The 54,780-nt window shown below is 75.6% G+C and carries 51 protein-coding genes and 1 pseudogene (1 of these 52 running past the window's edge); 22 read left to right on the top strand and 30 right to left on the bottom strand.

Translation table 11 applies throughout. The annotated features are described in order from the left end of the window. Positions 1-171, bottom strand: partial view of a thioredoxin gene (trxA, locus tag ABZ261_RS13970; RefSeq protein ID WP_356858715.1) — the beginning only. It extends 222 nt beyond the left edge of the window; only the first 171 of its 393 coding nucleotides appear in the window; the start codon lies at positions 169-171; its stop codon lies off the left edge, out of view. A gap of 141 nt (positions 172-312) precedes the next feature. On the opposite strand from trxA, the gene ABZ261_RS13965 reads away from it, so the two are divergent. Next, entirely contained in the window at positions 313-1,743 is a 1,431-nt protein-coding gene (locus ABZ261_RS13965; protein WP_356858713.1) for an NAD(P)/FAD-dependent oxidoreductase, read from the top strand. Between the two features lie 9 nt (positions 1,744-1,752). Here ABZ261_RS13965 and ABZ261_RS13960 read toward each other — a convergent pair whose 3' ends face one another. From ABZ261_RS13960 to ABZ261_RS13940, 5 genes are all read right to left on the bottom strand, one after another. Beyond that, positions 1,753-2,397 (bottom strand): peptide deformylase, encoded by a 645-nt coding sequence (locus tag ABZ261_RS13960; RefSeq protein ID WP_356858711.1) that lies wholly within the window; start codon positions 2,395-2,397, stop codon positions 1,753-1,755. A gap of 253 nt (positions 2,398-2,650) precedes the next feature. Then, on the bottom strand, positions 2,651-3,010 hold the full coding sequence (locus ABZ261_RS13955; RefSeq protein ID WP_356858709.1) for a tetratricopeptide repeat protein: 360 nt from the start codon (positions 3,008-3,010) through the stop codon (positions 2,651-2,653). 62 nt (positions 3,011-3,072) lie between these two features. Further along, entirely contained in the window at positions 3,073-3,906 is an 834-nt protein-coding gene (locus ABZ261_RS13950) for a cytochrome c oxidase assembly protein (RefSeq protein ID WP_356858707.1), read from the bottom strand. Next, positions 3,906-4,466: a DUF2243 domain-containing protein gene (locus ABZ261_RS13945; RefSeq protein WP_356858705.1), complete on the bottom strand. Its 561-nt coding sequence runs from the start codon at positions 4,464-4,466 to the stop codon at positions 3,906-3,908. Before ABZ261_RS13945 ends, ABZ261_RS13950 begins: the two co-directional genes overlap by 1 nt. Positions 4,467-4,656: 190 nt before the next feature. Then, the gene (locus ABZ261_RS13940; RefSeq protein ID WP_356858703.1) at positions 4,657-5,526 is read right to left on the bottom strand and encodes an alpha/beta hydrolase; all 870 of its coding nucleotides are present in this window, start codon (positions 5,524-5,526) and stop codon (positions 4,657-4,659) included. A gap of 131 nt (positions 5,527-5,657) precedes the next feature. Between ABZ261_RS13940 and ABZ261_RS13935 the strand changes: the two genes are divergently transcribed. Next, complete coding sequence (locus tag ABZ261_RS13935; protein ID WP_356858702.1) at positions 5,658-6,515, top strand: MBL fold metallo-hydrolase; 858 nt, start codon at positions 5,658-5,660, stop codon at positions 6,513-6,515. 67 nt (positions 6,516-6,582) lie between these two features. On the opposite strand, the gene ABZ261_RS13930 is transcribed toward ABZ261_RS13935, so the two are convergent. Next, a complete protein-coding gene (locus ABZ261_RS13930; RefSeq protein ID WP_356858700.1) occupies positions 6,583-8,241 on the bottom strand; it encodes a catalase in 1,659 nt (552 codons plus the stop codon). A 365-nt stretch (positions 8,242-8,606) separates the two neighbouring features. On the opposite strand from ABZ261_RS13930, the gene ABZ261_RS13925 reads away from it, so the two are divergent. Continuing rightward, on the top strand, positions 8,607-9,032 hold the full coding sequence (locus ABZ261_RS13925; RefSeq protein ID WP_356858698.1) for a DUF6003 family protein: 426 nt from the start codon (positions 8,607-8,609) through the stop codon (positions 9,030-9,032). An 838-nt stretch (positions 9,033-9,870) separates the two neighbouring features. Here ABZ261_RS13925 and ABZ261_RS13920 read toward each other — a convergent pair. From ABZ261_RS13920 to ABZ261_RS13905, 4 genes are read right to left on the bottom strand one after another with little or no spacing between them, the layout of a single operon-like run. Beyond that, the gene (locus ABZ261_RS13920; protein ID WP_356858696.1) at positions 9,871-10,887 is read right to left on the bottom strand and encodes a DUF5914 domain-containing protein; all 1,017 of its coding nucleotides are present in this window, start codon (positions 10,885-10,887) and stop codon (positions 9,871-9,873) included. After that, positions 10,884-11,912: a phytoene/squalene synthase family protein gene (locus tag ABZ261_RS13915; RefSeq protein ID WP_356858694.1), complete on the bottom strand. Its 1,029-nt coding sequence runs from the start codon at positions 11,910-11,912 to the stop codon at positions 10,884-10,886. Before ABZ261_RS13915 ends, ABZ261_RS13920 begins: the two co-directional genes overlap by 4 nt. Next, positions 11,909-13,453: a phytoene desaturase family protein gene (gene crtI / locus ABZ261_RS13910; protein WP_356858692.1), complete on the bottom strand. Its 1,545-nt coding sequence runs from the start codon at positions 13,451-13,453 to the stop codon at positions 11,909-11,911. Before crtI ends, ABZ261_RS13915 begins: the two co-directional genes overlap by 4 nt. Next, on the bottom strand, positions 13,450-15,012 hold the full coding sequence (locus ABZ261_RS13905; RefSeq protein ID WP_356858690.1) for a polyprenyl synthetase family protein: 1,563 nt from the start codon (positions 15,010-15,012) through the stop codon (positions 13,450-13,452). The genes crtI and ABZ261_RS13905 overlap by 4 nt, the downstream gene beginning before the upstream one ends. Positions 15,013-15,243: 231 nt before the next feature. Between ABZ261_RS13905 and ABZ261_RS13900 the strand changes: the two genes are divergently transcribed. Genes ABZ261_RS13900 through ABZ261_RS13890 form a run of 3 tightly spaced genes read left to right on the top strand, consistent with a single transcriptional unit; the run spans position 15,244 to position 18,739 of the window. Continuing rightward, a complete protein-coding gene (locus ABZ261_RS13900) occupies positions 15,244-16,467 on the top strand; it encodes a lycopene cyclase family protein (RefSeq protein ID WP_356858688.1) in 1,224 nt (407 codons plus the stop codon). After that, positions 16,464-17,183, top strand: a complete 720-nt coding sequence (locus ABZ261_RS13895) for a methyltransferase domain-containing protein (protein ID WP_356858686.1) — start codon at positions 16,464-16,466, stop codon at positions 17,181-17,183. The genes ABZ261_RS13900 and ABZ261_RS13895 overlap by 4 nt, the downstream gene beginning before the upstream one ends. Next, positions 17,180-18,739, top strand: coding sequence for an NAD(P)/FAD-dependent oxidoreductase (locus ABZ261_RS13890; protein ID WP_356858684.1), 1,560 nt, complete (start codon positions 17,180-17,182; stop codon positions 18,737-18,739). Before ABZ261_RS13895 ends, ABZ261_RS13890 begins: the two co-directional genes overlap by 4 nt. A gap of 63 nt (positions 18,740-18,802) precedes the next feature. Here ABZ261_RS13890 and ABZ261_RS13885 read toward each other — a convergent pair whose 3' ends face one another. From ABZ261_RS13885 to ABZ261_RS13875, 3 genes are all read right to left on the bottom strand, one after another. Continuing rightward, positions 18,803-19,144 (bottom strand): DUF3140 domain-containing protein, encoded by a 342-nt coding sequence (locus ABZ261_RS13885; RefSeq protein ID WP_356858682.1) that lies wholly within the window; start codon positions 19,142-19,144, stop codon positions 18,803-18,805. Between the two features lie 7 nt (positions 19,145-19,151). Next, positions 19,152-19,388: a DUF2945 domain-containing protein gene (locus ABZ261_RS13880; protein WP_356858680.1), complete on the bottom strand. Its 237-nt coding sequence runs from the start codon at positions 19,386-19,388 to the stop codon at positions 19,152-19,154. Between the two features lie 112 nt (positions 19,389-19,500). Next, entirely contained in the window at positions 19,501-20,073 is a 573-nt protein-coding gene (locus ABZ261_RS13875; protein ID WP_356858678.1) for a DNA starvation/stationary phase protection protein, read from the bottom strand. Between the two features lie 206 nt (positions 20,074-20,279). Here ABZ261_RS13875 and ABZ261_RS13870 point away from each other — a divergent pair, with 206 nt between their 5' ends. From ABZ261_RS13870 to ABZ261_RS13860, 3 genes are all read left to right on the top strand, one after another. After that, positions 20,280-20,552: a hypothetical protein gene (locus ABZ261_RS13870; RefSeq protein ID WP_356858676.1), complete on the top strand. Its 273-nt coding sequence runs from the start codon at positions 20,280-20,282 to the stop codon at positions 20,550-20,552. Between the two features lie 166 nt (positions 20,553-20,718). After that, complete coding sequence (locus ABZ261_RS13865) at positions 20,719-21,126, top strand: YciI family protein (protein ID WP_356858674.1); 408 nt, start codon at positions 20,719-20,721, stop codon at positions 21,124-21,126. An 8-nt stretch (positions 21,127-21,134) separates the two neighbouring features. Further along, positions 21,135-22,313, top strand: coding sequence for a DUF6596 domain-containing protein (locus ABZ261_RS13860; RefSeq protein WP_356858736.1), 1,179 nt, complete (start codon positions 21,135-21,137; stop codon positions 22,311-22,313). A gap of 189 nt (positions 22,314-22,502) precedes the next feature. Here the strand turns inward: ABZ261_RS13860 and ABZ261_RS13855 are convergent, their stop codons facing one another. Beyond that, positions 22,503-23,198 carry a type 1 glutamine amidotransferase domain-containing protein gene (locus tag ABZ261_RS13855; protein ID WP_356858672.1) on the bottom strand — a complete coding sequence of 232 codons (696 nt, stop codon included), beginning with the start codon at positions 23,196-23,198 and terminating at the stop codon, positions 22,503-22,505. Between the two features lie 159 nt (positions 23,199-23,357). Between ABZ261_RS13855 and ABZ261_RS13850 the strand changes: the two genes are divergently transcribed. The 3 genes and pseudogenes from ABZ261_RS13850 to ABZ261_RS13840 form a co-directional block, all read left to right on the top strand. Continuing rightward, the gene (locus ABZ261_RS13850) at positions 23,358-24,428 is read left to right on the top strand and encodes a LysR family transcriptional regulator (RefSeq protein ID WP_356858670.1); all 1,071 of its coding nucleotides are present in this window, start codon (positions 23,358-23,360) and stop codon (positions 24,426-24,428) included. A 153-nt stretch (positions 24,429-24,581) separates the two neighbouring features. Further along, the gene (locus ABZ261_RS13845; protein ID WP_356858668.1) at positions 24,582-24,938 is read left to right on the top strand and encodes a cupin domain-containing protein; all 357 of its coding nucleotides are present in this window, start codon (positions 24,582-24,584) and stop codon (positions 24,936-24,938) included. A 66-nt stretch (positions 24,939-25,004) separates the two neighbouring features. Further along, positions 25,005-25,155, top strand: a pseudogene (locus ABZ261_RS13840) (IS5/IS1182 family transposase); the annotation flags it as partial. A gap of 128 nt (positions 25,156-25,283) precedes the next feature. On the opposite strand, the gene ABZ261_RS13835 reads toward ABZ261_RS13840, so the two are convergent. The 4 genes from ABZ261_RS13835 to ABZ261_RS13820 form a co-directional block, all read right to left on the bottom strand. Beyond that, a complete protein-coding gene (locus tag ABZ261_RS13835) occupies positions 25,284-25,589 on the bottom strand; it encodes a hypothetical protein (protein ID WP_356858666.1) in 306 nt (101 codons plus the stop codon). Between the two features lie 112 nt (positions 25,590-25,701). Continuing rightward, positions 25,702-26,676, bottom strand: coding sequence for a pyridoxal-phosphate dependent enzyme (locus ABZ261_RS13830; RefSeq protein ID WP_356858664.1), 975 nt, complete (start codon positions 26,674-26,676; stop codon positions 25,702-25,704). Positions 26,677-26,737: 61 nt separating this feature from the next. After that, positions 26,738-28,030 carry a VWA domain-containing protein gene (locus ABZ261_RS13825; protein WP_356858734.1) on the bottom strand — a complete coding sequence of 431 codons (1,293 nt, stop codon included), beginning with the start codon at positions 28,028-28,030 and terminating at the stop codon, positions 26,738-26,740. Between the two features lie 53 nt (positions 28,031-28,083). Then, a complete protein-coding gene (locus tag ABZ261_RS13820) occupies positions 28,084-28,941 on the bottom strand; it encodes a MoxR family ATPase (protein ID WP_356858662.1) in 858 nt (285 codons plus the stop codon). Positions 28,942-29,058: 117 nt separating this feature from the next. Between ABZ261_RS13820 and ABZ261_RS13815 the strand changes: the two genes are divergently transcribed. Continuing rightward, positions 29,059-29,631 (top strand): TetR/AcrR family transcriptional regulator, encoded by a 573-nt coding sequence (locus tag ABZ261_RS13815; RefSeq protein WP_356858660.1) that lies wholly within the window; start codon positions 29,059-29,061, stop codon positions 29,629-29,631. 855 nt (positions 29,632-30,486) lie between these two features. Here ABZ261_RS13815 and ABZ261_RS13810 read toward each other — a convergent pair. The 6 genes from ABZ261_RS13810 to rhaI all read right to left on the bottom strand — a co-directional run bounded on the left by ABZ261_RS13810 (position 30,487) and on the right by rhaI (position 38,216). Further along, positions 30,487-31,128 (bottom strand): LUD domain-containing protein, encoded by a 642-nt coding sequence (locus ABZ261_RS13810; RefSeq protein ID WP_356858658.1) that lies wholly within the window; start codon positions 31,126-31,128, stop codon positions 30,487-30,489. Further along, positions 31,125-32,621: a LutB/LldF family L-lactate oxidation iron-sulfur protein gene (locus tag ABZ261_RS13805; RefSeq protein ID WP_356858656.1), complete on the bottom strand. Its 1,497-nt coding sequence runs from the start codon at positions 32,619-32,621 to the stop codon at positions 31,125-31,127. The genes ABZ261_RS13810 and ABZ261_RS13805 overlap by 4 nt, the downstream gene beginning before the upstream one ends. Beyond that, positions 32,618-33,373: a (Fe-S)-binding protein gene (locus ABZ261_RS13800; protein ID WP_356858654.1), complete on the bottom strand. Its 756-nt coding sequence runs from the start codon at positions 33,371-33,373 to the stop codon at positions 32,618-32,620. Before ABZ261_RS13800 ends, ABZ261_RS13805 begins: the two co-directional genes overlap by 4 nt. A 73-nt stretch (positions 33,374-33,446) precedes the next feature. After that, entirely contained in the window at positions 33,447-34,910 is a 1,464-nt protein-coding gene (locus tag ABZ261_RS13795; protein ID WP_356858652.1) for a rhamnulokinase family protein, read from the bottom strand. Continuing rightward, the gene (locus tag ABZ261_RS13790; protein ID WP_356858650.1) at positions 34,907-36,946 is read right to left on the bottom strand and encodes a bifunctional aldolase/short-chain dehydrogenase; all 2,040 of its coding nucleotides are present in this window, start codon (positions 36,944-36,946) and stop codon (positions 34,907-34,909) included. The genes ABZ261_RS13795 and ABZ261_RS13790 overlap by 4 nt, the downstream gene beginning before the upstream one ends. Positions 36,947-37,055: 109 nt before the next feature. Further along, on the bottom strand, positions 37,056-38,216 hold the full coding sequence (gene rhaI / locus ABZ261_RS13785) for an L-rhamnose isomerase (protein WP_356858648.1): 1,161 nt from the start codon (positions 38,214-38,216) through the stop codon (positions 37,056-37,058). 271 nt (positions 38,217-38,487) lie between these two features. Here rhaI and ABZ261_RS13780 point away from each other — a divergent pair, with 271 nt between their 5' ends. The 7 genes from ABZ261_RS13780 (at position 38,488) to ABZ261_RS13750 (ending at position 47,001) form a co-directional block, all read left to right on the top strand. Then, complete coding sequence (locus ABZ261_RS13780; protein ID WP_356858646.1) at positions 38,488-40,005, top strand: sugar ABC transporter ATP-binding protein; 1,518 nt, start codon at positions 38,488-38,490, stop codon at positions 40,003-40,005. Continuing rightward, positions 40,002-41,072: an ABC transporter permease gene (locus ABZ261_RS13775; protein ID WP_356858644.1), complete on the top strand. Its 1,071-nt coding sequence runs from the start codon at positions 40,002-40,004 to the stop codon at positions 41,070-41,072. Before ABZ261_RS13780 ends, ABZ261_RS13775 begins: the two co-directional genes overlap by 4 nt. Beyond that, on the top strand, positions 41,065-42,045 hold the full coding sequence (locus ABZ261_RS13770; protein WP_356858642.1) for an ABC transporter permease: 981 nt from the start codon (positions 41,065-41,067) through the stop codon (positions 42,043-42,045). Before ABZ261_RS13775 ends, ABZ261_RS13770 begins: the two co-directional genes overlap by 8 nt. 141 nt (positions 42,046-42,186) lie before the next feature. Next, complete coding sequence (gene rhaS / locus ABZ261_RS13765) at positions 42,187-43,266, top strand: rhamnose ABC transporter substrate-binding protein (RefSeq protein WP_356858640.1); 1,080 nt, start codon at positions 42,187-42,189, stop codon at positions 43,264-43,266. Between the two features lie 340 nt (positions 43,267-43,606). Continuing rightward, complete coding sequence (locus ABZ261_RS13760) at positions 43,607-44,632, top strand: LacI family DNA-binding transcriptional regulator (RefSeq protein WP_356858638.1); 1,026 nt, start codon at positions 43,607-43,609, stop codon at positions 44,630-44,632. 98 nt (positions 44,633-44,730) lie between these two features. After that, positions 44,731-46,035 carry an alpha/beta fold hydrolase gene (locus ABZ261_RS13755; RefSeq protein WP_356858636.1) on the top strand — a complete coding sequence of 435 codons (1,305 nt, stop codon included), beginning with the start codon at positions 44,731-44,733 and terminating at the stop codon, positions 46,033-46,035. Positions 46,036-46,158: 123 nt separating this feature from the next. Beyond that, complete coding sequence (locus ABZ261_RS13750) at positions 46,159-47,001, top strand: pentapeptide repeat-containing protein (RefSeq protein WP_356858634.1); 843 nt, start codon at positions 46,159-46,161, stop codon at positions 46,999-47,001. On the opposite strand, the gene ABZ261_RS13745 is transcribed toward ABZ261_RS13750, so the two are convergent. Next, entirely contained in the window at positions 46,963-48,459 is a 1,497-nt protein-coding gene (locus ABZ261_RS13745; protein WP_356858632.1) for a cytochrome P450, read from the bottom strand. The two genes, ABZ261_RS13750 and ABZ261_RS13745, sit on opposite strands and share 39 nt — an antisense overlap. Positions 48,460-48,576: 117 nt before the next feature. On the opposite strand from ABZ261_RS13745, the gene ABZ261_RS13740 reads away from it, so the two are divergent. Both ABZ261_RS13740 and ABZ261_RS13735 read left to right on the top strand, forming a co-directional pair. Further along, positions 48,577-49,185 (top strand): TetR/AcrR family transcriptional regulator, encoded by a 609-nt coding sequence (locus ABZ261_RS13740; protein WP_356858630.1) that lies wholly within the window; start codon positions 48,577-48,579, stop codon positions 49,183-49,185. Between the two features lie 95 nt (positions 49,186-49,280). Then, on the top strand, positions 49,281-50,006 hold the full coding sequence (locus ABZ261_RS13735) for a DUF2470 domain-containing protein (protein ID WP_356858628.1): 726 nt from the start codon (positions 49,281-49,283) through the stop codon (positions 50,004-50,006). On the opposite strand, the gene ABZ261_RS13730 is transcribed toward ABZ261_RS13735, so the two are convergent. The 4 genes from ABZ261_RS13730 to ABZ261_RS13715 form a co-directional block, all read right to left on the bottom strand. Beyond that, entirely contained in the window at positions 49,974-51,113 is a 1,140-nt protein-coding gene (locus ABZ261_RS13730; RefSeq protein ID WP_356858732.1) for a lactonase family protein, read from the bottom strand. The genes ABZ261_RS13735 and ABZ261_RS13730 overlap by 33 nt on opposite strands. 387 nt (positions 51,114-51,500) lie before the next feature. Beyond that, the gene (locus tag ABZ261_RS13725; RefSeq protein WP_356858626.1) at positions 51,501-52,586 is read right to left on the bottom strand and encodes a hypothetical protein; all 1,086 of its coding nucleotides are present in this window, start codon (positions 52,584-52,586) and stop codon (positions 51,501-51,503) included. 45 nt (positions 52,587-52,631) lie between these two features. Next, on the bottom strand, positions 52,632-53,885 hold the full coding sequence (locus ABZ261_RS13720; protein ID WP_356858624.1) for an aromatic acid exporter family protein: 1,254 nt from the start codon (positions 53,883-53,885) through the stop codon (positions 52,632-52,634). Positions 53,886-54,085: 200 nt separating this feature from the next. Continuing rightward, complete coding sequence (locus tag ABZ261_RS13715) at positions 54,086-54,580, bottom strand: FBP domain-containing protein (RefSeq protein ID WP_356858622.1); 495 nt, start codon at positions 54,578-54,580, stop codon at positions 54,086-54,088. Between the last annotated feature and the right edge of the window lie 200 nt (positions 54,581-54,780).

Raw genomic sequence — 54,780 nt, 5'->3', positions numbered from 1 at the left:
GTCCACCTTGCCGAACACCAGATCCGGGTTGTCCTGGGCGGCCTTCTCGTACACGGGCGCGAACTGCCGGCACGGCCCGCACCAGGACGCCCAGAAGTCGATGAGAACGAACTCGTTCTCGGTGACCATCCGGTCGAAGTTCTCCTTGGTCAGCTCCACGGTGCTGCTCATGGCGTCAATCCCTCTTCCTGGTGTGGGGGCGTGCCGACGGCACCAACACATCCGCCGGGCCCCCTATTCCGGCCGTGCACGTCCGTGTCCCGCGCGCGTACCCCTGTGGCCACGGCGCACACCACCCACCAGACTGACCCCATGACGGAAACGGAATCCATCGCCTACGACGTCGTGGTGCTCGGGGGCGGCCCCGTGGGCGAGAACGTCGCCGACCGCACCCGCGCGGCCGGCCTCAGCACCGCGGTCGTGGAGAGCGAACTGCTCGGCGGCGAGTGCTCGTACTGGGCCTGCATGCCCAGCAAGGCCCTGCTCAGGCCGGTCATCGCCCAGGCCGACGCGCGGCGCCTGCCCGGTCTCGGCCAGGCCGTGCGGGGCCCGCTCGACACCCCGGCCGTCCTGGCCCGCCGGGACGAGTACACCTCCCACTGGAAGGACGACGGCCAGGTCGCCTGGCTGGACGGCACGGGCGCCGACCTGTACCGCGGCCACGGCCGGCTGTCCGGTCCCCGTGCCGTCACCGTCACCGGCCCCGACGGCACGGTCACCGCCCTCACCGCCCGGCACGCCGTCGCCGTCTGCACCGGCACCCGCGCCCAGCTGCCCGACCTGCCCGGACTCGCCGACGTCGAGCCGTGGACCAGCCGCGAGGCCACCAGCGCCAAAGAGGCTCCCGGCCGGCTGATCGTCGTCGGCGGCGGTGTCGTCGCCGCCGAGATGGCCACCGCCTGGCAGGCCCTCGGCTCCCGGGTCACCCTGCTGGTCCGCGGCAAGGGCCTGCTGAACCGGATGGAGCCGTTCGCCGGGGAGCTGGTCGCCGAGTCGCTCACCGAGGCGGGCGCCGACGTCCGCACCGGCACCTCCGTCGCGTCCGTCACCCGCGAGAACGGCGCGGTCGTCGTCGTCACCGGCGCCGGCGACCGGATCGAGGCCGACGAGATCCTCTTCGCCACCGGCCGCGCCCCGCGGACCGAGGACATCGGCCTGGACACCGTCGGGCTGGAACCCGGCTCCTGGCTCGACGTGGACGACACCCTCCGGGTCACCGGCACCGACTGGCTCTACGCGGTCGGCGACGTCAACCACCGCGCCCTTCTCACCCACCAGGGCAAGTACCAGGCCCGTGTCGCCGGCGCCGCGATCGCCGCCCGCGCCGCCGGCGGCCCCCTCCTGGACGAGGACTGGGGCGCCCACGTGGCCACCGCCGACCGGCACGCCGTGCCCCAGGTCGTCTTCACCGACCCCGAGGCCGCCGCGGTCGGCCTCTCCCTCGCCGAGGCGGAACAGGCCGGCCACCGGGTCCGCGCCGTCGACGTCGCGTTCTCCTCCGTCGCGGGCGCGGGCCTGTACGGCGACGGCTACAAGGGGCGCGCCCGCATGGTCGTCGACCTGGAGGAGGAGATCCTACGCGGTGTCACCTTCGTCGGCCCCGGCGTCGGCGAGCTCGTCCACTCGGCCACCGTCGCGGTCGCCGGCCGCGTCCCCGTCCAACGGCTCTGGCACGCCGTCCCGTCGTACCCGACGCTGAGCGAGGTGTGGCTGCGGCTGCTGGAGGCGTACCGGGACAACTGAACAGCCGGACTACGGCAGGTCGAAACCCAGGGCCGCGGCCGCCGCCCGCGGCGTCGGCTGGGACCACAGCGCCGCCACCGCCTCGTTGGCCGACAGGGAGCGGAGTTCGGCACGGTCCAGGTAGAGCGTGCCGTCGAGGTGGTCCGTCTCGTGCTGCACGATCCGGGCGGGCCAGCCGGCGACCACCTCGTTCAGGGCACGCCCGTGCTCGTCCTGGCCGCGCAGCCGCACCTCCGTGTGCCGGGCCACCACCGCCTGCCAGCCCGGCACGCTCAGGCAGCCTTCGAAGAAGGCGGCGCGGGCGGCGCCGGCCGGCTCGTACACCGGGTTGACCAGCACCCGGAAGGGCTGCGGGACACGGGCCCGGGCCACGGCGACCTCCTCCGGGACCGGCGCCGGGTCCTCGACCACCGCGATCCGCAGCGGCACCCCGACCTGCGGTGCGGCCAGACCCACACCGGGTGCCGCGCGCATGGTGACGCGCAGGGCCTCGACGAACCGGGCCAGCAGCGCGGGGCCGAGCTGGCCGTCGTACGGCTCGGCGCCGCGGCGCAGCACGGGCTGTCCGGCGGCGACGATGGGCAAGGGGCCGCCGGCGGCGAGGAGTTCCTCGACGCGCTCGGCGAGCGGTGCGTGCTCACGGGGAAGGGCCATCGCGTCAGCATGCCACGGCCGCACCCCTCTTTCCGGGGCGCCTGTCACCCGTACCCCGGTGCTCGGCCCCTTCCCGGAGCCTCCGGCCGCGCGCCGGTGGTGTGACCGCGCCTCTCCGCACGCCGGCGCGCTCGGAGACGCAGGCGCGGACGCCGGCGCGCGACCGCTCCGGTCCGGCCTCCCCCGAGGGCGCCCCGGTCCGGCCGGCGGCGCGCGTCGGCGCGCCGCACCCTCCGCCGGGCCGGGGGAACCCTCACCGCTGCGGGAAGTCGCCCGCGAGTGCCGAGGCGATGCGCAGATGGCGCTCCGCCTCCTCGTGCCGGGACTGGCGCTGGAGCGTGCGGCCGAGCATCAGCCGGGCGTACCGCTCCACCGGGTCGCGCTCCAGGATGGTTCGCAACTCGGCCTCCGCACGGCGCAGCTGAGCGGAGTGGTAGTAGGCGCGCGCCAGCAGCAGCCGGGGTCCGGTCTGCTCCGGCGCCTCCTCGACCAGCCCGGACAGCACCCGTGCCGCGCCCGCGTAGTCCTCGGCCGCGAAGTACAGCTGCGCCCGCTCCCAGCGCTCCGCGGCGGTGCCGTGGCCGTAGTACGCGTTCTCCCTCTGGGTCTCCACAGGTGACCTCCTCCGGCGGCCACAACGGCACCCAGTCGTTGAATATTCCACTTTTTGGTTGGCTACCCGGCCGCCCGCGCGGCGGGTCCGGCGAGCGCACGGCGTTCCGGGCGCCAGGTGGCGACCAGGGCCGCCGCCAGAAGGAGTTCGGCGATGTCCCCCGCGTAGTACATGATCTCGGCGCCTTGCCGCACCTCGGCCACGGGCGCGGGGACGCCCACCCGGAACCCGCCGTACATCAGCTGCGCCACCACCGCGTGCACGGCGATGGCGCAGCCCAGGAAGACCAGCCGGGCGCGCACACCCGGCCGGGCCGGGGCCGGGTCCGGCCCGGCGACCGAGTGCGCGAACAGGCACCCCGACAGCAGGAAGTGCGCGTGCAGCAGCCAGTGCCCGGCCGGGTGGGCCGTGACGGCGCCGTACAGCGGCGTGAGATACAGCAACGGCAGGCTCCCGGCGGACAGCAGCAGCGCGACGGCCGGGTGGGCGAGCAGGCGCGCCGGGCCGCTGTGCAGGAGCGCGGAGAGGCGGCGGGCGCGCGGCGCGGGAAGCGCGCGCAGCAGCAGGGTGACCGGGGCGCCGAGCACCAGGGCGAGCGGGGCGTACATGCCGATGAGCAGGTGCTGGGCCATGTGACCGCGGAAGTCCCGGTGGGCGAGGGGCGCCACGGGCGGCAGCAGCGCCACCGCCAGCAGCACGACGCCCGCGCCGAACGCGGCGGTGCGCCAGGTGCTCCAGCCCCTGACCGGATTGCGGCGGCGCACCCGGCGCGCCAGCAGCAGATAGCCGGCCGCGCACACCAGGAGGGCCAGTGCCGGCAGCAGCACCGCCAGGAGGCCGGCGCCGTCCGGGTGGTGCGGATGCGTGCCGCCGTGATGCGGGATGCCGTGGTCCATCAGGCGGCGTCTCCCGGACGCCCGGTCCGCAGGGCCGCCGGATCGAATGCCCGGCCGCCGCGCTGCAGCAGCACACCGCCGGCCAGCAGCAGCGCGCCGAGGACGAGGAAGCCGATGTCCCACCAGAGCCGGTGCGGCCCCCCGCGCACGTGGTGGATGCCCAGGACATGATGGTCCAGGACGCCCTCCACCAGGTTGAACAGCCCCCACCCGGCCAGCACCCAGCCCCACAGCACCCGGGAGGCCCACACCCGGCGCCGCCCGGTGGTCACCCGCGCGTACAGGACGGCCAGCCCGGTCAGGACGGCGAGCCAGCACACCGTGTGGAAGACGCCGTCCCACACCGTGTTCATCCGCAGCCCCGACACGGTGCGCGGGTCGTAGTACCTCACCCCGATGCGGTCGTGGTCGGTGCCGGTGAGCATGTGGTGCCACTGCAGCAGCTGGTGCAGCAGGATGCCGTCGACGAAACCGCCGAGCCCCACCCCGAGGAGGAGCCCGGGCAGGCGCAGACTGGGCGGTGCGGATTCGCTTCCGGTCTCGCGCACGGTGGTCGCCATCGCTCCTCGTCTCGTTCGTCGTCCTCGGCCGGGCCGGTCGCGGCGACGGCCGCCCAGTCGACAGCTACCAGTTCCCCGGATCCGCCGCAGCGGCAGGTTCGGCCGTCCGCGCGCTCGGACCGCGGACGGCCGCCGCCGCACCGGCGGGTCCCGGGCGCGACGCGGGGCGGTCCCGAGCGACAGGGCCTGGCTAGACCTGCTGTCCGGCGAAGAAGTCGCCCAGGTCGGCCGCGAGCGCTTCCGGCGCCTGTTCGGCGACATGGTGGCCGGAGTCGATGCCGTGCCCGCGGACGTCCACCGCCCACTGCCGCCAGATCTGCAGCGGGTCCCCGTAGAGGTCCTCCAGGTCGTCCCTGAGGGACCACAGCACCAGCGCCGGGCACCGGATCCGGTTCCCGGCGGCCCGGTCGGCCTCCTCGTGCCGCCGGTCGACGGTCAGCCCGGCCCGGTAGTCCTCCAGCATCGCCCGCACCACCTCGGGGTTCCTGGTCGCCTGACGGAACTCGTCGTGATTCTCCCGTCCGAGGCTCTGCGGGTCGCCGCGGTACCAGCTGTCCGGGTCGGCGTTGATCACCCGCTCGGGGACGTCCGGCTGGGCGAAGAAGAACCAGTGCCACCACTGCGTGGCGAACTCGGCCGTGATGCGGGACAGGTGCTCGCAGATCGGCAGGCAGTCCAGCAACGCCACCCGGGTGATCACCTCGGGGTGGTCGAGGGCCAGGCGCAGCGCCACGGGCCCCCCGCGGTCGTGTCCGGCGACCGCGAACCGGTCGTGGCCGAGCGTGCGCATCACCTCGACCACGTCGCCGGCGACGGCCCGCTTGGAGTACCCGGCGTGGTCGGCCGTGGGCGCCGGGCCGCGCGAGCGGCCGTAGCCCCGCAGATCCGGGCAGACCACGGTGAAGCCGCGCCGGACCAGCAGCGGAGCGACCCGGTGCCAGGTCGCGGACGTACGCGGATGACCGTGCAGCAGGACCACCGGCGGACCCTCGCCACCGTGGCGGACGAACACGGACGCCTCGTCCGTCCGTACCTGACGGACCTCGAAACCCTCGAACACGAACCGAACCTCCCCTTGCCGGCCGACGGACCGGGCCGCATCCGGGGCCTTCCGCCGGAGCGACTCCGCCCGCCAGGGGTACCCGCACAGCAGGCGAGAAACCCGGCGCGGACCGAAGGGCGGCTGATCCCATGCCCGGCACCACGGACCGACCGACCGGCGACACGGTCGATCTCCACTTCATCGGCAACGCGACCGTGCTGCTGCGGTACGGCCCGCTGACCCTGCTCACCGACCCGAACTTCCTGCACCGGGGCGAGTACGCCTACCTGGGCTACGGGCTGCTGAGCCGCCGCCTGACCGAGCCCGCCGCCGACCCGCAGGACCTGCCCCGCCTCGACGGCATCGTGCTGTCCCACCTGCACGGCGACCACTGGGACCGCCGGGCCCGACGGCACCTGGACCACACCGTCCCGGTGCTCAGCACCCCGCACGCCGCACGCCGCCTGAAGGTGCTGCACGGCTTCGAACGGACCGCGGGCCTGCGGACCTGGCACGGACTCACCCTGCGGCAGGGCGGGGTGCGGGCCACCGTCACCGCCCTGCCCGCACGGCACGCCGGGCACCCGGTGCTGCGCGGACTGCTGCCGCCCGTGATGGGCAGCCTGATCGAGTTCGGCCCGCAGGGCGGACCGACGCGGCTGCGCCTGTACGTCTCCGGCGACACGCTGCCGTACGACGGCCTGGACGAGATCGCCCGACGGTTCCCGGCCGCCGACCTGGCCGTCCTGCACCTGGGCGGCACCCGGCTGCCCGGCGGCTTCGTGGTGACCATGGACGGCGCGATGGGCGCTGAGCTGGTCCGGCGCCTCGGTCCCCGCGCCGTCCTGCCCGTGCACTACGAGGACTACACGGTGATGCGCTCACCGCTGTCCGCCTTCCTGGCCGAGGCCGGCCGGCTCGGCCTCGGCGACCGGATCGTCCACTGTCCGCACGGCGGCCGCACCCGCCTGTCCACCGAGCCGGGCGCGGCGCCCGTGGTCGGCTGACCGGCGCGCCGCGCCGTCCCGGCCCGCCCCGGGCCGGCACGGCGCGGTACGGCCGCATGCGTGCGGTTCAGCGGGTCACGACATGGCGTTCGTCGGGGACGCAGTGCGTCATCGTGAGGCCCTCGACGTCCCGCGGCGGGTTCTTGCCGAGGTTCGCCAGCCGCTCCTTGTCCTCCTCGGTGAGGTCCTGGCTGGCCAGCGGCTCCAGGTCCGCGACGTCCTCCGGGCGGATGCCGAGACCCTCGCCCACCCGCAGCCCCAGGTCGTTCTCCACCAGCAGGAAGTGCCACACCATGCGCTCCTGGACGGGCCGGTCGCACCGGGAGAGCTGGCTCACCAGGTTCCTCACCAGGTCGTCGCGCTCCCACTGCTCCATGAGCAGGTAGCGCTGGCCCGCCTGCTGGTAGTCGTTGGTGCGGGGGATGCGCTTGCGGGTGAGCCGGCCGCGGATCTCCGGGCCCTGCTCGTCGTGCGCCGGGTACCGCGCCTCGCGCAGCCCGCCGCGGATCGACGGCTCGTAGTTGACGCCGGGGTTCTCCCCGCGGCCGTCGACGTGGTAGGTCATCGCCCCGTCGCGCTGGTTGGTGCGCACCCGGGCGTTCCTCGCCTGGTTCACCGGGAGCTGCAGGTAGTTCGGGCCGACCCGGTAGCGCTGGGTGTCGCTGTAGGAGAACGTGCGGCCGACGAGCATCTTGTCGTCGGAGAAGTCCAGGCCGTCGACGAGCACGCCCGTGCCGAAGGAGATCTGCTCGTTCTCCGCGAAGAAGTTCTCCGGCATCCGGTCCAGCACCATCCGGCCCACCGGCTTCGGCGGGAACTCCTGCTCGGGCCAGGTCTTGGTGTCGTCCAGCGGATCGAAGTCGAGTTCCGGGTGCTCGTGGTCCTCCATGATCTGCACGAGCAGCTCCCACTCGGGGTGATCGCCGCGTTCGACGGCCTCGTACAGGTCCTTGGTGGCGTGCCCCAGGGAGCCCGCCTGCACGTTGGCGGCGTCCTCCTCGGTCATCGACCGCACACCCTGCTTGGGCATCCAGTGGTACTTGACGAGCACGGTGTTGCCCTGGTCGTTCACCCACTTGTACGTGTTCACGCCGAAGCCCTGCATGTGGCGGTAGTCGGCGGGGATGCCGCGCGGGCTGAACAGGTTGACCAGCATGTGCATGGCCTCGGGCGTCTGCGACATGAAGTCGAAGATCCGGGCCGGCTTCTGCTCGAAGTCCACCGGGTCCGGCTTGAGGGCGTGGATCACGTCGGGGAACTTGATGGCGTCCCGGATGAAGAACACGCCCAGGTTGTTGCCCACCAGGTCCCAGTTGCCGTCCTCCGTGTAGAACTTGACGGCGAAGCCGCGGGGGTCGCGCGCCGCCTCGGAGGAGTCGCGGCCGCCGATGACGGTGGAGAAGCGGACGGCGACGTCGGTGCGCTTGCCGCGCTCCTGGAACAGCTTCGCGCGCGTGTAACGGCCGATCGGCTCGTCGCCCCAGGCGCCGTACGCCTCGAAGAAGCCGTACGCGGTGACGCCGCGGGCGTGCACCACCCGTTCGGGGATGCGCTCCCGGTCGAAATGGCTGATCTTCTCCAGGAACTGGTAGTTCTCCAGCGTCGCCGGGCCGCGGGCGCCGACGGTGCGCTGGTTCTGGTTGTCGTAGACGGGGTGGCCCTGCCGGTCGGTCAGGACCGCGCGGTCGTCACCGGAGTCGGGACCCTTGCTTGCTACGTCCGTCATGAGCGGGGCTCCTTGAAGCGGGGAAGGCGATACGACAAGCGTCGCCGCGGCCGGCGCCCGAGTACCCGCAGGCGCGCGGCCCTATCCGCGCCGAACCCCCGTACGGCTCCCCTTCGGCCACGCGGAGCCGGGTGACGCAGCGGGCCCGCGGACGCGGGACGCAGGCCCGGGCGGCGGGGAAGCGCCGCCCGCCCCGGCCACCGGCTCCGGCGCCCGTGCGCCGCCACCTGTGCGCGGCGGCGGCGCGTCCGGTCGGGTACCTGGGGGAATCGCCGTGCCACGCTCGGGCGATCGACGGCGCTATGCGGGCGCGAACGGGGTAAGGGGACGGCGACCGGCCGACCAGCCCTGACGAGGAGTCAGCCATGACCGATGACGCATACCTGTTTCTCGTGGACGACCCGGCGGAGACGCTCGGCGTGCCACCGGCCGCGGCGGGCGAACTCTCCTGCATGGAGACGCCCGCCGTGCGCGCCTGGCTCGACGCCCAGGGCGTGTCGGCGACGTCCCCGCGGCTGCGGGTGGTGCCCCCCGAGGAGACCGGGGCCATCCCCGAGGAAGCGGAGCGGCTGCCGGTTCCCCTGGGCGAGGAGGAACTGAGCCGGCTGCGCCACCAGACCGCGCCGGAACCCCTGGCCGCGGTCGAGACCGAACTGCTCGCCTACCGCGACTGCGCCCACGGCCGCGACGAACTGCTCGCCCGGGCGCTGGCCGCGGGCGTCGCGCCGCACCGCATCGCCGAACTCACCGGCGAGGACCCGGCCGTGGTACGGGCCGCAGCCACCCGCTGACCGGGGCGGCGCCCGGTGGGCCCGGGGCCGGACACCGGCCGAGCGGACCTCCGCCGAGTTGGCCCGGGGGGAACCCGGCCCCACCGGGCGGCCACGGAGGCCGCAGCACGGTCAGGCGGGCGGCTGCGGCTGGGTGGGGGCCGGACGGGGGGCGTGACCGGTCGGCCTGCGGGCCCGTCGGGCGGGATTCGGTGCCCCGTGGACGCCGCTGCGCGGTCAGGTGGGCGGGCGCCCGGTGGTGGGGGCCGGACGGGGAGAGTGACCGGCGTGGTGTGTGGGCCCGTTGGGCGGGCTCCGGATGCGTCCGGCCGACGGGGGCGTGCCTGTGCGGTCACTCGCTGAGTGGTCGTCGACGGAACCGCGAGGGAGCTTGCGGGAAGCTCGGAGTTCCGGGCGGGCGTCACTCGCGGGGCCGCTCCGGGGGGCACGTGCGGTGAGCCGGCACCGGTCGGCGCACGGCCGACGCGGTCGTCCGCTCCGGGCCAGGCCCGGCGGGCGGGCGGCTGCCGGTGCCGGTGTCGGGAGCGGACGGGGTCCGGGATGGACGGAGGTGCCGGGGCTCCGGCGCTAGCGAGAGGCCGGTCGACGGGGGCGGATCGGGGGCTGCGGCGGTCACCCGCTGAGGTGCCCTCAGCGCCACCGACCCGCCGGGGCCCGTGGCGTGCCGGGGGCTTCGCCCTGCGCCGGGGGCTTCGCCCCCTGCGGGTGGGCGTCCGATGAGCCGTCTCGGCGGTGCGGCCCTGTTGGGGATGCCGCTCCCGCCGGGGCTGGCCCGGGGGATGCGGTCCCGCGCGGGCGGGTTGTCGGGGGTAGGGGGGCGGGCAACCCCGTCCGGGTGTCAGCCGGGGAAGCGGCCGGACGAGCGGAGCCGCCAGCGCCGTTCGGCGTAGGCCAGGTCGTCGCGCCAGAGGCGTCCGGCCGCCGCGCGCACCAGCGGGCGCAGCAGCGGCGCGCCCTTGCGCGCCAGGGCGAAGCCCGGCCGGTCGGACGCGGCGACCACGGCCTCGATCACCGCGGTGCGGGGCCGGCCCAGCGCGTCCCGACCGAGCGGGGTGGCGTGGGTCTCGACCACGGAGCCCACGCCCTCCCCGTCGGTGATGCGCATGACGACCGTGCGCGGCTCCGGAGCGGTGAACACGGCCCGCACCGGCACCACCAGCCGCCCTGCCACCTTGAAGGAGACGTCCACCGTGAAGGCGTCCTCGTCGCCGTCCGCCCCGTCGCCCGGCGCGCCGACCACCGTCAGGTCCACGAACGAGTACGGGTGGAACCACGCCCCGTGCCAGGGGTCCAGCCGGTTGGCCACCACGTCCTCCGGCTCGCAGACGCCCGCGCCGGTGTAGACGGCCGTCAGCGCACGGGCCCGCCCGGGCCGGCGCGGGACGACCGGCGCGGGCAGCGGCTCCTCGCCGCCCGCCTCGTCCAGCCGTACCCACACCAGCACACCGTCGTCGTGCACGGGCAGCGGGCTCCAGCCCGCGGACGGCGTGCCGTCCAGGGCGAGCCCGTGCCAGTGACAGACCAGGGTGCCGCAGCGCACGGGGCTGTCCCGCAGCGGCGCCCCCAGGTGCGGGCAGATGCCGGGACCCGCCACCGGGCGGCCGTCCGCGGCACGCCAGGCGACCACCTCCTGCCCGGCCACGGTCCGGGCCAGCGGGCGGTCGTCGCGCAGGTCGCGGGAGGCGCCGACGACGTACCAGTTCCCCGAGGGACGGGCCTGCGCCCGCTTCAGCGCCTGTGCGATCACCGCGGGCCGTGCCTCCCGCCAGGTGGGACGCTGGCGGTCCCACGGCACGGGCCGCCGGCGCAGGGACAGCGGGACGCGGCCGCGCCGGGCCGGTCGGTCAGGCTTCACGCGACCTCCTCGGGAAGCGGCGGGGACGCGGCCCCGCCGGGCACGGTGACGGGCAGCGGCCGCGGGCGCACGGCGGCGGACCGGGGCCGCCCGCGGGCGCGCAGCCGCGCGGCGAACACCCGGGCCAGCCCGTCCGCGGCGACCGCCGCCCGGCGCCGGCGCGGGACCACCGCCCTGCGGTGCAACACCCGGTACCCGTCCTCGGCGACGGCATCCAGGATGCCGCCGTACAGGACGAACGCGGTGCGGATGCAGGGCCTGGACACCGGCTCCAGGAGAGCCAGTCCCGGCGCCGCCTCCCGGTACACCCGGCGGGTGAGCGCCTCGAACTCCCGCAGCGCGGCGGTGATCCGGGCGTCGGTCCGGCCCGTGTCCCGGCTCCAGCGCAGCAGCGGACGGTCGACGCCGTGCGCGGCGAGCAGGTCGGCGGGCAGGTAGACGCGGCCGCGGTCGAGGTCCTCGCCGACGTCGCGCAGGAAGTTGCTCAGCTGGAAGGCGACGCCCAGCGCGGCGGCGTAGGGCGCGGCCTCCTCGCGGGGGCCGACGGTGCCGAGGACCGGCAGCATCTGCAGGCCGATCACGGCGGCGGAACCGTGCATGTAGCGGCGCAGATCCGCGTAGGTGGGGTAGTCCGTCACCACCAGGTCGGAGGTCATCGCGGCCATGAAGTCGGCGAAGTGCGCGTGGTCGATGGCGTAGCGGCGCGCGGTGTCGGCGAGGGCGCGCACGACCGGCTCGTCGCTGCGCCCGTCCCGCAGCCCCCGCTCCAGACTGCGCCGCAGGTCCGCGAGCAGCGCGGCGCGCCGGTCTGCGCCGGCGTCCGGGCCCAGGCAGTCGACGATGTCGTCGGCCCAGCGGGCGAAGCCGTACAGGGCGTGCACGGCGGGTCTGCGCTCCACCGGCAGCAGCCGCGTCGCGAGGAAGTAGGTGCGGCCGTGCCGTGCGTTGAGCGCGCGGCAGTGCCGGTAGGCGGCCCGCAGCACCGGATCCGCGATCCCCGCCGCGTCGAGTTCCCGATCGGTCATTCGGCGGTTCCCTTCCGGAGGGCCGGCGCGGCGGCGCGCGTCCCGGCGGACGCGCGTCCCGGCAGGCCGGTGACGCGCGCCGCCGCGAGCTTCCCCGACACCAGCACGGTCGGCACGCCGACCCCCGGGGTCGTGCCGCAGCCGGCGAGGACGGCGTTCTCGGTGCCCCGGACCAGGTTGCGGGGCCGGAACGGCCCGGTCTGGGCGAAGGTGTGCGCGGCGGAGAAGGGGGTGCCGGCGGCGTGCCCCTGGGCGTGCCAGGAGGCCGGGGTGACCAGGCACTCCTGCTCGATCGCGGCCCCGATGCCGTCCAGCCCGCGCCGATCCAGCTCCCGCAGCAGCGCGTCCCGGTAGCGGGGGGCGAGGTCGGTCCACGCGGCGGCCTCCGGGCCGATGTCCGTGTTGGGGCAGGGCGCCAGCACGTAGTGCAGGTGGCGGCCGGGCGGAGCGAGCCCGGGGTCGGTGGCGGTCGGCCGGGTGATGAGGAGCGAGGGATCGCTCATCAGCCGCCCGGTGCGGGTGAGTTCCTCGAACGTCGTGCGCCAGGCCGCGCCGAAGGACAGGGTGTGGTGGGCGAGTCCCGGCCAGGTGCGGTCCGTGCCCGCGTGCAGGACCACCGCGGACGGGGAGTGCCGCAGCCGCACGGGCCGCCGCGGCCGGCGGCCGAGCAGCCGGTAGACGACGGGCAGGTCGGGGGTGAGGACCACCGCGTCGCACGGGATGCGGTCCTGGTCGGTGACGACCGCGGTGATCCGGTTCCCCGACCGTTCCAGGCGGGTCACGTCCATCCCGTACCGCAATTCGGCGCCCGCGTCGGCGGCGGCGTCCGCCATGGCCCGCGGCAGGGCGTGCATGCCGCCGCGGGGGAAGTACACGCCGGCGACGGTGTCCATGTAGGCGATGACCGCGTACGCGGCCAGCGCCCGGGCCGGGGGGACGCCCGCGTACAGGGCCTGGAAGGAGAAGACGCGCAGCAGCCGCTCGTCCTTCAGGAAACGGCCGATACGCGTCTCCAGCCGGCCGAACCCGCCGAGTGCGGCCAGCCGGGCGAGGTCGCCGGTCAGCAGGTCCGCCGGCGAGTCGAAGTTGGCGTCGATGAAGCGGCGCATCTGCGCCCGGTAGAGCCGGCCCAGCCAGTCCCGCAGCCGCCGGTAGCCCGCCGCCTCGGCGGCTCCGGCGAACCGTTCCACTTCCGCCGCCATCGCCTCCGCGTCGGTGTGCACGTCGAGGGTGCTGCCGTCCGCGAAACAGGCCCGGTAGGCCGGGTGCAGCGGGATCAGCTCGACCCGGCGGTGCAGGCTGTCGCCGACGGCGGCGAACGCCTCGTCGGCGAGGTCCGGCATGGTCAGCACGGTGGGGCCGGTGTCGATCCGGTAGCCGCCGAGGTCGAGGCGGCCGGCCCGGCCGCCGGGCAGCGCGTCGCGTTCGACCACGGTGACCCGGCGTCCGGCGCCCAGCAGGTGCAGGGCCGCCGACAGGCCGGCCAGTCCGGCCCCGACCACCACCACATGATCGGTGGGCCCCGGCACGGTACGCGTCATCGACCGTCCTCCAGCCCGGCGGAAGCGGTCGCGGACACGGCGGTGACGACGGCGGCCGCAGCCGACGTGACCGGGGCGGACGCGGCGGGCGCCGCCGCGAAGCGGCCGACGACCGGGCCGGCGCCGGCGCCGATGCGGTCGTCGGCGCGCCCTGCGCCTTCGGCGGCGCGCCCCGCCTCTCCGGCGGTCGCAGTCCCGGAGTGGCCGTGCGCCGCTGCCGCGCCGCTGCGGCCTTCGGCGGGTGCCGTGCCGGGGTGGCCGTCGGCGGGTGCCGTGCCGGGGTGGCCGTCGGCGGGCGGGTAGGGGCGGGTGGCGGGCGGTGCGCCCTGTGCCGTGCGGCGGAGCAGGCCGAGCAGCGGGTCCCTGCCCTCCGGGGCGAGGGGCACACCGTCGAGGTGGGCGAGCCCCCGCGCCACCAGCCGGCCGATCCTCTCCTCCACCGCGGCCGGCGCGCCCGTGGCCACCAGCACCTCTCGCACCTCGTCGAGGCCCTCCGGGGTGAGCCCGGCGTCGCCGAGCGACCGGTGCAGCACGGTAAGGGCCCGGCGGTCGCCGGCCGCCTCGGCACGGGCCAGCGCCAGCGCGATGAGCGAGGTCGGCTTGCCCTCCCGTATGTCCGAGCCGCAGGACCTGCCGGTCCGGCGGGGATCGCCGAAGACGTCGTTCAGGTCGTCCCGCAGCTGGAACGCCACGCCGACGCAGCGGCCGGCCGACCGCAGCGCCCGCGTGGTGGCACCGTCGGCGCCCGCCAGCGCGGCCCCCAGCGCGAGGGGCCGTTCGACCGAGTACAGGGCGCTCTTGAGGCAGGCGGCGCGCAGCGCACGGGCCAGCGAGTACGACGCCGTCAACTGACCCTGCACGTCCAGGTACTGGCCGGCGACCATCTCCGTGCGCATGTCGCTCCACAGCCGGCGCACCAGAGGCGCCGCCGCGGGACCGACCGGTGTCTCGGCCACCAGGTCGTCCGCCCAGGCGAGGGCGAGATCACCGGCCAGGATGCCGGCCGCGTCACCGAAGCGCCCCAGCCGGCCAGGAGGGGCGGAGCCCGCGTACCGGTCGCGCAGGGCCGCGTGCAGCGCGGGCCCGCCGCGGCGCCGCACCGCCGCGTCCATCACGTCGTCGTGCACCAGGGCGCACGTCTGCAGCAGTTCCAGCGCCGCGCCGATCCGCAGGGCCGGCGCGAGCGACTCCTGCCCGCCGCCGCAGGCACGGAGGGACCACCACAGGAGCTGGGCGCGGGCGCGCTTGCCCCCCGCCCGGGTGAAGTCCGCCACCCGGCAGGCCAGATCCGCGGCGAACAGCGGGTCCGCCGCGCGGGCACGCGCGAGACGGTCGGCGAGCACCTGGTCCAGCACCCGCCCGACGGCCGCGGGCACGTCCGCGTCGACGGCGCGCAGGTCCCCGGCGTCCGGCGGGAGCGCCTCCCGCGCCGCGCCGCTCCCGGCGCCGCCGGTCGCGCCGTCCGGGTGCTCACGCGCGGGCGGTCCCGGCACCGGCACCAGGCGGGGGAAGGGCGGCGGTTCGGCCACGTGGTGCTCCTTCGCCTGCGTGGGGCGCATCCGGGTTCCTCTCGTCATGATCGGGCTTCGGCGTCACCTCGTCTTCCGCTCGCGCACCGGACCCGGATGCGCCGCCGACGGTGACCTCCTCCCTGCGACTTCTTCCACGGTGTCCGCCGGGGACACGGCCCGCTGCCGCATACGAGTGACCTGCATCCGGACGGGCACACGGGCGGGAATAGGCGGAGGGTGCGCCGTGCGCACGCGAGAGGCGAGCGGGAGGAAGCGGTCGTGCTGGACGCGGACGTGGCCATCGTGGGCGCGGGAGCCGCCGGGCTGTCCCTGGCGCATCGCCTGGCGGGGCGCCGGACGGGCCAACGTACGCCGTCCGTGGTGCTGCTGGACGCGCCGCCCGGCCCGCTGCGCCCGCCGCCCCGCACCTGGTGCTTCTGGGAGCGGGGCCCGGGCCGGTTCGACGCCGCGGTGACGGCCCGCTGGCGGCGGCTGCGGGTGCGTACGCCCCTGGGCGAGGCGGTCGAGGGGGACCTCGGCCCGCTGCGGTACAAGATGATCCGGTCGGACGACTTCGAGGACCTGGTCGGCCGGGACCTGGCGCGCAGCCCGAACGTGCGGCGCCTGCCGGCGACCGTGGAGACGGTGGAGGACGTGCAGGGCGGGGCGCGGCTCCAGCTGAGCGAACCGGACGGCACGTCCCGGGTGCTGACGGCCCGCTGGGTGTTCGACTCCCGTCCCCCGGGCAGTCTGCCGGCCGCCCGCACCACGCTGCTGCAGCACTTCCACGGCTGGTTCGTCCGCACCTCCCGGCCGGTCTTCGACGCCGGCACCGCGGACCTCATGGACTTCCGCACCCCGCAGCCCGCCCGCGGCCTGTCCTTCGGGTACGTGCTGCCCACCGGACCGTGCGAGGCGCTGGTGGAGTACACCGAGTTCTCGCCGAGGACGCTGACCGCGCACGGCTACGAGGCGGCGGTCCGGCACTACGCCGAGGAGATCCTGCGGCTCGGCGACCTCCGCGTCCTCGCCACGGAGACGGGGGTCATCCCGATGACCGACGGCCCGATGCCCCGTCAGGTCGGCGCGTCGGTGTTCCGCATCGGCGCCGCCGGCGGCGCCACCCGCCCGGCCACCGGCTACACCTTCGCCGGGGTGCAGCGCCAGACCGGGGCCGTCGCCGCCGCGCTGCGCGCGGGACGCCGGCCCGTGCCGCCCGACCCGCACTCCGCACGCTCCCGCGCCATGGACGCCGTGCTGCTGCGCGCCCTGGACAGCGGCCGGGCGGACGGACCGGCGCTGCTGTGCGGGCTGTTCGCCCGCGTCCCGACGCCCCGGCTGCTGCGCTTCCTCGACGGGCGGACCCGCCTGCACGAGGACCTCGCCGTCGGGATGCGCGCCCCGGTGGGGCCGATGCTCCGTTCGGCGCTGGAACTGCCCGGCCTGCCCCGCCGCCCCTTCGACCCCGCCCGCCTTGACGAACCGCCCCAGGAGACCGCATGACCCTGCTGCGCGACGAGGACCTCGCCGCCGCGTTCGACCACGCCTCCCGCAGCTACGACGCGCTGGTGGCCGCCAACCCCGGCTACCACGCCCACCTGCGGCGCTCAGTACGCCGGCTCGGCCTGCCCGGGCACGGGGAGGGGCTGCGCGTGCTGGACCTCGGCTGCGGCACCGGCGCCTCGACCGCGGCGCTCCGCTCCGTGCTCCCGGCCGCCCGCATCACCGCGGTGGACGCCTCCGCCGGCATGCTGGCACGGGCCGCCGCCAAGCCCTGGGCGGCCGGTGTGACCTTCGTGCACAGCCCTGCGGAACGCCTGGCGGAGGCCGGGGTGGACGGCCCCTTCGACGCCGTCTTCGCCGCCTACCTCATGCGGAACGTCGCCGACCCCGACGCCGTCCTCGCCGGCGTGCACGGCCTGCTGGCCCCCGGCGGACGGCTCGGCGTGCACGAATACACCCTGAGCGGGCGCCGCGCCGACCGCATGCTGTGGACCCTGGTGTGCCGGGGCGTCGTGCAGCCCGCCGCGGCCCTCCTCGGGGACGGCGTGCTCTACCGGCACCTGTGGCGCAGCGTGGTGGAGTTCGACACCGCCGGCGGCTTCGCGGACCGCGTCCGCGCGGCCGGTTTCCGCGACGTGCGGGTGCTCCCGCTGCCGGGCTGGCAGACGGGCATCGCGCACACCTTCACCGCCCGGCGCGCCGGAGCCGGGCGATGACCGGCTCCGGGCGCGGCGGCGCCGCCCGCCGGGGCCGGGACCGGCGGGCCCGCCTGCTGCCGCCCCCGCCGGGGACCCGGCGGGTGCGGGGCGCACGTCCCACGGCCGCCGTCGTCGGCGGCGGCATCGCGGGGCTCGCCGCCGCCACCGCCCTGGCCGAGCGGGGTGTCGCCGTGACGCTGTACGAACGCCGCCCCTGCCTGGGCGGGCGCGTCGCCGGCTGGCCGACCGTGCTGCGCGACGGCACCGAGGCGACCATGAGCCGCGGCTTCCACGCGTTCTTCCGGCAGTACTACAACCTGCGCGGACTGCTGCGCCGTACCGACCCCGGGCTGACCCGGCTGACCGGACTGCCGGACTACCCGCTGCTGCACGCCGGCGGGACCCGTGACAGCTTCCGGCACGTCCCGCGGACCCCGCCGTGGAGCGCCCTCGGCTTCGTCGCCCTCAGCCCTTCCTTCACCCTGCGGGACCTGCGCGCCATGGACCCGGTGGCGGCCCTGCCGCTGCTGGACGTCCGCGTGCCCGAGGTGTACGAACGCCTCGACGCGGTCAGCGCCCACGACTTCCTGGACGCCGTCCGCTTCCCCGCGAAGGCACGCCACCTGGCGTTCGAGGTGTTCTCCCGGAGCTTCTTCGCCGACCCGCGCCGGCTGTCGGCGGCCGAGATGGCGCTGATGTTCCACATCTACTTCCTCGGCTCGGCCGAGGGCCTGCTGTTCGACGTGCCCCGCGCGCCCTTCCCGGCCGCCCTGTGGGACCCGCTGGCCGGCTATCTGCGCCGGCACGGCGCGCGGCTGCGCACCTCGACGCCCGTGGAGCACATCGACCCGGAGCGCGACGGCGGCCACCGGGTCGTCACCGACCGGGACGAGCAGTCCTACGACAGCGTCGTCCTCGCCCTGGACACCGCCGGGCTGCGCTCGCTCGTCGCCCGCTCCGACCGGCTGGGCGACCCCGGCTGGCGGGCACGCGTCGCACGCCTGCGCACCGCCCCGCCGTTCCTGGTCAGCCGGCTGTGGCTGGACCGGCCGGTGGCGCCCGACCGGCCGGGATTCCTGGGCACCAGCGGATTCGGCGGCCTCGACAACGTCAGCGTGCTGGAACGCTACGAGGACGAGGCGGCCCGCTGGGCCGCGCGCACCGGCGGGTCGGTGGTGGAGCTCCACGCGTACGCGGTATCGCCGCAGGCGCCCCGTGACGTCGAGGAGAAGCGGCTGATCGGCCAGTTGCACCGTCTCTACCCGGAGACGCGCGCGGCCGCGGTGGTCGACGCCCGCCACGAGTGGCACGACGACTGCCCCCTGTTCCCGGTGGGCGGCTACCGGGACCGGCCGGCCGTCCGCACCCCGGACCCGTCCCTGGTGGTGGCCGGAGACCTGGTGCGCACCGGTCTGCCGGTGGCCCTGATGGAGCGGGCGGCGACGACCGGATTCCTGGCCGCCAACGCCCTCCTGGAGCGGTGGGGGGTGCGCGGGCAGACGCTGTGGACGGTGCCGGACCGGGGCCGCACCGCCCTGCTGCGGGCGGCGGCGCGTCGGCTGGGCGGCACGTGAAGCGGGCGGCGGCGCGGCGGCTGGGCGGCACGTGAAGCGGGCGGCGGCGGTCCCGCGCCGGCCTCAGCCGTCGTCCAGGGGATCGTGCCCCCAGTTCATCAGCGAGTGCCGCCACCGGGTGTCCCGTACGTCCCCGGAGGGGCGCTGCGCGAGGTGGCGGCGGATGTAGCCGGTCACCTTGCGCATGTGCGCGTAGTCCGCGTCCGACAGGTCGTCCTTGTTCTTGCGGAGGATGTCCACGATGGCACGGCCGGAGGCGTGACCCGTGGACTCGCCTCCGTCCTTGTGCTGCCCGGCCTGCTGCGACTCGTCCGTCGCCAGCCACTTCTCCAGCGCGGTGGGGGACATGTTCACCAGTTCGCGGAAGGCGTCCCAGGTCTCGCGGTGCTCGTGCTCGCCCGGCACGCCGGCCCTACTTCTTCTTCTTGAGGGCCGACGGCTTGTGCACGGCCGTACGGCCGGACTTGTCGCTGCGCACCTCGTACTGGGGGTCGTCGGGCGAGGCGGCCACGGTGCGTCCCGCCGCCTCCGTCCGCTCGGTGATCTTCTGCTCCACGGTGCCCGTGGTCTCGCTCCCGTGACTGCTCCAGGCGACCTTGTCGCCCTTGGACGGCTCGTTGCTCCCCGAGGACTTCTTCGACTTGGCCATGGCGCGTCTCCTGCTGCACGAAGGTCCGGGCGTCCGGAATTCCACCTTGCAGGCGTGTGCCGCGGTCCGCATCCGCAGGCCGCCGGGCGCGCGGTGCGGCGCGCCCGCACGGTCAGCTCAGCTCGGCCCCCCTGGCGGCGGCCTCCTTCTCGGACCGGGCGTCGCCGGTGGCCAGCGTGCCGCGCGCGCTCTCCAGGTGCGCCCGGACGAACCACTGGAACTGCTCCAGATCGCGCAACTGCCCGATCAGCAGGTCCTCCGTGGACACGTCGATCTCTCCCGCCTCCTCGACCGCGGCCCGGACGCCCTCGATCACCCCGGTGTAGACGACGTCGAGCGCGCCGAGGTGCGCGATGGCGTCGGCCCGGCCGATGGAGTAGTCGTCCCAGGGGCGTTCGCGCACCAGCGCGCCCGGTGTGCCCTGGGCGACCCCGCCCAGCGCGGCGATGCGCTCCGCCACGTCGTCGGCCATGTCCCGGACCCGGTCGACCTGGGGGTCGATCATCTCGTGCACGGCGATGAAGTGCGGTCCGACGACGTTCCAGTGCACGTGCTTCAGCGTCAGGTGGAGGTCGTTGAGGGCGTGCAGGCGCAGCCGGAGCAGGCCGATCAGCCGGCCGGCCGCCTCCCGCTCGATGCCCGGGACGGTGTACTTCGGGGTCAGGTCGTTGGGCTGACTGGTCATGGCTCACCTCTGCGTCGATGGGGTGGGGTGACGTCCCTGCCTGAGCACTGGCGCCCCCCGTCCGACGCTGTCAGACTCGCCTGCCCGCCGCCTCCGCTGATGGGCGGTACGGGTGGTCCGCCCTGGGCGCCGGGGCGGAGCCCGGGCCATGCTCGGCGTCCCTCGGCGAGCCCGCGCTGTCAGTGGCGGCTGCGAGGCTGGACGGCATGAACGGAGACGACGAGCAACTGCTGCGCGGCCGGGTCTACGGCACCGACCCCGGCCGTCCCGGACCGCGGCCGGGCCGGACGTACGTCGAACTCGTCGGCGGCCCGCTGGACGGACTGCTCCTGGACGTCACGGGCTGGACGCGGGACGAGATCGACGCCGGCGCCGCCCTGACGACGGACCTGGGCCGGTTCGGCGCCGGCGGCCGTGCGCTGTACGACCCGCGTCCCGGCGACGGCACCCGCTTCGACTGGTCCGGCGACAGCCCCTGACCGCCGTCGCGGCCGGCCCGCGGACGCGTCCCCGCGACGCCGGCCGCCCGCGCCTCGCGCCCCTCCCGAAAAAATCTCGGACGGCGATGTCGAGAACCCGTGATCGGCTCCGTCCCCGGGGTGAAGGCGGCCACAATGGGTCGCACCAGCACCGAGGAGAAGCACGATGGCCAAGTACCTGCTGCTCAAGCACTACCGCGGCGCTCCGGCAGCGGTCAACGACGTGCCGATGGACCAGTGGACGCCCCAGGAGATCTCGGCGCACATGCAGTACATGCACGACTTCGCGGCCCGGCTGGAGAGGACCGGCGAGTTCGTGGACGCTCAGGCGGTCGCGCCCGAGGGGACCTGGGTCCGGTACGACGGCGAGGGGCGCCCGCCGGTCACCGACGGCCCGTTCGCCGAGACCAAGGACCTCATCGCCGGCTGGATGGTGATCGACGTCGACAGTCACGAGCGGGCCGTCGAGCTGGCCGGGGAGCTGTCGGCAGCCCCCGGGGCGGGCGGGAAGCCGATCCACGAGTGGCTCGAGCTGCGCCCCTTCCTGGCCGCGCCGCCCACTGTCACGGAGTGACCCCACCGATGGACGAGGCCCTGCTCCGCAGCCTCGCGCCGGGCGTGCTCGCCGTCCTCGTCCGCCGCGGAGCCGACTTCGCGGCGGCGGAGGACGCCGTGCAGGAGGCGCTCCTTGAGGCGCTCCGCGTCCGGCCCGCCGGCTCGTCCCCCGGTTCTCGCCCGGGCGGGGGAGAGCCCGTCCGGGACGCGAAGGGCTGGCTGGTCACCGTCGCCTGGCGCAAGTTCCTCGACCAGGCCCGGGCGGACGCGGCCCGCCGCCGGCGCGAGGGCCTGGTCGAGGAGCAGCCGCCGCCCGGGCCCGTACCCGCGGTGGACGACACGCTCCAGCTCTACTTCCTGTGCGCCCACCCGTCGCTGACGCCGTCGTCCGCGGTCGCGCTCACGCTGCGCGCCGTCGGCGGGCTCACCACCCGCCAGATCGCCCGCGCCTACCTGGTGCCCGAGGCGACCATGGCGCAGCGCATCAGCCGGGCCAAGCGCACCGTCTCGGCCGTGCGGTTCGACCGGCCCGGCGACGTCGCCACCGTGCTGCGCGTCCTCTACCTGGTGTTCAACGAGGGCCACTCCGGTGACATCGACCTCGCCGCCGAGGCCGTCCGGCTCACCCGGCAGCTCGCGGCCCGGGTGGACCATCCCGAGGTGGCCGGACTGCTCGCCCTGATGCTGCTCCACCACGCCCGGCGCGACGCCCGGACCGCGCCCGACGGCAGCCGGGTGCCGCTCGCCGAGCAGGACCGCGGCCGCTGGGACACACGGTCGATCGCCGAGGGCGTCGCGATCCTGCAGGCGGCCCTCGCCCGAAACCGGCTGGGCGAGTTCCAGGCCCAGGCCGCCGTCGCCGCCCTGCACGCCGACGCGCCCACCGCCGGGGAGACCGACTGGGTGCAGATCGTCGAGTGGTACGACGAGCTGGTGCGCCTGACCGACAGCCCGGTCGTCCGGCTCAACCGCGCGGTCGCCGTCGGCGAGGCCGACGGACCGCGCGCCGGGCTGGCGGAGCTCGCGGCCCTGGACCCCTCGCTGCCCCGCCACACCGCGGTGGCGGCGTACCTCCACGAGCGCGACGGCGACCTGGCGACGGCGGCGCGGCTGTACGCCGAAGCAGCCCACAAGGCGCCCGACCTCGCCGAACGCCGGCACCTGACACGCCAGGCCGCCCGCCTCAACGCCCGTCGGCGTCCCTGACGGGCCGCGCGCAGGCCGCGCGGCCGGAGCGGTCGCCCGCAGCCACAGCCGCAGCCGCAGGCCGCAGGCGGGCCGGGGCCGGCCGTGAGGCCCGCCTTCCCGCACGGCCGGCGGCGGCCGGGGCGGCGGCCGCCGCCCGGACCCCGGGGGACCGCCGCCCGCGACCGGCACGCCGCCGCCGGGGGGTCCTCAGCCGAGCTTCTTGAGCAGCTCCTCCGCGACACCCGCCGAGGACGCCGGGTTCTGGCCCGTCACCAGGGTGCGGTCGACCACGACGTGCGGCGCCCACGGCTCGCCCGCCTGCACCTCGACGCCCGCCTCGGTCAGCCGGTCCTGCAGCAGCCACCGGACCCGTCCGGCGAGGCCGCCCTGGGTCTCCTCCTCGTTGGTGAAGGCCGCCGCGCGGTAGCCGGCGAAGGCGTTGGCGCCGTCCGCCCGGACCGCGGCGAGCAGGGCGGCCGGACCGTGGCAGACCACGGCCAGCGGCTTGCCCGAGTCCAGGGCCGCCACCAGCAGCCGGCCCGACTCGGCGTCCACGGCCAGGTCCTCCATGGGACCGTGCCCGCCCGGGTAGAAGACGGCGGCGTAGTCGTCCAGGTCCACCTCGGAGAGCTTCACCGGAGTGCGCAGCTCGGTCATCTCCTCCACCGCGCGGGTGAGCTCGTCGGCCTTGTCCTGGCCGCCGTTGACCTCCGCGGCCAGGCTCGCCCGGTCGACCGGCGGCACCACGCCGCCCGGCGTGGCGACGCCGACCTCGTGACCGGCGGCCGTCAGCGCGCGGTGCGGGACGACGGCCTCCTCGGCCCAGAAACCGGTCGGGTGCGCGGTGCCGTCGGCGAGGGTCAGGCGGTCCGCGCCGGTCATCACGAACAGGATCTTCGACATGGTGGTTCTCTCCAGAAGGCTTTGCTGTTGCCGCGGAACTCGCGTCTGCGAGAGAGACCGTAGGCGACCGGACCCATAGGCATCCAATGATCTGACCTATGGCTGGCATCGGATCTCCTATGGGTCGTGGGGAATACCGGGCGGGGGATACTCGGTGCCGTGGAGACCCCTGTCCTCGACCTGAACCTGCTGCGCACCTTCCTCGCGGTGTACCGCTCCGGCTCCTTCACCGGCGCCGCCCGCGTGCTCGGACTGTCCCAGCCCACGGTGACGACCCAGATGCGCGCGCTGGAGCGGCAGACCGGCCGGGAGCTGTTCGAACGCCTGCCCCGCGGGGTGACGCCGACCCCGGTGGCCGACGAGCTGGCGGCCCGGATCGCCGCGCCCCTGGACGAGCTGGCCGCGGTCGCCGGACCGACCCCGCCGGCCGGCGGCCGGGCCGAGCCCGTGCACCTGGCCGGCCCGGCGGAACTGCTGTGCACCAGCGTCCTGCCGGCCCTCGCACCGCTGGTCGCCGAGGGCGTACGGCTGCGGGTGGCGACCGGGCTGACCGATCCGCTGCTGGAGGAACTGCGCGCCGGCCGCCACGACCTGGTGATCGCCACCACCCGGCCCCGCGGCCGCACCCTGCACTCCGTGCCCCTCACCGACGAGGAGTTCGTGCTGGTCGCCGCCCCGGTGTGGGCCGAACGCCTGGCAGCCGGACGGACCGCACCGGCTCCCGCGGCCCCGCGAGCCGCGCCGCGGGCCGCCGTCGCCCCGGACGGCGCGTCCCCCGCCCCGACGACACCGGGCGCGCACGCGCCGGGCGCCACGGACCCCCACCCCACCGCCCCGGCCCCGGCCGACCCCGACCCGACCGCCCCGGCCCACGTGGCCCTGGACCCGGCCGACCTCCACGGTGTTCCGCTCATCACCTACGCCGAGGATCTCCCCATCGCCCGCCGCTACTGGCGGCACGTCTTCGGCCGGCGTCTGTCCCGTACCGCCGCCGTCACCGTGCCCGACCTGCGCGGAGTCCTCGCGGCCGTCGCGGCGGGCGCCGGGTTCAGCGTACTGCCGCGCTACCTGTGCCAGGACCTGCTGGAGTCCGGCGCGCTCGTGGCGCTGCTGGAGCCGGAGGACCCGCCGATCAACACGGGTTTCCTCGTCCAGCGCCCCGGCGCCTCCGACAACCCCGACGTGGCCCGGGTGCGCGCGCTGCTGCTGAGGGCGGCACGCACCTGGTAGCCGGGCGCCGGTCTCCGCCCTGATTGGCGGGGCCCGGGCGCCGGGCCGACGATGGAGTCATGGGGTGCGGCCGCCGTGGCACGGCGCCGTCCGAGGCAGCCGGGAACGGGAGCCGGCCCCGGCCGCGGTCAGCGGCCGGAAGGGAGAACCGTCATGCTGGAAGTGAAGACGGTCGAGAAGCCGGACGAACGGCGCGACTTCCCCCGCGGCCACCTGGAGGCCCTCCATCTGACCGGGCTCGACTTCGCGGTGGGCACGTTCGAACCGGGCTGGCGGTGGACGGAGTCCGTGGCGCCGATCGCGGGCACCGAGACCTGCATGGTCCACCACAACGGGTACGTGGTGCAGGGGCGGATGCACCTGCGCATGGACGACGGCGCGGAGCGGGAGGTCGGGCCGGGCGACGTGTTCGTGTGCCCGCCCGGTCACGACGCCTGGGTCGTCGGCGACGAGCCGGTCGTCCTGTACGACTTCGCCGGAACCATGGCGAACGAGTACGCGAAGGGCTAGGCAGCGTCTCCGGGCAGGGTTGATCGGCCGATCGGTGCGTCCGTCCGGCAGGTGATCACCGAGGCGATGCGGGACCGGATCGAGCCGCTGATGCCGGCCGATCCGGTCCGCGTGCGGCGATGGGCCGGCCACCGCCGCACGCGAGGCCATCGCGTGGAACCACCGCACCGACCCACCCGGGCGTGACCTCCCCGACGAGCTCCGCTCCTTCCGGAGCGGGCTGGTGGCCGACGCCGCCGCCCGGACCGCCGCGTAGCAGAGCAGCACCGCACCGCGGTCGGCTCCGCCGGGGACACGCTTGCGCGTCTTGGCAACAGCTTCCTCACACAGACGCCGCCCGTCCGCCTACGGCAGCGGGGGATTCGTCGGCTGCGATCCGTGCCCGGAGAGATAGAGCCTCATGGCACACTGATCCTCTGCCTCGATGAACACCTGTTGCCCCCAGTGAGCGCTGAGACGGTGCGCGACATCGACCAGCCGGCGGCGTTCCTCCGGCGAGTATGCGGGGAACCGGACCCAGCCTCGTTCGGCGATGGCGTTGCCGAGGTCGCTGAACAGCACCCTGCGCGCACGCTGCTCCTCCTCCTCGGTCAGCGGCGTGGGACCGCCTTCCGCCGGCTGCACACGGACGTTGTACAGGTCTCGGATCACTGGCTTCTCGCAATTCGTCGCGGCCGTTTCGGAGAGACTATCGACGCAGCCGGCGGCTCCATCCGCCGGACTGCCCGGGCGTCTTCTCACCGGGACGCCACGCGTGGGGCCGTCAGCCGTCGAACGCCTGCGCGCCGCGCTCGGCGAAGTCGATCGCGTCCGCGTGCCCGAACAGGCCCGGCAGACCGCCGGTGTGCACGAACACCGTCTTCTCACCGGGCCGCACCTCGCCGTCCCGGACGGCCGCGCGGAGACCGGCCAGGGCGCGGCCCGTGTAGGTAGGGTCCAGGACCAGCCCCTCCGTGCGGGCGGCCAGCCTCAGCGCCTCGCCGGCCGGGCCGGTCAGCGCGGCGTACCCGGCGCCCACCTGGTCCCGGCGGACCCGCAGCCCCTGTGCCGTGACCTCCTGCGCGGTGAGCGGCGCCGCGAATGCGGCCACCGCCGCGGCAGGGTCGGGCAGCGCGCCCACGTCGACGCCGAGCACCGACCCGGCGCCCAGGGCCGCCACCAGCCCGGCCATGGTGCCGCCCGAGCCGAGGGCGACCACGGCCGTCCGCAGGTCCGGCACCTGCTCGCGCAGCTCCTCGCCGCAGCGCACGTAGCCGCGTGCGCCCTGCGCGCTGGAACCGCCGAACGGGATGAGCGCCGGCCGGGCCTCGGACGCCCGCAGCCGCGCGCACACGTCGGCCGCCGCCGCGTCCAGCCCCGCCCGGTCCACGTCGCCCGCCCAGGCGAGGCGCGCCCCGAACAGAGCGTCCAGCGCAAGGTTCCCGGACCGGGAGGCGTCCGGCGAGCCGCGCAGCACGAGCACGGCGCCGAGCCCCAGCCGGGCGGCCGCCGCGGCGGTCAGCCGGGCGTGGTTGCTCTGCGGGGCGCCCGTGGTCACGAGCGTGTCCGCGCCCTCGGCGAGGGCCGCGCCGGCCGTCCACTCCAGCTTGCGCACCTTGTTGCCGCCGCCGCCCAGGCCGGTCAGGTCGTCCCGTTTCACCCACAGGTCGCCGGGTTCCAGTCCGAGCGCGGCGGCCAGCCGGGGCGCCGGTTCGACGGGGGTGGGGAAGGTGCCGAGGGGCACGGGCGGGTGGCTCATGGGGCGTCCTTGGGCGAGTGGTCGGCGTGGGGGCCAGTGGACCACGGCCGGCCGTCCGGCGTCACACCGGCAGCAGGCGGCCGATCAGCGCGCCGAGCTGCCGGGCCGTGCGGCACTCGTGCATCTCGGCCGACTCGGCGTAGGCGGGCGCGGCCGAGTCGCCGGTGCCCCACCGGTCGCGCGGCTCGGGGTTCAGCCAGTAGACGCGGCGGGCCCGCCGGGCGAGGTCGCGTACGGCGGCGAGGTTCGGGTCGCTCCGGTTCGTGCGGGCGTCCCCGAGGACGAACACCGTCGTGCGCGGGCCGACCGCGGCGCCGTACCGTTCGGTGAACTCGCCCAGCGCCACGCCGTAGTCGCTGCTGCCGTGCCAGCCGGTGAGGGTGGCCTCGGCGCGGATGCGGGCGGAGAGCCCCTCGGGGTCGGCGCGGCCGTGGCCGAGCAGCCCGGTCACCTCGTCCAGCCGGTTGACGAACGCGAACACCCGGACCTTGCTGAACTGGTCGTGCAGCGCCTGCACCAGCAACATCGTGAAGTCCGAGAAGCCGGCCACCGACCCCGACACATCGCACAGCAGCACCAGTTCGGGGCGGACCGGGCGCCGCCGGCGCAGCACCGGCCGCATCGGCACGCCGCCCGTGGAGAGCGAGGCCCGCAGGGTGCGGCGCAGGTCGATCGTGCCGCGGGCGGCCCGTCGGCGGCGTGCGGCGAGCCGGGTGGCCAGCTTGCGGGCGAGCGGCTGCACGGTCCTGCGCAGCTCGGCCAGCCGCTCCCGGTCCGCGGACAGGAAGTCGACCCGGTCGGCGGTCGGCCGGACGCCGCGCCGGGCGATCTCGTCCCGCCCGCGCCGCTCGGCCACCCGGCGCCGCGCCTCCGCCCCGACCATCCGCCGGAACTCCTCGATCCGGCGCCGGATCTCGTCGTCCAGCAGCCGGTCCGCGAACCCCGCGCCGCCGTCCCGGCCGCGCACGTCGGCCCGCACCCGTGCCAGCAGGGTCTGCGGGCGCAGCCGGTCCAGGGTCTGGTACGCCGACCAGCCGTCCGAGCCCGGTGAACTCCCGTACCCGCCCAGGGCGTCGACGGCCTGCGCCGCCAACCGGGCCAGCTGGGCGCGGTCGTCGGCGGCCAGTGCCTCCGCGAGCCGGTCGCGCAGCTCCTCCCGGCTGCGGGGCGCGTCGTCGGGGCCGCCGACGCCCCGCGGGAAGTACAGGTCGAAGACCGAGTCGAACAGCGCCCGTTGACCCGGCCCGTGCAGCAGCGTCGCGGCCAGCCCCTCGCGCAGCAGCTCCCGGTCCGCGAGCCCCAGCGCCGCCACCGCGCGGGCCGCGTCCACGGTCTCCCCGGTGCCGATCCGCATGCCGTGCGCGCGCAGGGCCCCGACCAGGCCCGTGATCCGTTCGGCGACGGCGGTCACAGCGCGTCCAGGGCGAGTTCGGCCGCCGCCTTCTGGATGTCCTCCTGGTGCTTGAGGATCACCCCGAGGCTGTCGCGCACGACCGTCTCGTCCAGCGTGCCGGCGCCCAGGGCCAGCAGGGTGCGCGCCCAGTCGACGGTCTCGGCGACGGAGGGCGCCTTGCGCAGGTCCATGGCGCGCAGCGCCCCGACCACGCGGACCACCGACGCGGTCAGCGCCTCGCCGAGGCCGGGGACCTTCAGCCGGACGATCCGCCGCTCCAGCTCCTCGTCCGGGAAGCCGATGTGCAGGAACAGGCAGCGGCGGCGCAGCGCCTCGGACAGCTCCCGGCCGGCGTTGGAGGTGAGCACGACGAACGGGCGGCGGGTCGCGGTGACGGTGCCCAGCTCGGGGACCGTGATCTGGAAGTCGCTGAGGACCTCCAGCAGCAGTCCCTCCATCTCGACGTCGGCCTTGTCGGTCTCGTCGATCAGCAGCACCGTCGGCTCGTCGCCGCGGATCGCGGTGAGCAGCGGGCGGGGCAGCAGGAACTCCTCGCTGAAGACGTCCGTGCGGGTCTCGTCCCAGCTCTCGCCGCGGCCCGCGCTGATCCGCAGGAGCTGCTTGGCGTGGTTCCACTCGTACAGGGCCCGGGACTCGTCCACGCCCTCGTAGCACTGGAGCCGTACCAGCCGCGCCCCGGCCGCCTGGGCGACGGCCTTGGCCAGTTCGGTCTTGCCCACGCCGGCCGGGCCCTCCACCAGCAGCGGCCTGCCGAGCCGGTCCGCGAGGAAGACGGTCGTGGCGACGGCGGGGGAGGGGAGGTAGCCGGTCCCGGCGAGGCGGGCGGAGACGTCGTCGACGGACGTGAACAACGGGGCCTCCGGCGGTGGGGCGACAGGTCCAGGCTCCTATCTAAGCGCTTGTTCAAGGCCGGCGCCAGGAGAACACCGATCGGTTTCCCCCGGCCCGCACCGCGGTAACCTCGCCGTATGGCCACCACAGAGAAGGCGTCCCCGCGCGACCGGCTGCTCGACGCCGCCGCCCGGCTCTCCTACCGCGACGGCGTCTCCGTCGGCATCGAGGCCCTGTGCCGGGCGGCGGGCGTGTCCAAGCGGTCGATGTACCAGCTGTTCGACAGCAAGGACGCGATGCTGGCGGCCGGCCTGGAGCGGCGCGTGCCGGAGTACGAGGCCCTGTTCACGCATCCCGACCCGGAGTCCGCAACCCCCCGCGAGCGCATCCTGTACGTCTTCGAACGGCTTCAGGACGCGGCCGCGGACGCCGACTACCACGGCTGCCCCTACCTCGCCGTGCTGGTCGAGCTGAAGGACCCCGAGCACCCGGCGAGCAAGGTCGCCCGCAGGGTCAAGGAGGACCTGGCCGCGGCGTTCCGCAGGGAGGCGGAGCGAGGCGGCGCCCGCGACCCCGGGCTGCTCGCCCGCCAGCTCCTGCTCCTCTTCGACGGCGCCAGCGCCCGGTCCGGGGCCCGGGTGGAGCGCCTGGACGACGGGCTCGCCACCGCCACGGCGGCCGCCCTGCTGGACGCCGCCGGAGTGCGCTAGTTCGCGGCCGGGGCGTGCGGAGTGTCCGGACCGGGGCCGTCGGGATGCGTCCGAGGGCGCTGTCGGTTCGCCGGGGTCGTCGGCGGGCGGCTCGCACCCCGAGACCGGTCCCAGCCGTGCCTGGGTGCCGCGCGGAGCGGGGCCGTCGGGGCGGGTCGGAAGCGGGTGGCGGTCTCCGCCCCGGACGGCGGGTGGCCGTCCGCCGGGGGCGCCGGGCGGGGTGGCCCCGCGCCCCGATACCGGCCCGTTGGGTGCCGCGCGGGGCGGGGCGGTCGGGGCGTTTCGAGGGCGGTGGCGGTTCGCCGGGCGGGTGGAGCTGAACCAGTAGATCGGCTCATGCTCGGGGCCGGGTGCGTGCGGAGTGTCCGGATCGGGGTGCGGTCGGGATGCGTCCGAGGGCGCTGTCGGTGCGCCGGGGTCGTCGGCGGGCGGCTCGCACCCCGAGACCGGCCCCAGCCGGGCCCGGGTGCCGCGCGGACCGAGGCCGTCGGGGCGGGACCGAGGCGGGGTGGCCGTCCGCCGGGGGCGCCGGGCGGGGTGGCCCCGCAGCCCCAGACCGGCCCGTCGGGTGCCGCGCGGAGCGGGGTGGTCGGGGCGCGTTCGAGGGCGGTGGCGGTTCGCCGGGCGGGTGGCCCGGCACGGCGAGAGCGGGGCTGTCCGGCCGGGGCGTCGGCGGTGGGCCGGGCGGCGGCCGGCTCAGCCGGTGAGGGCCCGCCGCGCCGGGGGGCACCCGGCTGCGGACGGCAGGGGTGCGGGAGCGGTCGCTCGCCGGCCGTCCGGCGGACCCCGCCGTCGCGGCGCGCGGGCGCGCCCGCTCCGGCGCCGGGACACGGCCGTGGTGGCGGCGGTGTCCGGTCAGCCGAGCAGCACCACCTCCAGGGTCCGGGGGCCGTGCACTCCCTCCACCCGCTCCAGCTCGATGTCACTGGTCGCCGACGGACCGGAGATCCACGTCGACGGGCGGGCGGGGTCCAGGCGCCCGAGGGCCTGCGGGACGGAGGCCACCACCTGGTCCGGGACGCGGACCACGCAGATGTGGTGGTCGGGGACGAGCGAGATGCGGCGGCGGCCCTGGTCCGGTGAGCCGTCGAGGACGATCGTGCCGGTCTCGGCGATCGCCAGCGCGCACGCCGTCACCACGCTGTCCACCCGGTCCAGCCGCTGCGCGGTGTCCTCCGCCCGCTCGGGAACCTTCACCGGGCCGCCGGACGGCAGCCACTGCGGCGGCAGCCCCGGGGGGACCAGCACCTCCCGCGCGCCGCGCGCCCGCAGCAGCCGCAGGACGAGTGCGGGCAGCTCCCGCGGGGCGGCGCGGTGCACGACCGCCCGGTAGTCCGCCAGGTTCTCGGCCAGCAGCTCCACCGTCTCCTCGACGGTCCGCCGCCCGTGCTCGCGCAGGTACTCCCGGCGTACGGCCTCCTCGTAGGGCCGTTCGTCCGGTGTCACGTCCGCGAGCGCCCGCCGCACCCGGCCCAGGATCCGCTCCCTGCCGCTCACTCGGCGGCCCCCTTCCCGGAGCTGTCGCCGCGGGTGCGCCGCCACCAGTCCCGGAAGGGTTCCGCCGGGACGGCCGGCAGGTCCCGGGCGCCGCTCCAGGCGCGGCCCGGGCCCGGCAGCGTGCGGGGGTGCAGCCGGCGGGTCCGGGAGGCGAGCCGCTGGGCCGCGCGCAGGGCGCCGGGGTGCGTGAACGCCCAGCGGGCCGCCCGCATCGCCGCCCGCTCGGCCGCGTGTCCCCCGGCCGGCCGGAGCACCACCTTCTCGCCCCTCCGCACCGCCGGACCGCCCTCCGCCACCCGCTCCCTGAGGTGCACCAGCACCTCCGGGATGTCGATGGCCACCGGGCACACCTCGTAGCAGGCCCCGCACAGCGTCGACGCGTACGGCAGGGAGGCGTCGACGCTGCCGGCGGTGCCCCGCAGCTGTGGGCTGAGGACCGCGCCGATGGGCCCCGGGTAGACCGAGCCGTACGCGTGCCCGCCCGCCCGCTCGTACACCGGGCACACGTTCAGGCAGGCCGAGCAGCGGATGCAGCGCAGGACCTGGCGGCCGACCCGGTCGGCGAGGGCGTCGGTGCGGCCGTTGTCCAGCAGCACCAGGTGGAAGGCGCGCGGCCCGTCGGCCGTGCCGGCGTCCGTCGTGCCGGTCCACATGCTCGTGTACGGGTTCATCCGCTCGGCGGTGGAGGAGCGGGGCAGGGTCTGCAGGAAGACCTCCAGGTCCCGCCAGGTCGGCACCACCTTCTCGATGCCCACGACCGAGATCAGCGTCTCGGGCAGGGTGAGGCACATCCGGCCGTTGCCCTCGGACTCCACGACGACCATCGTGCCGGTCTCGGCGACCATGAAGTTGGCGCCGGAGACGCCGACCTTCGCGCGCAGGAACTTTTCCCGCAGGTGCAGCCGGGCCGCCTCGGCGAGCTCGGCGGGCGCGTCCGTCAGGCCCTCGGGGGCCGGGCGGCCCCACGCGCCCATCTCGCTGCGGAAGACGTCCCGGATCTCGCCGCGGTTGCGGTGGATGGCGGGCACCAGGATGTGCGAGGGGCGGTCCCCGCCCAACTGCACGATCAGCTCGGCGAGATCGGTCTCGTAGGCGCGGATGCCCGCGGCCTCGAGGGCCTCGTTGAGCCCGATCTCCTGCGTGGCCATCGACTTGACCTTCACGACCTCCGACTCGCCGGTCTGCCGGACCAGCCGGGTCACGATCCGGTTGGCCTCGCCGGCGTCGGCGGCCCAGTGGACCGTGCCGCCCGCCGCGGTGACGGACTCCTCCAACTGCACGAGGTAGCGGTCGAGATGGTGCAGGGTGTGGTCCTTGATCCGGCGGCCCGCCTCGCGCAGCGCCGCCCAGTCGGACAACTCGCCCACCGCGCCGGCCCGTTTGGCGCGGATGGTGTGCGTGGCGTGCCGCAGGTTGCCGCGCAGGACGGGGTCGTGGACGGCGTCGCGCGCGGCCCGGGGGAAGTCCGGCATGCCGATGAACGTTCCGCTCATGCCGCCGGTTCCTCCTCCGTGCTCGCCAGGATCTCCGCGATGTGCACCGGCCGCACCGCCGTCCGCAGCCGGCTCATCGTGCCGCCGATGTGCATCAGACAGGAGTTGTCGGCCGCGCACAGCACCTGTGCGCCCGTCGACTCCGCGCTGCGCGCCTTGTCCGCGCCCATCGCCGCCGACACGTCGGCGTTCTTCAGCGCGAACGTGCCGCCGAACCCGCAGCACTCCTCGGCGCCCGGCAGGTCCACCAGGTCCAGTCCCCGGACGGCCCGCAGCAGGCGGTACGGCCGGTCGCCGAGACCGAGGCCGCGCAGTCCGTGACAGGTCGGGTGGTAGGCGACCCGGTGCGGGTAGTGGGCACCGACGTCCGTCACCCCCAGCACGTCCACCAGGAACTCCGTGAGCTCGTACGTCCTGGGCGCCACCGGCGCCAGCGTCCGGGCCAGCGCGTCCCCGCGCCCCTCGGCCCGGGCCCGCTCGCCCAGCCGCGGGTACAGCTCCCGCACCATCAGCGCGCAGGAAGCGGAGGGGGTCACGACCGCCTCGTACCGCGCGAAGACGCCGGCGAAACGCCGGGCCAGCGGTTCGGCGTCGTGCCGGTAGCCGGTGTTGTAGTGCGCCTGCCCGCAGCAGGTCTGGGCCGCCGGGAAGTCGACCTCGACGCCCAGCCGGGTCAGCAGCTTCACCACGGCCCGGCCGGTGCCCGGATACAGCGTGTCGTTGACGCAGGTCAGGAACAGGGCGACACGCATCGCGGCTCCTCGGTGTCGGTCGTCTGACGAGTGCAGGGTAGTGGGCGGCTCCCGCGGCGGGCGCGGGCGCGGCTCACCGCGCGGCCAGCCGCGCCTCGGCCCGGCGCCACCGCCCGGTGTCGCCGCGGGGCGTGTACCGGGTCAGCGGCTGGGTGCGGGCGAGCAGCCGGCGCCCGGCGGCGAGGTCACCGGCGAGGCCGTGCGCGCGGGCCTGGACCAGGACGTTGCCGAAGGCCGCCGCCTCGGCCGGGCCGGCCACCACCGGCAGCCCGCAGGCGTCGGCCGTCAGCTGGCACAGCAGCGCGTTGCGGACGCCGCCGCCCACCAGGTGCACCACGTCCACCGTCCGGCCGGTCAGCCGCTGCGCGTCCCGCACGGCCCGCCGGTGGGCCAGGGCCAGCGAGTCGAGGACGCACCGGGTGACCTGCGCCGGCGTCCGGGGCGCCGGCTGCCCCGACGCCCGGCACGCCTCGGCGATCCGCTCCGGCATCCGCCCCGGCGCCAGGAAGGCCGGGTCCTGGGCGTCCACCACCGCGCGCAGGGCCGGCACGCCGGCCGCCTCCCGCAGCAGCACCCGCAGATCCGGCTCGCCCCAGGCCCGTACGCACTCCTGGAGCAGCCACAGCCCCATGATGTTGCGCAGGTAGCGGACGGTGCCGTCGAGGCCCAGCTCGTTGGTGAAGTTCGCGGCCCGGCTCTCCTCGGTGAGCACCGGAGCGTGCAGCTCCAGGCCGGCCAGGGACCAGGTGCCGGTGCAGACGTAGGCGAAGCGCTCCCCGGTCGCCGGGACCGCGGCCACCGCCGACGCGGTGTCGTGCGAGCCGACCGCCGTCACCGGCACCGGACCCGTCAGGCCGGTCTCCTCCAGCACCTCCGGGCGCAGGGCGCCCGCCGGATCGCCCGGCTGCCGCAGCGGCGCGAACAGGCCCAGGTCGATGCCCAGCCGGTCGGCGACCGCGTACGCCCAGGTGCGCGTGCGCGGGTCGACGAGCTGGGTGGTGGAGGCGTTGGTGAGCTCGGTGCCCTGCTCGCCGGTCAGCCAGAACGCCAGCAGGTCCGGGACGAGCAGCACCCGAGCCGCGTGGGCGGACTGGACGGCCGAACGGGCGGCCACGAGCTGGTGGAGGGTGTTGAACGGGGCGTGCTGCAGGCCCGTCGCCGCGTACAGCTCGGCCGCCGGAACGGTCGCCCACACCTGCTCCGCGACCCCCTCGGTGCGGGCGTCGCGATAGTGCACCGGGTTGCCGAGGAGGGCCCCGTCGGCGTCCAGCAGGCCGTAGTCGACGGCCCAGCCGTCGATGCCGACGGAGGCGAGCCGGCCGTCGCAGCGGGCGCCGGCCGCCCGCAACCCGTCCAGGACACCGCCGTACAGCGCCAGGACGTCCCAGCGCAGGCCCTCGGGGACGCGCACCGGCCGGTTCGGGAACCGGTGCGCCTCGGCCAGTTCCAGCGTGTCCGGGCCGACCCGCCCGATCATCACCCGCCCGCTGGACGCGCCCAGGTCGACGGCCGCGTACGACCGCGGGCCCGAGCTCATCGCAGGAACGCGGCCGCCACACCCGCGTCCACCGGGACGAGCAGCCCGGTGGTGCGGGCGAGGTCCCCGCCGGTGAGCGCGAACACCGCGTCCGCCACGTGCTCGGGCAGCACCTCCCGCTTGAGGAGGGTGCGCTGCGCGTAGAACTCCCCGAGCCGTTCCTCCGGCACGCCGTACACCGCGGCCCGCTGCGCCCCCCAGCCGCCCGCGAAGATGCCCGACCCGCGGACCACCCCGTCCGGATTGACCCCGTTGACCCGGATCCCGTGCTCGCCGAGCTCGGCGGCCAGCAGACGCACCTGGTGCGCCTGGTCGGCCTTGGCGGCGGAGTAGGCGATGTTGTCCGGCCCGGCGAGGACGGCGTTCTTCGAGGCGATGTACACGAGGTCGCCGCCCCGCTCCTGCGCGATCATCAGCCGGGCGGCCTCCCGCGAGACCAGGAAGGAGCCGCGGGCCATGACGGCGTGCTGCAGGTCCCAGTCCCGGGCCGAGGTCTTGAGCAGCGGCCTGGACAGGGAGAGCCCCGCGTTGTTCACGACCAGGTCGACCCCGCCGAAGGCCAGCACCGCCGCCCGGAACGCCTCGGCGATCTGCTCCTCGTCGGTCACGTCCACGGTGACCGCCACGGCCCGGTCGGCACCGCCCAGCTCCGCGGCGACCCGCGCCGCGCTCCCGCCGTCCCGGTCGGCGACGACGACACAGGCCCCTTCCGCCGCCAGCCGGTGCGCGATCGCCTTCCCGATCCCGCTGCCCGCGCCGGTGACGAACGCGACGCGCGCGGCGAGCGCCCCCGGCTCCGGCCGCCGCCGCAGCTTGGCCTCCTCCAGCGCCCAGTACTCGATGCGGAACTTCTCGGCCTCGCCGATCGGCGCGTACGTGGAGACGGCCTCGGCGCCCCGCATGGCGTTCACGGCGTTGACGTAGAACTCGCCCGCCACCCGCGCCGTCTGCTTGTCCCGGCCGAAGGAGAACATGCCCACGCCGGGCACGAGCACGATCGCCGGGTCGGCGCCCCGCATGGCGGGGGAGTCGGGCAGGGCGTGCCGCCGGTAGTAGGCGGCGTACTCCTCGCGGTAGGCCGCGTGCAGTTCCCGCAGCCGGGCCAGGGCGTCCTCCAGGGGCGCGCTCGGCGGCAGGTCGAGCAGGAGCGGCCGCACCTTGGTCCGCAGGAAGTGGTCCGGGCAGGAGGTGCCGAGCGCGGCCAGCCGGGGATGCGCGGCGCGCGCCAGGAAGTCGAGCACCGCCTCGCCGTCGTCGAAGTGCCCGACCTGCGGCTCGTCCCGCGAGGCGAGCGCCCGCAGGTACGGGGCGAGCGCGGCGGCCCGCGCCCGCCGTTCGTCCCCGGGCAGCGCCTCGTACCCCGCGACGACCGGGCCGAAGGGCTCCGGATCGCCCTTCTCGGCGAGGAACGCCTCGGCGGTCCGGATGATGTACAGCGAGTTGCGCTCGCACTCCTCGGACGAGTCGCCCCAGGCGGTGATCCCGTGTCCGCCGAGGACGCAGCCGACGGCCCGCGGGTGGGCCGCCCTGACCGCGGCGATGTCCAGGCCGAGCTGGAACCCGGGCCGCCGCCACGGCACCCACGCGACGCTGTCGCCGAAACACTCGGCGGTCAGCCTCTCCCCGTCGGCGGCGCAGGCCAGCGCGACACCGGAGTCCGGATGCAGGTGGTCCACGTGCGGGGCGTCCACCAGCCCGTGCAGGGCGGTGTCGATGGAGGGAGCCGCCCCGCCCCTGCCGTGCAGGCAGTAGTCGAAGGCGGCGACCATCTCGTCCTCGCGCTCGGGGCCCGGGTAGACGCCGGCGAGCGCCCGCAGCCGGTCCAGCCGCAGTACGGCCAGTCCCTGCTCGGTGAGCGTGCCGAGGTCGCCCCCGGACCCCTTGACCCACATCAGCTCCACCTCGCCGCCGGTGACGGGATCGGCGGCGGCGCCCTTGGCGGAGGCGTTCCCGCCGGCGTAGTTGGTGTTGCGGGGGTCGGAGCCGAGACGGCGGGAGCGGCCGAGCAGGGCGGCGACTTCGGGGTGGACGGTCATCGGTTGCGGTTCCCTTCCGGACGAGGGCGCGCGGGGCGCGTGCAGGGGGGCGGCGGGGCGGGGGGGCGTCCGGACCGGGTCGGAGGGCGGCCGATCCGGACGGGGTCCCCTACGCCCCCCACCCCGCCTGCCGGCCGCCGACCCGCTCGGCGGCGATCTTCTTGGCCCACCCGGAGCGGGCGTAGGCGGCGACCGGGTCGGGGTCGAGGCCCGCCTCCTCGCGGACCTCGGCCAGCAGCGGCCGCACGTCGGTGTGGTAGGCGTCCATGAGCACGGCGTTGGCGCCGAGCACGTCGCCCTCGCGCTGCGCGGAGGCGAGCGCCTCCCGGTCGACGAGCAGCGCCTTCGCCGTGGCCTCCTGCACGTTCATCACCGAGCGGATGACCGCCGGTATCTTCGGCTCGATGTTGTGGCACTGGTCGAGCATGAAGGCGACGTCGGCGGCCAGTCCGCCGCCCCGCACCACCTCGTACATGATCCGGAACAGCTGGAAGGGGTCGGCCGCGCCCGCCATCAGGTCGTCGTCCGCGTAGAACCGGGAGTTGAAGTCGAAGCCGCCGAGCCTGCCCTCCCGCTGCAGCACCGCGACGATGAACTCGATGTTGGTTCCCGGAGCGTGGTGCCCGGTGTCCACCACCACCCGCGCCTTCGGCCCCAGCTTCAGGCAGTGCGCGTACGCGGTCCCCCAGTCGGGCACGTCCGTCGTGTAGAACGCGGGCTCGAAGAGCTTGTACTCCAGCAGCATCCGCCGGCCGTCCCCGAGCCGTGCGCAGACCTCGGCGAGCGCCTCGGCCAGCCGGTCCTGCCGCGCCCGCACGTCGTCCTGCCCGGGGTAGTTCGTGCCGTCGGCGAACCACAGCTTCAGGTCCCGCGAGCCGGTGGCCTCCATGATGTCGACGCACCGCAGCAGGTGACCGACGGCCTTGCGCCGCACCGCCGGGTCGGGGTGGCAGACGCTGCCCAGCCGGTAGTCGTCGTCCTGGAAGGTGTTCGAGTTGATCGTGCCCAGCCGCAGTCCCCGGTCCCCGGCGTACTCGGCCAGCGCCCGGTAGTCCTCCACGGTGTCCCAGGGGATGTGCAGCGCGACCGTCGGCGCGACCCCGGTGAAGGCGTGCACCTGCGCGGCGTCCTGGAGCTTCTCCCACGGCGAGCGCGCCACCCCGGCCTGCGCGAACACCTTGAAGCGGGTCCCCGAGTTCCCGTACGCCCACGACGGCGTCTCGACGGCCTGGGTCCTGAGCGCGGCCTTCACCGCGGCGAGGTCGGTCACTTCGGGGCTCCTGTGGTGTCGGCCGGGACGACGGAATGCGGAGAATGGTGAAACGATTCAGAAAGGCAAGCTAGGGTCCGCCCCCAGGTGTGTCAAGCATTCCGGCCGGGGTTGCAAGCCCGAGGCGAGCTGGGCGTCAGGACGCCGGGTTTGCGTCCGACCCATTGACGCGGGATGGCTGCGCTGCCTACGGTCCCGGCAATCCGTTGAAACCTTTCACGACACCGTGGCGGTCTCGCGGCCCTGGTGCCGGTGCCGTCGAGGAGCCCCCATGACCCACCCGCCTGACAAGGGACCGGCACCGGTGCTGGCACTGAAGGGCGTCTCCAAGTCCTTCGGCGCCGTCCGCGCGCTCAGGGACGTCTCGCTGGAACTGCTGCCCGGCGAGGTGCACGCCCTCGCCGGGGAGAACGGCGCGGGCAAGTCGACGCTGATCAAGATCCTCGCCGGAGTGCACCGGCCGGACTCCGGCCAGGTGCTGCTCGACGGCAAACCCGTCGTCCTCCACGGCCCCGGCGACGCCCGCGACGCCGGCATCGCGGTCATCCACCAGGAACCCACACTCTTCCCGGACCTGTCGATCGCCGAGAACATCTTCATGGGCCGCCGGCCGAAGCGGACCTACGGCCGGATCGACCACCCGGCCACCCGTGCCGCCACGACCGCCCTGATGCGACGGCTGGGCGTCCGAATCGACCCCGACCGCCCCGCCCGCGGCCTGTCGATCGCCGACCAGCAGATGGTGGAGATCGCCAAGGCGCTCTCCACCGACGCCCGGGTCCTGATCATGGACGAGCCGACCGCGGCCCTCACCGGCAGCGAGGTCGCCCGGCTCTTCGGCGTCGTCCGCACCCTGCGCGACCACGGCGCCGCCGTCCTGTTCGTCTCGCACCGGCTGGAGGAGATCTTCGAGATCTGCCGCCGGGTGACCACGCTGCGGGACGGCGCCCTGGTCGCCGGCGAGCCGCTCGCCGGGATGACCGAGGACGACCTGGTGCGCCGGATGGTCGGCCGCGACCTGGCCGAGCTCTACCCCGAGCGGGAGGCGACGCCGGGCGAGGTGGCGCTGAGGGTGCGCCGCCTGACCCGCGAGGGCGTCTTCACGGACGTGTCCTTCGAGGTGCGGCGCGGCGAGATCGTCGGCCTCGCCGGGCTGGTCGGCGCCGGCCGCACCGAGGTCGCCCGGGCCGTCTTCGGCGTCGACCGCTGGGACGCGGGCGAGGTGGAGGTCGCCGGGCGCCGGCTCACCGGCGGGGCGCCGTCCGCCGCGATGGCCGCCGGGCTGGCCCTCGTGCCGGAGGACCGGCGCGCCCAGGGGCTGGTGACGAGCCTGTCCGTGGAACGGAACATCGGCCTGACCGGACTGCGCACCACCGTCCGGGCCGGACTGGTGGACCGCGGCGCCGAACGCGGCCGCGCCCGGGACTGGGCGCTGAAGCTCCAGGTGAAGTACACCCGCCTCGCGGACGCCGTCTCCACCCTGTCCGGCGGCAACCAGCAGAAGGTCGTCCTCGCCAAGTGGCTCGCCACCGGCCCGCAGGTGCTGATCGTGGACGAGCCGACACGCGGCATCGACGTCGGCACCAAGGCCGAGGTGCACCGGCTCCTCGGCGAGCTGGCCGCCGACGGGGTCGCCGTGCTGATGATCTCCTCCGACCTGCCGGAGATCCTCGGCATGGCCGACCGGGTGCTGGTGATGCACGAGGGCCGGATCACCGCGGAGATCCCCCGCGCGGAGGCCACCGAGGAGGCCGTGATGGCCGCGGCCACCGGGAGGGCCGCGGCATGACGGTGACCACCACGGACGATCCCCCCGTCGCCGGGGCGTCCGGGCCGGGCGGGGCCCGGCTCCTGGACCGCGTCCTCAGGACGCGCGAACTCGCCGTCCTCGCCGTCCTCCTGGTGATGATCGCCGTCGCCCGGGCGGGCAACAGCGCGTTCCTGTCCGAGCAGGGCGTCAAGGACCTGCTCCTCAACGCCACCGTCCTGGTCCTGGTCGCCACCGGGCAGACGCTGGTCGTCCTCACCCGCAACGTCGACCTGTCCGTCGGCTCCACCCTCGGCATCAGCGCCTTCGCCGCCGGCGCCTGGCTCGACGGCGGCGGGAACGCGGTCGTCGCGGTCGCGCTGGCGGTCTCGCTGGGCGTCGGGGCCGGACTGCTCAACGGCCTGCTCGTCGGCATCGGCCAGGTACCCGCCCTCGTCGTCACCCTCGGCACCCTGTACGTCGTCCGGGGCGTCGACTCGATCTGGGTCGGCTCCCGCCAGATCACCGCCGCGGACCTCCCGGACGGCTTCCTGGACTTCGGCTCCGGCGGCGTCCTGGCGCTCCCGTGGCAGGCGGTCGTCGCACTCGTGGTCCTGGTGGCGACGGCGTACTACCTCAGGAACTACGGCAGCGGACGGGAGCTGTACGCCCTCGGCTCCAACCCGGAGGCGGCCCGGCTCGCCGGCATCCCCGTGCGCAGGCGCGTGCTCGCCGCCTACACGGTGTGCGGGGCGCTCGCCGGACTCGCCGGCGCGCTCTACCTGGCCCGGTTCGGCAACGTCGACTCCGGCACCGGCACCGGCTACGAACTCACCGTCGTCAGCGCGGTCGTGGTGGGCGGCGTCGCCTTCACCGGCGGCTCCGGCAGCGTCTACGGCGCCGCCCTCGGCGCCCTGCTGCTCACCTCGGTCAACAGCGTGCTCCCCGCCCTCGGCGTCAGCTCCGTGTGGGTGCTCGCGATCAACGGCGTGCTGCTGCTGCTCGCCATCGCCGTCGACCGGGTCGTGGCGCTGCGCGTGGCCGCCGCCCTGCGGAGGAAACGGGCCCCGAGGAGGACCGCCGTGGCGAAGGAGAAGACCGGTGCCTGAGTCGCTCACCCGCGCGATCCGCTGGGACACGGTCGTCGGCGCGCTGCTGATCGTCCTGCTGCTGCTGTCGTTCGGCTTCGTCGACGGCTTCGGCAACGCGCTGAACCTGTCGTTCCTGATCGGCAACACGCTGCCCATCGCCCTGATCGCCCTGCCGATGACCCTCCTGGTCGTCGCCGGCGAGATCGACCTGTCCGTCGCGTCCACGGCCGGGCTGTCCGGCGCGGTGCTGGGCAGGCTCTGGAACGCGGGCATGGCCATCGAGACGATCATCCCGCTCTGCCTGCTGCTCGGCGTGGTGTGCGGGCTGGTGAACGGTGTGCTGGTGACCCGGCTCGGGCTGCCGTCGCTCGCCGTCACCATCGGCACGCTCGCCGCGTACCGGGGCATCGCCCAGATCGTGCTCGGCTCCGACGCGGTGACCGACTTCCCGGCGCCGTACCTGGACTTCGCGGCCGGCCGCATCGGGGACTCCTTCCTCCCCCGCGCCTTCCCGCCCTTCCTGGCGCTGCTCGCGATCGCCGCGGTCGTGCTGCACGCCACGCCGTTCGGGCGGTCGCTGTTCGCGGTCGGGGCGGGGGAGGAGGCGGCGTGGTTCGCGGGCATCCGGGTGAGACGGACCAGGCTCATGCTCTTCGCGGCCACCGGGTTCATGTCCGCGCTCACCGGTGTCTTCTGGGCCCTGCACTACGCCAGCGCCCGCTACGACAACGCCACCGGACTGGAACTGTCCGTCGTCGCGGCCGTGCTGCTGGGCGGCATCGACTTCGACGGAGGCCGGGGCACGATCGGCGGCGCCCTCGCCGGTGTCTTCCTGCTGGGCGCGCTGCAGAACGCGATGAGCCTGCTGAACGTCTCCGCGCAGTCGCAGATCGTCGTCACCGGTGTGCTGCTCGTCGTCTCCGTGCTCGGGCCCCGGGTCGCCCGGCAGATCGCCGCCGCGCGGCGGGCGGCCCGGCGGCGGCCGACCTAGGGGGCCGGTCCGGACCGGCCCGGTGCCGCCGGCCTGATCCGGACGAGACCCCCGGCAGGTGCGCCCGCCCGGGCCGGCCGCGCCGTACCCCCGCGTCCCGCAAGGGGCGCACCCCCCTCCTGACGACAAGAGGCCTTCGCCATGCTCACACCGTCCCTGCGCCGCGCCGGCACCGCCCTCGCCGCCGGCACCGCCCTCGCCGTCGCCCTCACCTCCTGCGGCGGCACCACCAAGAACGACGTCAAGGCCGACGACGCCTCCGCCGCGTCCGCCGGCACGGCCGATCCGGACGCCCCCACCAAGAGGGGACTGACGGTCGGCTTCCTGCCCAAGCAGGTCAACAACCCCTACTTCACCGCCGCCGACAAGGGCGGCGAGAAGGCGCTCGCCGAACTGGGCTCCCGGTACAAGGAGGTGGGCCCGAACAGCGCCACCGACACCTCCGCCCAGGTCAGTTACGTCAACACGCTCACCCAGCAGCAGGTCGACGCCATCGCCGTGTCCGCGCAGGACCCCGGCGCCCTGTGCACCGCGCTGAAGCAGGCGATGCGCGGCGGCATCAAGGTCGTCACCTACGACTCCGACACCGGCCCCGGCTGCCGGAACGCGTTCGTCTCGCAGGCCCGTGCCGAGGACCTGGGCCGCACCGAGGTGCAACTGCTGGCCCGGCAGATCGGCTACAAGGGGAAGATCGCGATCCTGTCGGCCGCCCAGACCGCGACCAACCAGAACACCTGGATCGGCTACATGAAGGACGAGCTGAAGGACCCCAGGTACCGCGACATCGAGCTCGTCAAGATCGCCTACGGCAACGACGACGCCCAGCAGTCCTTCCAGCAGACCCAGGGCCTGCTCCAGGAGCACCCCGACCTGAAGGGGATCATCTCCCCGACCACGGTCGGCATCAAGGCCGCCGCCCAGTACCTGTCCGGGTCGAAGTACAAGGGCAGGGTCGAGCTGACCGGTCTCGGCACCCCGAACGACCTGCGCCGGTACGTCAAGAACGGCACCGTCGACGCCTTCGAGCTGTGGGACCCGGCCAGGCTCGGCGACCTGGCCGCCCGCACCGCCGTCGCGCTGGCCTCCGGCCGGATCACCGGCAGACAGGGCGAGACCTTCGAGGCCGGCGGCAGGACGTACACCCTCGGCGAGAACGGCGTGATCGACCTCGGCAGGCCGACCGTGTTCGACGCGAAGAACATCGACCGGTTCCACTTCTGACCGGAGGCCGGAGGCGGGACGCCGGACGCCGGACGCGGCGCGCGCCTTCCCGCCGGGGGTGCCGGGGGCCGCACCGACGCGTGCCGCGGGCGGCCCGCCGTCCGACGCGGCCGCCGACGCCCCGGGGGCGGCGGGCACGGCTGCTCGCTGCGGTCCGCACGAGCGGCTGCGCCCGCACGAGCCGCTGCGGCCCGCGCGTGCGCTGTGGCCTGCGCCTGCCGCCGTCGCCCGCGCGTGGACGGCCCGTTCGTCGGCCGGCCCGGGGCCCGCTTCGCCCTCCCGGCGTGACGGTAATGTGAAGGTCGTCCCGCCGCCCTCGTTCCCTGGAGGTCCCTGCCCGATGGCCCAGTCGGTGGGTATCAAGGACGTCGCCCGCGCCGCCGGAGTGTCGGTGGGCACGGTGTCCAACGTCATCAACCGCCCGGACACCGTCGCCAGCGAGACCCGGGCCCGGGTGCTGTCCGTGATCGACCGGCTCGGCTACGTCCGCAGCGAGTCCGCCCGGCAGTTGCGGGCGGGCCGCAGCCGGATCATGGGCCTGCTCGTCCTGGACATGGGCAACCCCTTCTTCGTGGACGTGGCGCGCGGCGCCGAGCGGGCCGCGCGCGAGGCCGGGCTCGGTGTGATGGTCTGCAACAGCGCCCAGAACGCGGCCGAGGAGGCGGAGTACCTGTCGCTCTTCGCCGAGCAGCGGGTGCGCGGGGTGCTGCTCACCCCGGCCGACGCCAGCGGCCGCAACATCGCCGCCTTCCGCCGGCACGGCATCCCCTTCGTGCTGGTCGACCGGGTCGCCGAGGGGGCCGGCGCGTGCTCCGTCTCCGTGGACGACGTCGCGGGCGGCGCGCTCGCGGTGCGGCATCTGGTGGACGCGGGGCACCGCTCGATCGCCTACGTCAGCGGGCCGCCCGGGCTCAACCAGGTCCGCGACCGCCGCACCGGCGCGCTGAACGCCCTCGCCGAGGCCGGGCTGGGCGAGGACGCCCTGCGCGAGCTGCCCACCGACCGCCTCGACGTGGCCGCCGGACGCGACGCGGGCGCCCGCCTGCTCGGCCTCGCCGACCGGCCCACCGCGGTGTTCTGCGCCAACGACCTGCTGGCCCTCGGTGTCCTGCAGGCGATGTACGCGGCGGGCGTCACCGTCCCGGACGACCTCGCGATCGTGGGCTACGACGACATCGAGTTCGCCGCCGCGGCCGCCGTCCCCCTCACCTCCGTGCGCCAGCCCGCCGTCACCATGGGCGCCCTCGCCGCCGGACTGCTGCTGGAGGAGACCGAGCAGGCGGCGGGGCAGCGATCGCACGAGCACCGCCGGGTGGTGCTCCGGCCGGAGCTGGTGGTGCGCCACTCCAGCCTGGCCGCGCGCTGACCGTCGTCCGGTGGCGCACCTTGGTCCCCGGGGCTCGGTTCGCGCCCGCTGTTGTGCTGCACTGGGACGCGTCCAGCCCGTCCGTCCCGGGAGACCCCTTGAGCCTCAGCTACCGCCAGCCCGGCGTCGTCCTCACCGACCGCCGCTTCACCGTCCCCCTCGACCACGCCGATCCGGACGGCGAGACCATCGAGCTGTACGCCCGCGAGGCGGTGGCGAGCGAGCAGGCCGGGCGGGAACTGCCCTGGCTGGTGTATCTGCAGGGCGGCCCCGGCTTCGGGGCGAATCGTTTCGTCGGACGTCAGGCCTGGCTCGACCGGGCCCTGCGGGAGTACCGCGTCCTGCTGCTCGACCAGCGCGGCACCGGCCGCTCCACCCCCGCCACCCGGCAGACGCTCCCCCTGCGCGGCGGCCCCGCCGCGCAGGCCGACTACCTCACCCGCTTCCGCGCCGACTCCATCGTCCGCGACTGCGAGGCCGTCCGGCGACAGGTCACCGGCGGCGCCCCGTGGACCGTGCTCGGCCAGAGCTTCGGCGGCTTCTGCACGGTGTCGTACCTCTCCCTCGCCCCGGAGGGTCTCGACACCGCGATCGTCACCGGCGGCCTGCCCTCCCTGCACGCCCACGCCGACGACGTCTACCGGGCCGCCTACCCGCGCGTCGAACGCAAGGTCACCGCGCACTACGCCCGCTACCCGCAGGACGTGGACCGGGCCCGCCGGATCGCCGACCACCTCCTCACCCGCGACGTGGTCCTCCCGAACGGCTACCGCTTCACCGTCGAGGCCTTCCAGTCCCTCGGCCTGATGCTCGGCGCGAGCGACGGCAGCCACCGCCTGCACCACCTGCTCGAGGACGCCTTCGTGCGCACCCCGGCCGGCCTCGAACTGTCCGACGCCTTCCAGGAGCAGGCCCAGGCCCTGCTGTCGTTCGCCGGACATCCCCTCTACGCCCTCCTCCACGAGGCGGTCTACGGCCAGGACGCCCGCCCCACCGCCTGGGCCGCCGAACGCGTCCGCGCCGAGTTCCCGCAGTTCGACGCGGCCAAGGCGCTCGCCGGCGACGCTCCCGTCCTCTTCACCGGCGAGACGATCCACCCCTGGATGTTCGACACCGACCCGGCGCTGCGCCCCCTGCGCGAGACCGCCGCCCTGCTCGCCGCCCGCGCCGACTGGCCTCCGCTGTACGATCCCGCCCGCCTCGCGGCCAACGAGGTCCCGGTGGCCGCGGCCGTCTACCACGACGACATGTACGTCGACACCGCTCACTCCCTGGAGACGGCCGGCGCGATCCGCGGCCTGCGCGCCTGGGTCACCAACGAGTACGAGCACGACGGCCTGCGCGCGGGCGCGCCGCGTGTCCTGGACCGGCTGCTCGCCCTGGCCCGCGACGAGGCGGGGTGACTTCGACGGCGGACGCACGGGCCCCTCTCCGGCGTCTCGCGCCGCCCGGCGCCGGTCGCGCCTGCTCGGGGCGGGGCCCGGGCCGGATCTCCGGCGGGGACCGGGCCGGTTAGGCTGTCCCCCATGCCAGACCGGACAGCCGGCCTTGCGGAGCTGCGCGGGGACTGCGCCCGCTGTTTCGCACTGTGCTGCGTCGCCCTGCCCTTCGCCGCCTCCTCCGACTTCGCGCGGAACAAGCCGGCGGGCAAGCCGTGCCCGAACCTCGGCGGCGACCACCGCTGCGGCATCCACACCGACCTGCGGGCCAGGGGCTATGCCGGCTGCACGGTCTACGACTGCTTCGGCGCCGGCCAGAAGGTCTCGCAGGTCACCTTCGGCGGGCAGGACTGGCGCACCGGTTCCGGGGAGCACGCCCGGCGGATGTTCGACGTGTTCCCGGTCGTCCGGCAGCTGCACGAGCTGCTGTGGTACCTGACGGAGGCGCTCGGCCTGCCCGCCGCCCGGCCCGTGCACCCCGACCTGAGACGGATGCGGGAGCGGACCGAGCGGCTGACCCGGCGAACGCCGCAGGAGCTGGCCGCGCTGGACGTGGCCGCCCACCGCCGGGAGGTGGACGTCCTCCTGCTGCGCACCAGCGAGCTGGTCCGGGCGGGCGCCGGGGGCCGGAGCGGGGGCGGGCGCAGGGACCGCCGGGGCGCGGACCTCGTCGGCGCCCGCCTCAGGGGCGCCGACCTGCGCGGGGCGACCCTGCGCGGGGCCTGGCTCATCGCCGCCGACCTCACCGGCGCCGACCTGCGGGGCGCCGACCTGATCGGGGCCGACCTGCGGGGCGCCGACCTGACCGACGCGGACCTCACCGGGGCCTTCTTCCTCACCCAGCCGCAGGTCGACGCGGCCCGCGGCAGCGCCGGCACCCGCCTGCCGGAGTCAGTCGCCCGCCCGGCGCACTGGACGGCCCGCGCCTGATCCGCCGTCCGCGGCCGCCGGACTGCGCCGTTCCAGCCGCAGCCGCAGTCCCTCGGGCATCAGCGTCAGGCGCTCGGCGACGGTCAGCCGGTAGCCGGGGTCGAGGTGCAGCTCGTAGCGGCGCAGCAGCAGGCCGAGGACCAGGGTCGCCTCGTGCAGGGCGAACTGACGGCCGATGCAGGCCCGCGCTCCGGTGCCGAACGGCTTGTAGGTGTGCGGCGGCCGGGAGCGTACGGACGCCGTGGCGAAGCGGTCGGGGTCGAACCGGTCGGCGTCCTCACCCCACACCTCCGGCGCGCGGTGCAGCATCGGCGTCAGCACCAGCGCCCACGCGCCCCGGCGCATGGGGTGCTCACCGGCGAGGACCGTGTCCTGCCGGGCCTCCCGGGCGAAGGCGGGCGCGGTCGGCCACAGCCGCAGCGACTCGTCGAGCACCCGGCGGACGTGGCGCAGCCTGGCGACCTGGTCGTAGCGGGGTTGCGGGGCGCCGCCCCAGACGCGGTCCACCTCGGCGCGGGCCCGGGCCGCGATCTCCGGGTGCCGGGCCAGGTGGTACAGGGCGAAGGAGAGCGCGCCCGAGGTGGTCTCGTGGCCCGCCACCAGGAAGGTGATCACCTGCTTGCGGACGTTCTGCAGGGACAGCTTCTCACCGGTCACCGGGTGCTCCGTCGCCAGCATGCGGTCCAGCAGGTCGCCCTCGCCGCCGCCGGACCGGCGCCGGGCGGCGACCAGTTCGTCGACGGTGCGGTCGAGGGCGGCGGTGTCGGCCGCGTTGCGCCGGGCGGCGGCCCGCAGCAGCAGCGGGGCCAGCGGCCCGGGCACGCTGTTCAGCCGTTGCGCGTAGGTGAGCGTGCCGACCATCGCGGTGACGAAGGGGTGCGGCCGGTCCCGCTCGAAGGAACCGAAGTCGTGCCCGAAGCCGGTCCGCGCGATCGTCTCCAGGGTCAGCCGGGTCATGTCACCGGGCACGTCCACCGTGCTCCCGGCCGCCAGCATGCTGTCCCAACGGTCGGTGAGCCGGCCGGCGACCGCCAGCATCGTCCGGTGGTAGCCCTGCATGGCCTCCCGGCTGAACCCGGGCGCCAGGACGTCGTGCGCCAGCTGCCAGTTGGGCTCGTGGTTGTAGGCGGTGAACAGGCCGTCGCCGGCCACCGGCCGCAGGTTGGCGACACCCAGCCCGACGTGCTTGGCGAACCGGGTCTCGTCGGCCAGGTCGGCGACGAGCCGCGGCCCCCACACGAACACGAACTCGTGGCCGAACGCCCGGCGCCGGAAGATCGGCCCCAGCTCGCGCCCCAGGCGCAGGGAGTCCTGCAGCGGGCGGTGCCGGTCGGCGCCGAGGACGTCGCCGAGCAGCGGCAGCCGGTGCGGCGGACGCGGGATGCGGCGCAGCTCGGGCCAGCCCTGCTCCGCGCCCCTGAAGCCCCTCGGCAGTCCGGTCTCCGTCGTCCCCGCCATGACGCGATCTCCCTTGGTCCAGCGGACGGTCGAAGCGATGGCGCGTGTTGTACGTGGGTTCAATAAGCGGTTCCAGTGTCGTCCCGGCGTCGGACCGGCGTCAAGTAAGGTGACGCCATGCCCGCGGACCAAGGGGAGCGCGCCCGGCGCCGGCTCAGCACCGGGGAACGCCGTGAGCAGCTTCTGTCGGTCGGCGCGACCCTTTTCTCGGAGAGCCCCTACGACGAGGTGCGGATCGAGCGGGTCGCGGAGATCGCCGGGGTCTCCCGCGGGCTGCTGTACCACTACTTCCCGGCCAAGCGGGACTTCTTCGCGGCGGTCGTGGAGCGGGAGAGCGAGCGGATGCTGCGCATGACCGCCGCCGTCCCCGGGGTGCCGGTCCGCGAGCAGCTCACCGCCGGTCTCGACACCTACCTGGGCTATGTGGAGACCCACGCCCACGGCTTCCGCGCCTTCCACCGCGCCGACGCGGCCGGCGACCGGGCCGTGCGCCGTGTCTACCGGCGCGCCCTGGCCGCGCAGGAGAGGCAGATCCTGGCCGCGCTCGCCGCCGACCCCGAGTTCGGACCGGTCGTGGAGGAGGCGCCGCACGTGCGAGTGGCCGTGCGCGGCTGGCTCGCCTTCACCACCGCCGTCTGCCTGGAATGGCTGGGCGGCGCGGGGGAGCTGCGCCGGGAGCAGGTGCGCGACCTGTGCGCCCGCGCGCTGCTGGGCGTCCTCGCCTGAGCGCGCCGCACCGGCGGCAGGGCCCGGCGGGGGCGGGTTGGCGCACACCCCGATCTCCTATAGGTTAGGTGAGGCTTACCTAATGGAGGTTCGGGATGGGTGACACACAGGACTGGACGGCCGCACCCGGCGCGGCGGAACAGGCACGCTCGGTGCTGGCCACCGCCTGGTCGTGCGCGGTGACCGCGGACGGGGCCCGGGAGGAGTACGTGGGCGCGCACACCGTGACCGACGACGGCGCGGTGCGCCTGGCGGTGCCCGACGACAGCGCCCTGTTCGCGGCCGTCCTGTGCGCCCCGCGCCAGGAACCCCCCGCCCTGCTGGAGTTCGCCGACGTGGCGCCCGTCCCGGTGCGGGGCCGCATCCGCGCCCGGCTCCACCTCTCCGGCCCGCTCGCCCCCAGCGGGGGCGCGCTGCTGTTCCGGCCCACCCGCGTGGTGCTCCGCCGGTCCGCCGGGCCCGTGGTCGTGGACCCGGAGGAGTTCGCCGCCGCCCGGCCCGACCCCCTCGCCGAGGCCGAGCCCCGTCTGCTGACCCACCTCGCCGACGCCCACCCGGACGCCGTCGAGCGCCTCACCCGCCTGGTGCGGCCCGAGAGCCTGCACGCCGCGACCAGGGTGGCGCCCCTCGCCGTCGACCGGCACGGACTGACCCTGCGCATCGAACGCAGCCGCGCATACGGCGACGTACGGCTGCCCTTCCACGCGCCCGCCGACGACGTCGCCCAGCTCACCCGGCGCCTCCACGTCCTGCTGGCCCAGGCGGGCGCCGCCGCCTGCCCGCGCGCGCTACAGCGGCAGCGCGCAGACGGCGACGGGTGAGGCGAACGGCTCGCCGGCCGGGCGCAGTTCGCCGCTGCCCGCGTCGACGTGGAAGACGGTCACCGTGCCGGAGCGCTGGTTCGCCGCGAACAGCAGCCGGCCGTCCGGGGAGAACGCGATGTGCCGCGGGAAGTCCCCGCCCACCGGCACCGTGCCGAGCAGCCGCAGCCGGGCCCCGTCGTCCTCGACGGCGTACCGGGCCAGGCTGTTGTGGCCCCGGTTGGCGAGGAACGCGTACCGGCCGTTCGCCGTCACCAGGATCTGCGCCGGATAGTTGGTGCCGCCGCCGGCCCCCGTCGGCTGCGGCTCGCCGACGCTCAGCCGGCCCGACCGCGGGTCGTAGGCGCAGACGGCGACGGTGTCGTCCACCTCGTTGGCCAGGTAGGCGTACCGGCCGCCCGGATGGAAGGCCAGATGGCGCGGTCCCGCGCCGGGCCGGGTGTGCGCCTGGGCCACCTGGTGGAGCGTGCCCCTCACCCGGTCCAGGCGGTAGGTGTAGACGGTGTCGGTGCCGAGGTCCACGGCGAGGACGTGCCCGCCGTCGGGGCTCGTGACGACCTGGTGGGCGTGCGGGCCCTGCTGCCCGGGGCCGGGCTCCGGGGACGAGTGCGTGACCAGGCCGGTGCGCTCGCCGAGGGCGCCCGAGCCGTGGATCGGGTGCACGGCGACACTGCCCGACCCGTAGTTCGCGCTGAGCAGCCAGCGTCCGGTGGGGTGCACCGACAGATGGCACGGGCCCGCCCCGCCGGTGCTCCGGGTGCCGAGGACACGCCGGTCCCGGAGGCGCACGGCCGTCACACCGCCGTCCTGCCGCTCGTCCACCGCGTACAGCGTGCGGCCGTCCGGGTGCACGGCGAGGTACGACGGGTCGGGGACGCCGGTCAGCGTGCCCGCCCCGGTGATCCGGCCCGACTCCGGGTCGTACGAGGCCAGCGCGATGCCGGCGCCGCCGCCCTCCGCGGAGGTGTAGGTGCCCACGTACAGCGGGCGCGGCCCGGACGGTCCGCGGGGCGGCGCGGCGGCCGCCCGCTCCCGCGCGGCCGGCTCGCCGTCCGCCGGCGGGGCCGCCGGGGACGGCACCGCCACCACGGCGGCCGTGCCGGCCACGGCGCCGACGAACCGCCGCCTGCTCAGGTCGCCGTGCCGCCGGCCGCTCCCCGGCGGGGGAGAGCTCCGCCGTGCCGTCCCCGCCTCCGTGTCCATGCCCGCACCTCAGGTCGTCGGTTGTCCCGGTCGTGCCAGCCACCTTGGCCTGCGGGTCCCGTCCGGGGCAAGCCGGGCGACAACGGCTGCGCGCGGCGCAACGGCATCCGGTGGACCGCCGGCGGCACGCCGACGACCGCCACGGCAGCGGGGCGCCGGCGTCCGGGGCGGCGGGCGTTCGCCGGAGGAACCGCGGGACCGCTCAGCCGGCGCACCGGCCTGCGCAGAGCCGGGTCCGCGCCGGTGGCGCGCCCGCGCGACCCCGGCGGGGCGGGGCCGGCCGGGCGGCGGTCACCACTCCCCGTCGTCCACCGGCTTGCCGGGCGCGTCCTTCAGCGGGGCCACCTGGCCCGCGGCCGGCGCCTGCCACGGGTCCAGGTCGTTGCCGAGCCAGTCGCCGACGGGCCTGACCGCGCGGAGGGCGTCCGTGGGGGCGAGGTCCTCGGCGTCCGCGTCGTAGTAGTCGTACCAGGGCAGGCCGGCCCGGGTGTACGCCGCCCGGTCCACCGGCGACGGCGGGGGCGCCTCGCCGGTGATCCGGCGCCACTCCGGGGGCGTCACCAGGTGCACGAAGACCCGCCCGGCCGGCTGCTCGGCCCAGTCCCCGAGCGGCCGGTCGTCCCGGTAGACCTCCTGCCGCATCGAGCCGCCGGCGCCGAGACCCATGGCCGCGGCGCGCGGCGGGGGAGCGGCGGCCGCGGCGGCGGGCGCAGGGGCCGCGCCGAAGGCGGGCGCCGCCGCCGGAGGGGCCGCCCCCGGGGCTCCCGTCGCGGCCGGCGGCGCTCCCGCGTACCCGTAGGCCGGTCCGGCCGCCCGCTCCCGCTCCAGCCGCTCCCGCTCCGCGCGCCGCCACCGCGCGAGGACGTCCTGTCTGAGCGGGTACGACCGGAGCTGGACACCGCCCCACACCTCCTCGCCGGTGACCTGCCCCTCCACGGTCGCGCCCAGCCCGAGCGGCACGGCCACGAACTGGCGGACCGTGCCCCGCCCGGAGTTGATGCCGTCCAGCCAGGGCTGGCGGGGCAGCACCACGTAGTTCTGCGGACGCCGGGTCAGCCGGTCGCTCCACGGCTCACCGGACACGGCGCACACCTTGCCCACACCGACCTGCAGCGCGGCCGGCTCCGTCGTGCCGGCGAAACTCAGCCACATGGCCTCGCGCAGATACACCGGCAGCATCACGCCGCCGCGCGCCCGCCACCGCTCCGGCACCCTGTCGGCGTAGTCCGCGACCCGCCGGACGGGGAACTCGCCCAGCCCGGGCGGCAGCGGATGCGTGCCCGTCTCCGGCAGCCGCAGCGTGCGCACGAACCGCACCGCCACCCCGCCCGGCAGCCGCAGCGCGTTCCCGTCGACCCGCACTCCCGTACCGCTCATCCGACCGCCGCCCCGCTTCCCGTGCCGGCCGCTCCGGCACCTTCCTCAGCGAGAACGCTCGCCGAACCCCGCGCGGTTCCGCCACAGCTTCTCCTGGACGCCGAGGCGGTCCCGCAGCTGCGTCATCCGCGGCAGCTTCGCCCGCTGCTCCCGGGACACCCGGTCCAGTTCCTCCAGCAGCCGGCCGGTGCGGTGCTCGGTGTCCAGCTCGTCGATGATCCGGGTCGTCTCGGTCAGCACGGCGCCCAGCAGCTGCCAGTGCGCCCAGTCCTTGCCGACCTGCTCCCGGAGCAGCTCGGCCAGCCGGTCGCGGGTGCCCGCCGCCGTGCTCAGCTCGGCGGCCAGCCGGGCCTCGGCCGACTCGGCGTTCTCGCTCAGATGCGTGGTCACCAGCACGGCGAAGCTGACGACGGCGTCGGCGATCTCCGACAGCAACTGCTCCACGACCGCCCCCACCCGCGGCGGGAACAGCTCCTCGGACCCGCGGGCCTTCGCCAGGTCCGTGAACGAGCGGGCCAGCACCCGCAGCACCACCGTGCAGATCTCCAGGGTGTCCAGACCGGTGCGCAGCACCACCCGGTGCAGCAGCCCTTCCTTGACGCGCGGATTGAGCCGCAGGCTGTCCTCGGCCTGCCGCAGCGCCGCGTCGACCTGCACGATGTCGTGGTCGAGCCGGCGGGCCTCGTGCAGCCGCTCGGCCGCCTGCTGCCAGGGGATCCGGCCCGCGGCCTCCTCGCCCATGCGCAGCATCAGCTGCCGCACCCGGCGGGCCATGTCCTCGATGGACCGGCCCGCCTCGTCCACCCACACCGGGGGCGGCAGCAGCAGGTTGCAGGCCGTGCCCACGACCGCGCCGATCAGGGTCTCCACGATCCGCGCCCACGCGGTGAAGCCGACCGAGGTGACCCCGAGCACCAGCATGGCGCTGATCGCCACCTCGGCCACGTACTCGTCGACGCGCACCAGGTGCCCCACGGCCAGCGCGGCCACGATCAGCAGCGCCAGGCTCCACCACGTCAGCCCCACCAGCACGCTGAAGGCGATGGCGACCAGCACGCCGGCGACCACCGCGTTCACCCGGCGGATGCCGTTGGTGAGCGTGGCGTAGAAGGTGACCTGGACGACGAGCAGCGCGGTCAGCGGCGCGGTCAGCGGCGCCGGCTCGGGGCTCAGCCGCAGGGCGACGACATAGGCGACGGTCGCGGCCGCCGCCGACCGCAGCGTCTGCACCACCACCGGCTCCCGGTGGCGCTTCACCAGGCGGGCCAGTCCCTCGTTCCATTTACGTACGTCGAGCATCCCTTGGCCTGTTCCCGCTCCCAGGGTGCGTCGAACGTGCTCGCTTGCGAACGACTTCTGTTCGCATCTGTTCGCAGCTGTTCACGACCGTCCGCGCAGGGGCAGGTGGGCGGGGGTGCCGTCCCTCCGCCCGGGTGTGCAGTCGGGAGCGTGCACCCGATCGGGCGGGTGACAACCGGCCAGTGCGGTGCGGGCCGAGGTCATGCGTAGAGCTTGTCGACGAACGCGGAGAGATTGCCCGTCGTGCGGGCGATCTGCTCCTCCAGGGTCAGGCTCTCCTCGAACCGGGCGCCGGACTCGGGCACCTTCCTCCCGCGTACGTACAGCGAACATGCCAGGTCGGTGCACATGTACAGCCCGACCGAGTTGCCCTCCCGGCCGGCCGCCCCCGCCTTCCGCGCGGTCATCAGGGACACCCCGCCGCCCGGATGCGTGGTCAGGCACACCGAGCACATGCTGCGGTGCAGGAAGCCGCGCTGCGAGGCGGGGAAGCGCAGGGCGACGCCGACGAGCCGGCCGTCCCGTTCGGTCACCAGATAGCTGCGGTCGGGCGCCCCGGGATCGCGCCAGCCGAGGAAGTCGAGGTCGTCCCACGGGCGTTCGCCGAGATCGCGCGGGACCGCCAGCCGCTTCGCCTCGCCCTTCGAACAGTTGACGAACGAGCCGCGGATGTCCTGCTCGGTGAGCGGTCGCATGAGTGGGGGTCCTTCCGGATGCGGTGCAGGGAACCTAGAGGGTCTAGGTTCATGGTCACCGCGTCACCCTAAGGAGCAGGGGGCTGAGCGGGCCACCGGATTTCCGGCGGGGCTCGCGCGGGCGGCGCGTCCCCGACCGGCTCCGACGCGCGGGGTCCGCCGGTCCGGCTCCGCGCGTGCGGGTCCGCGGTAGCGGCTCC

The organism is Streptomyces sp. NPDC006193, from assembly GCF_040613915.1.
Classification (GTDB): Bacteria; Actinomycetota; Actinomycetes; order Streptomycetales; family Streptomycetaceae; genus Streptomyces.
The sequence above is the reverse complement of the archived record's forward strand: the minus strand, read 5'-3'. Positions and strand labels throughout refer to the sequence as shown.

What these genes read in the sequence shown, in the direction of transcription:
- ABZ261_RS13725 (WP_356858626.1), bottom strand. Translation starts at nt 52,586, where the DNA reads ATGAGCGGTACGGGAGTGCGGGTCGACGGGAACGCGCTGCGGCTGCCG.
- ABZ261_RS13915 (WP_356858694.1), bottom strand. Translation starts at nt 11,912, where the DNA reads ATGACCGATCGGGAACTCGACGCGGCGGGGATCGCGGATCCGGTGCTG.
- ABZ261_RS13715 (WP_356858622.1), bottom strand. Translation starts at nt 54,580, where the DNA reads ATGCGACCGCTCACCGAGCAGGACATCCGCGGCTCGTTCGTCAACTGT.
- ABZ261_RS13775 (WP_356858644.1), top strand. Translation starts at nt 40,002, where the DNA reads ATGACGGTGACCACCACGGACGATCCCCCCGTCGCCGGGGCGTCCGGG.
- ABZ261_RS13905 (WP_356858690.1), bottom strand. Translation starts at nt 15,012, where the DNA reads ATGCGCCCCACGCAGGCGAAGGAGCACCACGTGGCCGAACCGCCGCCC.
- ABZ261_RS13815 (WP_356858660.1), top strand. Translation starts at nt 29,059, where the DNA reads ATGGCCACCACAGAGAAGGCGTCCCCGCGCGACCGGCTGCTCGACGCC.
- ABZ261_RS13945 (WP_356858705.1), bottom strand. Translation starts at nt 4,466, where the DNA reads ATGGCGACCACCGTGCGCGAGACCGGAAGCGAATCCGCACCGCCCAGT.
- ABZ261_RS13790 (WP_356858650.1), bottom strand. Translation starts at nt 36,946, where the DNA reads ATGACCGTCCACCCCGAAGTCGCCGCCCTGCTCGGCCGCTCCCGCCGT.
- crtI (WP_356858692.1), bottom strand. Translation starts at nt 13,453, where the DNA reads ATGACGCGTACCGTGCCGGGGCCCACCGATCATGTGGTGGTGGTCGGG.
- ABZ261_RS13875 (WP_356858678.1), bottom strand. Translation starts at nt 20,073, where the DNA reads ATGACCAGTCAGCCCAACGACCTGACCCCGAAGTACACCGTCCCGGGC.
- ABZ261_RS13830 (WP_356858664.1), bottom strand. Translation starts at nt 26,676, where the DNA reads ATGAGCCACCCGCCCGTGCCCCTCGGCACCTTCCCCACCCCCGTCGAA.
- ABZ261_RS13750 (WP_356858634.1), top strand. Translation starts at nt 46,159, where the DNA reads ATGCCAGACCGGACAGCCGGCCTTGCGGAGCTGCGCGGGGACTGCGCC.
- ABZ261_RS13845 (WP_356858668.1), top strand. Translation starts at nt 24,582, where the DNA reads ATGCTGGAAGTGAAGACGGTCGAGAAGCCGGACGAACGGCGCGACTTC.
- ABZ261_RS13795 (WP_356858652.1), bottom strand. Translation starts at nt 34,910, where the DNA reads ATGAGCTCGGGCCCGCGGTCGTACGCGGCCGTCGACCTGGGCGCGTCC.
- ABZ261_RS13720 (WP_356858624.1), bottom strand. Translation starts at nt 53,885, where the DNA reads ATGCTCGACGTACGTAAATGGAACGAGGGACTGGCCCGCCTGGTGAAG.
- ABZ261_RS13950 (WP_356858707.1), bottom strand. Translation starts at nt 3,906, where the DNA reads ATGGACCACGGCATCCCGCATCACGGCGGCACGCATCCGCACCACCCG.
- ABZ261_RS13960 (WP_356858711.1), bottom strand. Translation starts at nt 2,397, where the DNA reads ATGGCCCTTCCCCGTGAGCACGCACCGCTCGCCGAGCGCGTCGAGGAA.
- ABZ261_RS13895 (WP_356858686.1), top strand. Translation starts at nt 16,464, where the DNA reads ATGACCCTGCTGCGCGACGAGGACCTCGCCGCCGCGTTCGACCACGCC.
- ABZ261_RS13760 (WP_356858638.1), top strand. Translation starts at nt 43,607, where the DNA reads ATGGCCCAGTCGGTGGGTATCAAGGACGTCGCCCGCGCCGCCGGAGTG.
- ABZ261_RS13935 (WP_356858702.1), top strand. Translation starts at nt 5,658, where the DNA reads ATGCCCGGCACCACGGACCGACCGACCGGCGACACGGTCGATCTCCAC.
- ABZ261_RS13745 (WP_356858632.1), bottom strand. Translation starts at nt 48,459, where the DNA reads ATGGCGGGGACGACGGAGACCGGACTGCCGAGGGGCTTCAGGGGCGCG.
- ABZ261_RS13780 (WP_356858646.1), top strand. Translation starts at nt 38,488, where the DNA reads ATGACCCACCCGCCTGACAAGGGACCGGCACCGGTGCTGGCACTGAAG.
- ABZ261_RS13805 (WP_356858656.1), bottom strand. Translation starts at nt 32,621, where the DNA reads ATGAGCGGAACGTTCATCGGCATGCCGGACTTCCCCCGGGCCGCGCGC.
- ABZ261_RS13800 (WP_356858654.1), bottom strand. Translation starts at nt 33,373, where the DNA reads ATGCGTGTCGCCCTGTTCCTGACCTGCGTCAACGACACGCTGTATCCG.
- ABZ261_RS13865 (WP_356858674.1), top strand. Translation starts at nt 20,719, where the DNA reads ATGGCCAAGTACCTGCTGCTCAAGCACTACCGCGGCGCTCCGGCAGCG.
- ABZ261_RS13925 (WP_356858698.1), top strand. Translation starts at nt 8,607, where the DNA reads ATGACCGATGACGCATACCTGTTTCTCGTGGACGACCCGGCGGAGACG.
- ABZ261_RS13855 (WP_356858672.1), bottom strand. Translation starts at nt 23,198, where the DNA reads ATGTCGAAGATCCTGTTCGTGATGACCGGCGCGGACCGCCTGACCCTC.
- ABZ261_RS13890 (WP_356858684.1), top strand. Translation starts at nt 17,180, where the DNA reads ATGACCGGCTCCGGGCGCGGCGGCGCCGCCCGCCGGGGCCGGGACCGG.
- ABZ261_RS13735 (WP_356858628.1), top strand. Translation starts at nt 49,281, where the DNA reads ATGGGTGACACACAGGACTGGACGGCCGCACCCGGCGCGGCGGAACAG.
- ABZ261_RS13965 (WP_356858713.1), top strand. Translation starts at nt 313, where the DNA reads ATGACGGAAACGGAATCCATCGCCTACGACGTCGTGGTGCTCGGGGGC.
- ABZ261_RS13740 (WP_356858630.1), top strand. Translation starts at nt 48,577, where the DNA reads ATGCCCGCGGACCAAGGGGAGCGCGCCCGGCGCCGGCTCAGCACCGGG.
- ABZ261_RS13860 (WP_356858736.1), top strand. Translation starts at nt 21,135, where the DNA reads ATGGACGAGGCCCTGCTCCGCAGCCTCGCGCCGGGCGTGCTCGCCGTC.
- rhaS (WP_356858640.1), top strand. Translation starts at nt 42,187, where the DNA reads ATGCTCACACCGTCCCTGCGCCGCGCCGGCACCGCCCTCGCCGCCGGC.
- ABZ261_RS13870 (WP_356858676.1), top strand. Translation starts at nt 20,280, where the DNA reads ATGAACGGAGACGACGAGCAACTGCTGCGCGGCCGGGTCTACGGCACC.
- ABZ261_RS13880 (WP_356858680.1), bottom strand. Translation starts at nt 19,388, where the DNA reads ATGGCCAAGTCGAAGAAGTCCTCGGGGAGCAACGAGCCGTCCAAGGGC.
- ABZ261_RS13825 (WP_356858734.1), bottom strand. Translation starts at nt 28,030, where the DNA reads ATGCGGATCGGCACCGGGGAGACCGTGGACGCGGCCCGCGCGGTGGCG.
- ABZ261_RS13930 (WP_356858700.1), bottom strand. Translation starts at nt 8,241, where the DNA reads ATGACGGACGTAGCAAGCAAGGGTCCCGACTCCGGTGACGACCGCGCG.